This is a genomic window from Staphylococcus sp. GDY8P47P, from assembly GCF_016892225.1.
Taxonomy (GTDB): Bacteria; Bacillota; Bacilli; order Staphylococcales; family Staphylococcaceae; genus Staphylococcus; species Staphylococcus borealis.
This window is the reverse complement of the sequence record NZ_JAFENV010000005.1, coordinates 261,770-306,271: the sequence shown is the minus strand read 5'-3', so window position 1 is coordinate 306,271 and position 44,502 is coordinate 261,770. Positions and strand designations below refer to the sequence as shown.

The 44,502-nt window shown below is 33.6% G+C and carries 40 protein-coding genes, 1 pseudogene and 1 riboswitch (1 of these 42 running past the window's edge); of the genes and pseudogenes, 25 read left to right on the top strand and 16 right to left on the bottom strand.

The features are described from left to right. Window positions 1-304 precede the first annotated feature (304 nt). A complete protein-coding gene (locus JVV30_RS01580) occupies window positions 305-751 on the top strand; it encodes a TspO/MBR family protein (RefSeq protein ID WP_239469288.1) in 447 nt (148 codons plus the stop codon). A gap of 182 nt (window positions 752-933) precedes the next feature. Beyond that, the gene (locus JVV30_RS01575) at window positions 934-1,353 is read left to right on the top strand and encodes a MarR family transcriptional regulator (protein ID WP_053029116.1); all 420 of its coding nucleotides are present in this window, start codon (window positions 934-936) and stop codon (window positions 1,351-1,353) included. Window positions 1,354-1,541: 188 nt separating this feature from the next. On the opposite strand, the gene JVV30_RS01570 is transcribed toward JVV30_RS01575, so the two are convergent. From JVV30_RS01570 to JVV30_RS01555, 4 genes are all read right to left on the bottom strand, one after another. Next, complete coding sequence (locus JVV30_RS01570; protein WP_204193131.1) at window positions 1,542-5,663, bottom strand: GW dipeptide domain-containing protein; 4,122 nt, start codon at window positions 5,661-5,663, stop codon at window positions 1,542-1,544. A 236-nt stretch (window positions 5,664-5,899) separates the two neighbouring features. Then, window positions 5,900-6,322, bottom strand: coding sequence for a GNAT family N-acetyltransferase (locus JVV30_RS01565; RefSeq protein WP_070855162.1), 423 nt, complete (start codon window positions 6,320-6,322; stop codon window positions 5,900-5,902). Between the two features lie 142 nt (window positions 6,323-6,464). Then, the gene (locus tag JVV30_RS01560; protein WP_053029119.1) at window positions 6,465-6,935 is read right to left on the bottom strand and encodes a DUF2538 family protein; all 471 of its coding nucleotides are present in this window, start codon (window positions 6,933-6,935) and stop codon (window positions 6,465-6,467) included. Between the two features lie 18 nt (window positions 6,936-6,953). Then, window positions 6,954-8,210 (bottom strand): LCP family protein, encoded by a 1,257-nt coding sequence (locus JVV30_RS01555; RefSeq protein WP_070855163.1) that lies wholly within the window; start codon window positions 8,208-8,210, stop codon window positions 6,954-6,956. 461 nt (window positions 8,211-8,671) lie between these two features. On the opposite strand from JVV30_RS01555, the gene JVV30_RS01550 reads away from it, so the two are divergent. Further along, window positions 8,672-9,847 (top strand): serine hydrolase domain-containing protein, encoded by a 1,176-nt coding sequence (locus JVV30_RS01550; protein WP_053029121.1) that lies wholly within the window; start codon window positions 8,672-8,674, stop codon window positions 9,845-9,847. A 217-nt stretch (window positions 9,848-10,064) separates the two neighbouring features. Here the strand turns inward: JVV30_RS01550 and rihC are convergent, their stop codons facing one another. From rihC to JVV30_RS01520, 6 genes are all read right to left on the bottom strand, one after another. Then, complete coding sequence (gene rihC, locus JVV30_RS01545; protein WP_070855164.1) at window positions 10,065-10,964, bottom strand: ribonucleoside hydrolase RihC; 900 nt, start codon at window positions 10,962-10,964, stop codon at window positions 10,065-10,067. A gap of 141 nt (window positions 10,965-11,105) precedes the next feature. Then, entirely contained in the window at window positions 11,106-11,396 is a 291-nt protein-coding gene (gene qoxD, locus JVV30_RS01540) for a cytochrome aa3 quinol oxidase subunit IV (protein ID WP_053029123.1), read from the bottom strand. Then, a complete protein-coding gene (gene qoxC / locus JVV30_RS01535; RefSeq protein ID WP_011276175.1) occupies window positions 11,393-11,998 on the bottom strand; it encodes a cytochrome aa3 quinol oxidase subunit III in 606 nt (201 codons plus the stop codon). The genes qoxD and qoxC overlap by 4 nt, the downstream gene beginning before the upstream one ends. Further along, the gene (gene qoxB / locus JVV30_RS01530; protein WP_053029124.1) at window positions 11,988-13,976 is read right to left on the bottom strand and encodes a cytochrome aa3 quinol oxidase subunit I; all 1,989 of its coding nucleotides are present in this window, start codon (window positions 13,974-13,976) and stop codon (window positions 11,988-11,990) included. Before qoxB ends, qoxC begins: the two co-directional genes overlap by 11 nt. Then, window positions 13,976-15,100, bottom strand: a complete 1,125-nt coding sequence (gene qoxA / locus JVV30_RS01525; RefSeq protein WP_053029125.1) for a cytochrome aa3 quinol oxidase subunit II — start codon at window positions 15,098-15,100, stop codon at window positions 13,976-13,978. The genes qoxB and qoxA overlap by 1 nt, the downstream gene beginning before the upstream one ends. 294 nt (window positions 15,101-15,394) lie before the next feature. Continuing rightward, entirely contained in the window at window positions 15,395-15,712 is a 318-nt protein-coding gene (locus JVV30_RS01520; RefSeq protein ID WP_053029126.1) for a DUF5011 domain-containing protein, read from the bottom strand. A gap of 261 nt (window positions 15,713-15,973) precedes the next feature. Here JVV30_RS01520 and JVV30_RS01515 point away from each other — a divergent pair, with 261 nt between their 5' ends. Next, window positions 15,974-17,119, top strand: a complete 1,146-nt coding sequence (locus tag JVV30_RS01515; RefSeq protein ID WP_070855166.1) for a globin domain-containing protein — start codon at window positions 15,974-15,976, stop codon at window positions 17,117-17,119. Window positions 17,120-17,653: 534 nt separating this feature from the next. Here JVV30_RS01515 and folD read toward each other — a convergent pair. Further along, entirely contained in the window at window positions 17,654-18,511 is an 858-nt protein-coding gene (gene folD, locus JVV30_RS01510) for a bifunctional methylenetetrahydrofolate dehydrogenase/methenyltetrahydrofolate cyclohydrolase FolD (protein ID WP_053029128.1), read from the bottom strand. 211 nt (window positions 18,512-18,722) lie between these two features. Here folD and purE point away from each other — a divergent pair, with 211 nt between their 5' ends. Genes purE through purD form a run of 11 tightly spaced genes read left to right on the top strand, consistent with a single transcriptional unit; the run spans window position 18,723 to window position 29,961 of the window. Beyond that, window positions 18,723-19,205 carry a 5-(carboxyamino)imidazole ribonucleotide mutase gene (purE, locus tag JVV30_RS01505; RefSeq protein ID WP_053029129.1) on the top strand — a complete coding sequence of 161 codons (483 nt, stop codon included), beginning with the start codon at window positions 18,723-18,725 and terminating at the stop codon, window positions 19,203-19,205. Continuing rightward, window positions 19,192-20,316 (top strand): 5-(carboxyamino)imidazole ribonucleotide synthase, encoded by a 1,125-nt coding sequence (gene purK, locus JVV30_RS01500; RefSeq protein ID WP_070855167.1) that lies wholly within the window; start codon window positions 19,192-19,194, stop codon window positions 20,314-20,316. The genes purE and purK overlap by 14 nt, the downstream gene beginning before the upstream one ends. A gap of 3 nt (window positions 20,317-20,319) precedes the next feature. Continuing rightward, window positions 20,320-21,024, top strand: coding sequence for a phosphoribosylaminoimidazolesuccinocarboxamide synthase (gene purC, locus JVV30_RS01495; RefSeq protein ID WP_070855168.1), 705 nt, complete (start codon window positions 20,320-20,322; stop codon window positions 21,022-21,024). Continuing rightward, window positions 21,024-21,284 carry a phosphoribosylformylglycinamidine synthase subunit PurS gene (gene purS, locus JVV30_RS01490; RefSeq protein ID WP_033079949.1) on the top strand — a complete coding sequence of 87 codons (261 nt, stop codon included), beginning with the start codon at window positions 21,024-21,026 and terminating at the stop codon, window positions 21,282-21,284. Before purC ends, purS begins: the two co-directional genes overlap by 1 nt. 1 nt (window position 21,285) lies before the next feature. Next, window positions 21,286-21,957 (top strand): phosphoribosylformylglycinamidine synthase subunit PurQ, encoded by a 672-nt coding sequence (purQ, locus tag JVV30_RS01485; RefSeq protein ID WP_053022615.1) that lies wholly within the window; start codon window positions 21,286-21,288, stop codon window positions 21,955-21,957. Continuing rightward, window positions 21,950-24,139: a phosphoribosylformylglycinamidine synthase subunit PurL gene (purL, locus tag JVV30_RS01480; RefSeq protein WP_204193127.1), complete on the top strand. Its 2,190-nt coding sequence runs from the start codon at window positions 21,950-21,952 to the stop codon at window positions 24,137-24,139. Before purQ ends, purL begins: the two co-directional genes overlap by 8 nt. Further along, window positions 24,118-25,602, top strand: a complete 1,485-nt coding sequence (gene purF, locus JVV30_RS01475) for an amidophosphoribosyltransferase (protein WP_204193123.1) — start codon at window positions 24,118-24,120, stop codon at window positions 25,600-25,602. Before purL ends, purF begins: the two co-directional genes overlap by 22 nt. Then, entirely contained in the window at window positions 25,595-26,626 is a 1,032-nt protein-coding gene (gene purM / locus JVV30_RS01470; protein WP_204193117.1) for a phosphoribosylformylglycinamidine cyclo-ligase, read from the top strand. Before purF ends, purM begins: the two co-directional genes overlap by 8 nt. Next, complete coding sequence (gene purN, locus JVV30_RS01465) at window positions 26,626-27,192, top strand: phosphoribosylglycinamide formyltransferase (protein ID WP_053029136.1); 567 nt, start codon at window positions 26,626-26,628, stop codon at window positions 27,190-27,192. The genes purM and purN overlap by 1 nt, the downstream gene beginning before the upstream one ends. 15 nt (window positions 27,193-27,207) lie before the next feature. Next, entirely contained in the window at window positions 27,208-28,686 is a 1,479-nt protein-coding gene (gene purH, locus JVV30_RS01460) for a bifunctional phosphoribosylaminoimidazolecarboxamide formyltransferase/IMP cyclohydrolase (protein ID WP_070855171.1), read from the top strand. Between the two features lie 33 nt (window positions 28,687-28,719). Further along, window positions 28,720-29,961, top strand: a complete 1,242-nt coding sequence (purD, locus tag JVV30_RS01455) for a phosphoribosylamine--glycine ligase (RefSeq protein WP_204193147.1) — start codon at window positions 28,720-28,722, stop codon at window positions 29,959-29,961. 58 nt (window positions 29,962-30,019) lie between these two features. Here purD and JVV30_RS01450 read toward each other — a convergent pair whose 3' ends face one another. The 4 genes from JVV30_RS01450 to graF all read right to left on the bottom strand — a co-directional run bounded on the left by JVV30_RS01450 (window position 30,020) and on the right by graF (window position 33,366). Beyond that, window positions 30,020-30,829 carry an energy-coupling factor transporter transmembrane component T family protein gene (locus JVV30_RS01450; RefSeq protein WP_011276155.1) on the bottom strand — a complete coding sequence of 270 codons (810 nt, stop codon included), beginning with the start codon at window positions 30,827-30,829 and terminating at the stop codon, window positions 30,020-30,022. Further along, window positions 30,822-32,225 carry an ABC transporter ATP-binding protein gene (locus JVV30_RS01445; protein WP_070855173.1) on the bottom strand — a complete coding sequence of 468 codons (1,404 nt, stop codon included), beginning with the start codon at window positions 32,223-32,225 and terminating at the stop codon, window positions 30,822-30,824. Before JVV30_RS01445 ends, JVV30_RS01450 begins: the two co-directional genes overlap by 8 nt. A gap of 12 nt (window positions 32,226-32,237) precedes the next feature. Next, complete coding sequence (locus JVV30_RS01440; RefSeq protein WP_053017839.1) at window positions 32,238-32,813, bottom strand: ECF transporter S component; 576 nt, start codon at window positions 32,811-32,813, stop codon at window positions 32,238-32,240. Between the two features lie 89 nt (window positions 32,814-32,902). Beyond that, window positions 32,903-33,002: riboswitch (TPP riboswitch) on the bottom strand. Between the two features lie 244 nt (window positions 33,003-33,246). Beyond that, window positions 33,247-33,366, bottom strand: a complete 120-nt coding sequence (gene graF, locus JVV30_RS01435; RefSeq protein ID WP_141763602.1) for a glycopeptide resistance-associated protein GraF — start codon at window positions 33,364-33,366, stop codon at window positions 33,247-33,249. A gap of 149 nt (window positions 33,367-33,515) precedes the next feature. On the opposite strand from graF, the gene auxA reads away from it, so the two are divergent. From auxA to ptsP, 5 genes are all read left to right on the top strand, one after another. Further along, window positions 33,516-34,811, top strand: a complete 1,296-nt coding sequence (auxA, locus tag JVV30_RS01430; RefSeq protein WP_053019386.1) for a lipoteichoic acid stability factor AuxA — start codon at window positions 33,516-33,518, stop codon at window positions 34,809-34,811. 187 nt (window positions 34,812-34,998) lie between these two features. Beyond that, entirely contained in the window at window positions 34,999-36,171 is a 1,173-nt protein-coding gene (locus tag JVV30_RS01425) for a class I SAM-dependent rRNA methyltransferase (RefSeq protein WP_204193111.1), read from the top strand. A gap of 57 nt (window positions 36,172-36,228) precedes the next feature. After that, window positions 36,229-36,771, top strand: a complete 543-nt coding sequence (locus JVV30_RS01420) for a hypothetical protein (protein ID WP_053022619.1) — start codon at window positions 36,229-36,231, stop codon at window positions 36,769-36,771. Between the two features lie 334 nt (window positions 36,772-37,105). Continuing rightward, on the top strand, window positions 37,106-37,372 hold the full coding sequence (locus JVV30_RS01415) for a phosphocarrier protein HPr (RefSeq protein WP_011276148.1): 267 nt from the start codon (window positions 37,106-37,108) through the stop codon (window positions 37,370-37,372). 2 nt (window positions 37,373-37,374) lie between these two features. Further along, the gene (gene ptsP, locus JVV30_RS01410) at window positions 37,375-39,090 is read left to right on the top strand and encodes a phosphoenolpyruvate--protein phosphotransferase (protein ID WP_053022620.1); all 1,716 of its coding nucleotides are present in this window, start codon (window positions 37,375-37,377) and stop codon (window positions 39,088-39,090) included. Between the two features lie 112 nt (window positions 39,091-39,202). Here ptsP and JVV30_RS01405 read toward each other — a convergent pair whose 3' ends face one another. After that, window positions 39,203-39,436, bottom strand: a complete 234-nt coding sequence (locus tag JVV30_RS01405; protein ID WP_053022621.1) for a glutaredoxin family protein — start codon at window positions 39,434-39,436, stop codon at window positions 39,203-39,205. A gap of 200 nt (window positions 39,437-39,636) precedes the next feature. Here JVV30_RS01405 and JVV30_RS01400 point away from each other — a divergent pair, with 200 nt between their 5' ends. The 5 genes and pseudogenes from JVV30_RS01400 to JVV30_RS01380 all read left to right on the top strand — a co-directional run. Next, the gene (locus JVV30_RS01400) at window positions 39,637-40,989 is read left to right on the top strand and encodes a cytochrome ubiquinol oxidase subunit I (RefSeq protein WP_053022622.1); all 1,353 of its coding nucleotides are present in this window, start codon (window positions 39,637-39,639) and stop codon (window positions 40,987-40,989) included. Then, complete coding sequence (locus tag JVV30_RS01395) at window positions 40,989-42,005, top strand: cytochrome d ubiquinol oxidase subunit II (protein ID WP_053017747.1); 1,017 nt, start codon at window positions 40,989-40,991, stop codon at window positions 42,003-42,005. The genes JVV30_RS01400 and JVV30_RS01395 overlap by 1 nt, the downstream gene beginning before the upstream one ends. Window positions 42,006-42,130: 125 nt before the next feature. Further along, a complete protein-coding gene (locus JVV30_RS01390; protein ID WP_011276142.1) occupies window positions 42,131-42,790 on the top strand; it encodes a potassium channel family protein in 660 nt (219 codons plus the stop codon). A 160-nt stretch (window positions 42,791-42,950) separates the two neighbouring features. Continuing rightward, window positions 42,951-43,340 carry a YbaN family protein gene (locus JVV30_RS01385; protein ID WP_053022623.1) on the top strand — a complete coding sequence of 130 codons (390 nt, stop codon included), beginning with the start codon at window positions 42,951-42,953 and terminating at the stop codon, window positions 43,338-43,340. Between the two features lie 801 nt (window positions 43,341-44,141). After that, window positions 44,142-44,502 (top strand): annotated as a pseudogene (locus JVV30_RS01380) (IS5/IS1182 family transposase); its annotated part runs 22 nt beyond the window's last position; the annotation flags it as partial.

The window sequence follows — 44,502 nt, the reverse complement described above, 5'->3', positions numbered from 1 at the left end:
ACTTGCTTTGCTTGTAAAATCACTTTCTTGATTTTTTGTGTTGGGGCCCCCCCCGCAAGGATGACTAGAACTGAGAAAAGCTTGTATTAAGCGCCTTCTCAGTTCAGTCTGCTACTGCGAATTTGCAAAATAGCTGCATTATAGTATTTATGTCCAGGACTCCTTTGATATACATTTTATTTGATTTTAAGATAATTATTTCAACTATGAATATTATTTTTTGAATAGGGAAGAGGAAGTTAATAAGCAAAAGGAGAGGATTACCATTAATATATTAAAAAATACGTTTAAATTGTTACATCCAATGTTAGGTGGGAGTATCATTGGTCGAGTCATAGCGAAAGAATCAAAAGAGGATTATAACCAATTTAGAAAGCCACCATTTTCACCGCCTACAAAAGCTTTTCCAATTGTTTGGCCAATCTTATATGTACTCATGGGCGTTTCTTATTTACTCACTACGAAAAATAATGAACAGACGACTAAGATTAAAGTGACTCACTATAGTCAGTTAGCCTTAAATTATTTATGGTCAATACTATACTTTAAAAAGAAAGTTAGAGGCATTGCCTTTATTGAAAGTATGATGTTGTTTATCTCTGTCGTCGTTAATACAATTTCAATGTTTAAAATACATCGCATTGCAGGTTTATTACAAATTCCGTATGTCATGTGGTCTGCATTTGCAAGCTATTTAAATGCAGGTAATTATTTCCTTAATAAAGATAACCCGAACTATAAAAAACAATAGAAATGTCAAGCTCAAGCAATGTTTCGTTAAATTTCACGTTTGCCTTAATGGTGAGTTAAACTGAATGAAATTAAAATTGAATTATTGAGATATGTATTGTGACAAAATATTGAAAGTACATGACATATAAAAAAATCATAGTATAATAGTATTATCAATTACAAAAGTGGAGTAGAACAACAATGTATAATCAACTAGAAAAACTTATTACACTAACAAATAATGACCTGAATTTGGTTAACAGACGATTTGGACAACGCACGGACATTACAAATGATCAACTAGAATTATTGCGTATATTATATAGCTTTGATCGTTTATCACAATATGATTTAACGATGAAGATTAGCAGAGAACAATCTATTGTTTCTAGATGGATTAAGAAATTAGTTCAGAAAGGCTATATCACAAGTCAACAATCACATGAAGATTTACGTTGCAAAGACTTATGTCTAACAGAAGAAGCGCGTAATTTAATTCAACAAATCAATACTGCAAGATGTGAATTAATAGAAGCACGTTGCCAATGTCTAAGTAAAGAGGAAATACAAAGTCTAAATCAGTTATTAGACAAACTGAATAGCCGTCATATATATATTTAAGAAAATAAGCCATAACGTTTTAATGAATCTTGTTAGAAGATCATTTTAACGTTATGGCTTAATTTATGAGCATAGTAGAAGAATGATCGTTTACATTATTAAGGCTGGGACAAAATCAAATGTCCCAGCCTTAACTTTTCTAGTTTTTTAACCATTCTATCTTCCAGTTATTTGACTGAAGAATGTCATTATTTAGTATAACTTGTGATATCGAAGTATTTACCAACTGCTTTAATCTCACTGTATAGTTGTTTTAAATATTGAGCGTTGATATTAGCCCAGTTAATATCAGTTGCATATTGATGCGTAGCAGGGTGATCTGGATTCCAACGCATTTTGTATAATGTATTTTGTCCAGCTTTAATATAGTCTTTGCCTATAAATTTAGCACCACCAATAATAGCTTTAGATACTGAGTTCCAACCAGCTTGTTTAGCATAGTTAATGCCACTGTATAGTGGATTAGCATCGTATGCAGCTATACCAAATACGTTGTGATATTTTGTAGTACTCTTAGTAGTAACATAATTATTTACAATATTAGCACCTTTAGCTAATTGAGATTGACCATTACCTGTTTCAATTAACGCGTGTGCAACTAAGTAAATTTCATTAATACCTGAAGTGGCAGCCGCTTGACTGAATGCTTGTCCTTGATTCTCAAGTACACCTTTACCTTTAAGTAATTGGTTTAAACTTGCTACAGAAATGTTTTGTGGACGATCTAAACGTAAGAATTGGTACTTAAGTGTTTCATCTTTAGCTAATCGTTCAGGGTTCATCGCATTTTTAATTTCACTATAAGTAGCATTAGACCAACCATAACCGTTTCTTTGAACTTGTGGAGGTGCGCCATAAGCATTTTGTTGAAGTGACACAGCTTGATTTAAAGTTCTATATGATTTTGAATATTTAACTAATTCTTTCTTCAAATCAGTATCTTTAATCCATACATACTTACCATTGCTTAATTTACCATAATACCAAGTTTTACCATTGATGACTTTACGGTTCGTTACTTGGAAAATTTGTTCATTAAATGCTTTTAATGAAGTTGCTTTTACAGAGGTAGGATCATCATAATAAAAACCATTATAGTTATTAATAATGAATTCATATTGATACTTTTCACCAGTATTTGATGATGTATTAGATGATGTTAAGTCATCTTTAGCAATCCAACCTGTTTTACCATTAACAGTACCATATAAGTAAGATGTATTGCCTACAACAACAGATTTAGATACTTTAAATGATTGATTAGCTAAGTCTTTATTGTCTAAACGTTGTTGATTTGTACCCCATGCGATTGAGTAAAGTCCATTATTTTTATTATTAATTTTGTATGTGCCTGATGTTTTTTGTACAGAACTTGAATTTTGAATATTTAAGTCCTTAACATTAAACCAACCTAAAGGTGTATTTTGTGTCGTGTTTTGAAGTAACACATACGTATTACCATTAGCTGTTTTTTCTTTAGAAACATTGAAAGTACGATTTGCATATTTAGACGCATTTTTACCAGTTTTATCATAAACAGTTGCGTGTGCACCACTGTTATTTGCATTAACTTGAGCTACTTTAGACACTGTTTGTGTTGAAGATGTAGATGGTTTAGTAGCTTTTGTATTCATTGCAATCTTAGCGTTTACTTTAGGTGCTTGTTGCACATCAGTTGATTTAATCCAACCCCAAATATTATTGATTACACCATGTAGGTATGTTTCATTTCCTACTTTAAGGTTATCAATTGATTTTAATTGTTTGCCACTAGATGGAACTGTAGCTTTAACTTGTTTAGCTGTTCCCCAAGGTGTGTCATAAATATTGGCATTACCTTTAATATTGTAATAAGTGGCAGTTGTCTTGGTAGGTGTTGAAGACTTAACAGTAATTTCTGAAGCCGGAATCCAACCTCTTGAAGTATTACCATTATAATCAGAAATTAAGTAATAATCTTTATTGTTTAACGTAGCTTTCTTAGTGATGTTATACGTCTTACCACCAAGCGTAGCATTTGCTTTTGCGTTCTTATCATAAACAGTTGTATATGATCCTTTATTCTTAGTAGAAACTTGACCTAAAGTATTTTTAAGGTTAGACACTTTTAATGTGTTGTCTACTGCTGGTGTTTTACTGCCTGATGTTGGTTTAGTTATATCAGTTAGGAAAGCTTTGCTAACCCATCCATTTTTACCATTTAATGAACCAAATAAATAAGTGGATTGGCCTACTTGTTGTGATTTTGTTGCTTTAAATGGTGCAGTATTTGATTTAGAAACCGTTCCAGCTACTTGATTATAATTACCCCAAGGTACTGTATATAATGTAGTACCAGATTTAATATTGTATGATTGGTTAACTTTTACAGGTGATTTTACAGTGTTATAAATCATTTCACCTTGTTTAACCCAACCGTATACTTTACCGCTATTATAGTCAGATACTAAATAGTATTTGTCTTTGCCAAGTGTAGCAGATTTAGTAACAGATAGAGTGTTATGCACTTGATTTGTAGCTTTACCTTTAGCATCATAAACGGTTGTGTATAAGCCACTATTATTTGTTTTAATTTGAGCTAGTCCAGTATTAGCATTAACAGTTAATTTAGGTGATGTAGTAGTTGAACCACTATTACTTGAGCCACCTTTATTTGTATTAGATGAACCGCTATTACTTGAAGTTGTACCCCAAGGTGCGACTTGACCCGTTTTGATTAAATATTTTTCATTAATTAAATCATATAATTCGTTATAAGAATAGTTATGATTTTGTAAATAAGCGTGTGGATCTGAATGATCCGTGCCACCTAAGAAACGGCTGATAGCATAGTGTGTCCATACGGTACCTTGACCGTCATTCTCAGCACTGTTAGGTTTTAAACCGTAATATTGTAATTGTGTTGCAGCATAATCTGCATAGTTATTCATTGACTTAGCAAATGAAACATAGTCATGTGTATGCACAATTTCAACATTGATGAAACGATTATTAGCTTGCGGACCTGCACCCCATGATAAGTAGTCAGTAGGGGCAGTTTCAATGATACGGTTGCCATCAACAAATGCATGAACAAATGCTGAATTGTAATTATTTTTCATATAATTAATTTCGCCATCAATTGTTGAATTATCATTAGCAGTATCATGAACTACAATACCTTCAGGTCGACCTACACCATTACGATAGCCATATTTAGGGAAGTATGATGAATAATTTTCTTCAATCTTAGGTGCTTGTAAGTTATTTGAACGAATATAATTGTTAATTGATGAACTAACTTGTGGTTTATATTTTGGTAACGATGATGTCGTTGCTCTAGCAGCATAGCGTTTTACTGTTTTTACGGGTGTTGCTGAACCACCTTTGCCACCAACTGATCTAAATCCAGAATAACCCGATTGCGCGTTGTGTGTTGCTGACGTTTGAGTAGCATTCGTTGAAGCTTTCGTTGTTGCTTTTGTTGAAGCTTTTGTCGTTGTTGTATTTTCAGAATTAGCTACTTTCGACGATTTAGCTTGCGCTACATTTGATTGCGTAGCATTTGTCGCGTTATCACTATAAGTACTAATGTTCTCAGTATTAGTTTGTTTATGCTCTGTTTGTTGCTTTGATTGAGCTGCTTGATTAGATTGAGTTGGAGTAACAGTTGATTGATTTGTATTATTTTTATTTGATGAAGTTAAACGTGCTGTTTGTTGTGAACTTTCATCAATTGTATTATTTTGGTTTTTAACATCTTGTGTAGCTTCTTGGTTTGTATTCGCAGACGTACGCTCATTTGTTTGTTGTTCAGATACTTCTGAAACATTTACAGAAGCTTGTGATGTTTGATTATTCGTATTCACATTATTTTGCGTTTGAGTCGTATTCTCTTTTTGGTCTACTTTGTTTAATGTTGATGCTTGTTGTTCATTGTTTTGAACTTTAGCTGACGTACTATTTGAATCTGCTGTATTTGTATTAGCTGTATTTTGTTTTTGTGCACCTTGTTGATTTTGTGATGACGTATCAACTGTATTTAAGTTATCTAATTTAGCATCGTATGTTTTACTTGCTGTAGCAACAGATGCTTTTACATTTTCAGGATTTTGATATGTTTGTACACCTGAAACATTTTGTGCTGAATTCGTTACTTCTTTTTTAGCCTGTTCAGCATTTTTTATATTTTGTTGATCGTCAATCACATTATTTGTGTTATTAGAATTTTGATTCGTTTCAGCTGCATGTGCTTGTTGTGTTGTAAATGCAGCACCAAATAAAGTGATTGCAATCATGGAAGGAAATTTTAAATTAAACTTTTTGGTCATATTGTTACTCCTCGTTATTAGTATAGTTACAATTCCATTATAGTATTTTAAAATTTGCTATGATTTGATTTAACTTATTTGTAAACTAACTTTAATACTTTCTTACTTATATTAAACAAATTATGAATTTACTAAGGGGTTAGCGGGGTAGAATTAATAATTAAAAGCACATTTATCAAATAGGTTAACGAAATTAAAAAATTACATATAATACATGTAATTTGAATGTACCCTGTTTATATATTCTTATACATTTTGATATGATCGATATTTTCTTCAATAAAAATGTCGCCTGTTGACATATAACCTAGTTTCTCGTAAAAACCTTGTGCCTGTACTTGTGCATTTAATACTAATTGTTGATATCCTTGATCTTTCGCAAAACGTTCGATGGCGTGCATTAAAGTTTTACCATATCCATCTTTTCTATAATCTTTTAGAATAGCAACTCTCTCTACTTTAGCAGCGTCATTATATGGTCTAAACCTTGCACATGCAAATGGCATATGATTTGTATTATACCCAATAACATGTGTTGAACTTTCTTCAAATGAATCTAATTCATTTTCCAAAGGAACACCTTGTTCTTTTACAAATACTTCTTGTCTTATGTAAAAACAATCTGATAACATGTCTTTATTTTTTACGATTTCAAACATTTCAAAGCCCCCTATAGATATAATTATTAAAAATTTAAAAAATTCAAATTAAAAAAATTATAAAGTTATTCTATCTGATTTATATACAGAAAAAATCTCCTTTTTACAAACAATAAGTAAAAAGGAGTAGGAATATCGTTTTTTATAATGCTTCTTGGCGAACAATGGCGCTATATTGCCAAAATATTCTCATTTGAGCAATATTCCAGTTATTCATGCCCATTGTGTAGCCTGAAGGTTTAAATATGTTAACATCAGTCACTTCTAATGCTGCAGCAATGAGATATTGAAGAGGTACGCTAATACTTTGCATTGTCTCGGTGATACCATTCTCATTGTAGACCCAAGAGAATGGTAAATCTGATTCAAAAACATCCACTTTATTGAAAATTTCAGGTAGGGCAAGAATATAACATGCGCCATTTACAATAGGGTTAATTGAATTCTCACCGTAGTAAACTAAAAGGGCTTCATAATTTTCGCGATGTTCGTGGTTTACGTAAAAGAACTCACTTCTGAATAAAGCCATGTCTTTGCTATGAATAATTTGTTGCTCTAAAACATTGAACATGCCGTTAATGTTAGCAGCTTTTTCATATGTTTTACGTGACATAGTATGTGATCCTCCCAATTAATATAATTGATTCGTTTGATTTTGGTTGTTATTAAATGAATCGGATTGATTTGTCTGATTAAAATTGTTGGTTTGATTGTAATTATCGTTTTGCGTAGTACCCTGACTATTTTGGTCATAACCACCGTATGAATTTGAATTATCTGTTTCTGTTGACTGTGTTTCAGTTGTATTTTCAGTACTATCATCAGTAGAAGATGTATCTTTTTGATTATTTTTCAATAATGACTGATCAAGAGGTGTAAGTGGTACTAGTGTGCCGTAATGTTTAATTACACGTTGATCTAAGAAATCATCCTTATCTGTTATTTTAGATAGTCCTAAATCAGAACGCAATATATTTGAATATTTCATAATATTACTTACGCTCGGATTGTAATAGTAAATGTTTTGTAGGTAATCATCTTCACCTTTAAGTTGAGATGTTTTAAATTCAATGTCATCAGATAAATACATAGATGCGAGTGATTTAATTTCAGAAGCGGTTAAATTATGTTTGGCATTTTTTCCGACAATTTGTACTAAGTCATCTAATTTATCGTATGAATCTAAACTTTTAGCTTTTTGGAATAGCAATTTAATTAAATCCATTTGTCTTTCGCCGCGTTTTAAGTCAGAGTCATGGTGTCTTGTTCTTGCAACAGCTAACGCTTCGTCACCGTTCAGTTTTTGGTATCCTTTTTTTATTTTAATTCTACCACTGTCGTCTGTATTTGGTTCATTTAAGTCATAAGGAACGTCGTAATAGATCCCACCAAGTTCATCTACTGCTTCAACAAACGCATCCATATTCACACGTACATAGTAATCAACTGGAACATTTAGAGTAGCTTCGACAGAATCCATTGCAGCTACAGGACCACCATAAGCATGTGCATGCGTTATTTTATCGTAATAACCAACTTTAGGAATGTAGCTAATCGTATCACGTGGGATACTCAGTAAGCGAATTTGACGTTTGTCAGGACTAAAGGTAGAAAGAATCATTGAATCTGTTCTAGAGTGTTCCGTAGTTTGGCCATTTTTTCGGCGACCTTCATTATCATCGATACCTAAGAATAAGATTGATACGGCGTCTTTAGAAGGATTTACTTTACCTTCTCGAATGCTCGACTGACGTTTTGAATCAGTCTTATCATAAGAGTCTTGCATTGCACTTTCAGAAGTTTTGTACAAATTGATGATAAAAATTACAGGAACAACGATTAATACTAATGTGAGTAGCATCATAAAATATTTTAAAAATCGGTTCATAGCATTTGCTCCTATACATATTATCTTTTATAAGTGATTTTATAATTCGAAAAATAAACACAACTATGTGCTTGTTTAAGCAAAATCATAAAAATCAAAGATAAAGTTTTTAGTTTTCGTAATTTGTTTATAGTCAAAGGTGTTAAAATGAATTGAATTAATATGTTCTATACTCTCATAGCCTTAAATTGTATTACTTTTTGGAGAAAATTACAACTTTAATTTTAATACAAGATTTACATAATTAAAATAAAATTAAAAAAAGAGATTTCGTTGCATTAATCTATACTTTATCATACTAAAGTATGATGAATTTAAAAATGATGCGTGTATGATTAAAGAAAGATGAATTCAATGATGTTGTGTTATATAATATAAAATGTTGAATGAATAAAAAAATAATATAGATAGAATAGTTTTTGATTTAGACACGCTTCTATTTTAGATGTAAGAGGGACCTCATGAAAAATAACAAATTAAAAATTATAGCTTTTATTTTAGTATTAATCGTATTAGTGCTTCTCGTCATATTATTTGTCGTTAAAGTGACTAATTACAGTATTAAAGATAGTGCATATAATAATGTGAACGATAATAAGACTTATATTGAACATAGAGATAAACACCACAAAAAGGCGCCTAAGTTAAAAACGGTTCAAGCGGATGATCATAGTATTAAACAAATTAATACATATTTAAAGAATGTTCATTTTAATGGATCGATTACAGTTTTAAAAGATGGGAAGTTAATGCTTGATAAAGGCTACGGTTACCAAAATTTGGGTAGTAAGAAAAAGAACAACACAAATACGATGTATTTAATTGGCTCAGCACAAAAATTTACTACTGGCTTAATACTCAAGCATTTAGAATTATCAAACAAAATAAATATGAATGATTCTGTTACGAAATATCTACCTTGGTTCAAGACAAATAAAACCATTACCCTGAAAGATTTAATGTTACATAGAAGTGGTTTATATAAATTTAGTGCTAATCCAGATACTAAAAGTTTAGATGGAGCAGTACACGATATTCAAAGAAGAGGGATCAACAATAAGTATTATCATAAACATTTATATAATGATGCGAATTATTTAGTATTAGCACAGGTTATCGAATCAGTCACACATCAATCTTATGTAGAAAATTACTATAAATATTTAGCTGAACCTTATCACTTAGAACACAGTGCTTTCTTTAATGAAAAGCCTTTTAAAGAGAATATGGCTACGGGTTATAAAGTTAAAAATAATAAATTAAAAAAGATGAAACCTAATATTTTAGAGCAATACTACGGTGCTGGGAATTTATACATGTCTACGCATGATATGGCACGATTAGTTAATGACTTACAGCAAAACAATATTTTTAATCAAACGGTGACAACCTCATTGCTTCAAGAAATTGGAAGTACTAAATACCCAGAGTCATATAGATATGGATTCTATGCGACACCACAAGTCAATCGAATTAATGGTGTATTTTTTGGTCAAATATTTACTGTGTACTTTAATAAAGACTACATTATTGTATTAGCGACTAATAAAGTTGATAATGCTAAGCTATCCAATGAGTCGACGATTTCACATATTTACTATCAATTATTAGGTCAAAATATTTATGAAACGAAGTAACTAAAGTCGTGCATTTGAGGCAACGTTAACCTATAGGGCTATATAATATCGATATTAGCTGGCTAGAGTGAGAGGACCTTTAAATTAAGTTTTATCAACTTTAGTTATCCTTATTGGAGAAGGGCCTAATAATAGGAAGGACATAAAAATATTCCAAAAATAAATTGGGAGTGGAGAAACGAAATCATATTGAAGTCGTTCTTCACTCCCATAGTTTTTATTTAAGTGTGTTTTTGAATATGGAAAGGTAGTTATCATTTAAACTTGATGTAACGATTGTACAGTTTGGATATGGAGAATCAAAATCGACAACTGTAGCACCTCTAGTCAGTGTGCCTTGTAGTTCGATTTGTACATCAGCCAGATGTGTTTCGTAACTTTCTGTGTCGAGTAGATAGAGTACAGTAAAGACGTCATATAATTTTAACCCTTGAGCAAAATCCTTTTCTCTATAATGTTGAAAGAGTTGATAAAGCATTGCACTTGTTCGACTCATATGTTCGAATGACGCTAGATAATCATGCGTTAATAAAGATTGTCGCGCTAAATCAAGGCCAATCATTGTGATAGGGAGGCCACTATTAAACACAATATGAGCTGCTTCAGGATCGCTATAAATATTAAATTCAGCAAGCGGCGTTACATTACCTCGTCCAGCGCTACCACCCATTAAGACAATTTCCTTAATAAAATCTTTAACTTCTGGAAATGTACTTATTAATAAAGCAATGTTCGTCAGTGGTCCTAGAGCAACGATTGTGATAGGGGTGTCTGTTTGTAAGAGAATATCTCTCATTGCAGTTATTGAATTAGTTGATGCTAATTGATTTATTGATATAGAAGGGAAGTCATAACCATCCATACCACTTTCTCCATGAACATGACTAGCATCAATAACCTTACTTATTAATGGTTTTGTAGCACCTCTATGAACGGGTACGTCACTGTTGAAGAAAGTTTTTAATTTTAGCGCATTTGCAGTCGTTTTTTCGATACCAACATTTCCGTTAACAGTAGATATCATTTTAACATCAAAAGATGGATGTAATAGGGCGACACTTAATGCAGCTGCATCATCAATACCTGGGTCTGTATCTATAATTAATGGTAAACGCATTATTCAATTCATCTCCTATATAATGATTGGTTTAATATAAAGATAACTTATCTAAGATAGTAAATGAAAGTATAAAGAAAGAACCTGTTTGAAACGCTAAGGCGTTTCATAACAGGTTCTTTTAGTGAGATAAATATTAAATTATAAGTGGTGAGAATGTCCACCTTGCATAACCCAATACGTACCAACAACAGTCACTAATGTGATGATAATCGCAAAGATAACTTTGAACGATTGTACTTGACCATCTTTACCTTCAGTTAAGTGCATGAACATTAATAATTGAACTGCAGCTTGAATAAATGCAAAGCCAAAGATGATTGTTGTTTTAGCATGGAATGTCATGTTTGTGTATAGAGTTACGAAAACTGCTAATAACGTCAAGACGATTGAGGCTATAAAGCCAACTGTATGTTTTACGATTGTATTCATCCGCTATACACCATCCCTATCATATATACGGCAGTAAAGATGAAGATCCAAACAACATCTAAGAAGTGCCAGTATAAACTTACGATAAATAATTTTGGAGCATTGTATTTATTAAGACCACGTGTAGCTACTTGGATTAATAAACAAATGATCCAGCCAATACCTAATGAAACGTGGGCACCATGTGTACCTAATAGGATGAAGAAACTAGACCAATAAGATCCAATTTGTGGTGTTACACCTTCAGAAACATAGTGAGCGAATTCGTAAATTTCGAATCCAACGAACACTAAACCTAAAAGTACTGTAAGAATCATCCAAAACATCATTAAGTTTTGTTTTTCTTTACGCATGTAATAAATTGAAATACCACATGTGTAAGAACTGATTAATAAGGCAAATGTCATAATTAATACAAGCGGTAACTCGAATAATTCAGTTGTCATTTTGCCTGCGTAATCGCCACCATGTTGCAACGTTAATAACGTTGCAAATAAGGTGCCGAATAACGAGAATTCGGCTGTAAGGAAAATCCAGAAGCCAAGTTTATTTAATTGACCTTCGTGCGTACGTGAATCAACAGTATTTGTATCATGACTCATGACCTACAGCCTCCCTTTCTTTAATACGAGCTTCTCTTAAGCGAGCTTCATTTTCAGCAACTTCAGAAGCAGGGATATGATAACCATGATCTTGAACGAAACTTTGGTAAACTAATGAACCAAGAATACCTACTAAACAAATTATAGCAGGGACGATCGTTTCAAAGATTAAGAAGAAACCACCTAATAACATGAATATACCCATAAACACACCAGTATGTGTATTGTTTGGCATATGAATGTCTTTATAGTTATGGTTATCTAAATAATGACGACCATGTTCTTTCATATCAACAAATGTATCATAGTCATTCCAATCTGGAGTGATAGCAAAGTTGTATTTAGGTGGAATTGCAGAAGCAGTTGACCACTCTAAAGTACGTCCAAGACCATCCCAGTTATCTCCAGTAGCTTCACGTGGAGCTTTGATATGACTGTATACGATGCTTGCTACTAAGAATAGGAAACCAACAGCCATTAATAATGCACCAATAGTAGAGATTACGTTTAATAACCACCAACCATCAGAAGGCATGTAAGTGTATAAACGACGAGGCATTCCGTCTAATCCAAGAATGAATTGTGGTAAGAAACATACGTTAAATCCAATCATGAATAACCAGAAACACCATGCATTTAATTTTTCGTTTAATTTGTAACCCATCATCTTAGGATACCAGAAGATTAAACCAGCTAGGCAGGCAAATACTACACCAGTAACCAATGTATAGTGGAAGTGAGCTACTAAGAAATAAGTATTATGATATTGATAGTCAGCTGATGCCATCGCTAACATTACACCAGTAACCCCACCTAATAAGAAGTTAGGGATGAAGGCTAATGAGAATAGCATAGGTGACTCGAACGTAATACGTCCTTTATACAATGTTAATAACCAGTTGAAGAGTTTAACTCCGGTAGGTACACCGATTAACATTGTTGAAATTGAGAAGAATGAGTTGATTAAAGCACCATTACCCATTGTGAAGAAATGGTGAACCCAAACTAAGAAACTTAAGAATGCGATACCAGCAGTTGCCCACACCATGCTTTGGTGACCGAATAAACGTTTACGAGCAAATGTTGGAATAATTTCAGAGTAAATACCAAATGCAGGCAAGATAACGATATAAACCTCAGGGTGCCCCCATACCCAGAAGAAGTTTGCCCATAACATTGGCATACCGCCATCAGCAACTGTAAAGAATGCAGTTCCAAAAATGCGGTCAGCTGTCATTAATGCAAGTACAATTGTGAATACTGGGAACGCAAGAATTACGATTAAAGTCGTAATAAATGTAGTTACAGTAAACATTGGCATTTGCATGAATTTCATTGTTGGTGTTTTACATCTAAGTATTGTTACAAAGAAGTTAATACCAGTCATTAATGTACCAATACCTGAAATCTGTATAGCGATTAGGTAATAGTTAACACCTGGGCCTGGACTAAATTCACCAGCTAATGGTGCATAGTTTGTCCAACCAGCTGCTGGTGATCCACCAATAATGAATGAAAGGTTGAATAAAATCATACCAACAAAGAATAACCAGAAACTAATGTTATTCATAACTGGGAACGCCACATCACGAGCCCCAATTTGTAGTGGAACAACTACGTTCCATAAACCAAAAATGAATGGCATAGCCATAAAGATAATCATGATAACGCCGTGCGTACTGAAGATTTCGTTATAGTGGTTTGATTCCAAGAAAGTATTATCTGGAATTGTTAATTGTGTACGTAAAAGTAACGCATCAATACCACCACGGACGAACATAAGTACAGCACAAATTAAATACATTAAACCGATTTTTTTATGGTCTACGGATGTGAACCATTCTTTGTAAAGATATTTCCATAACTTGAAGTAAGTAATTACTGCAATTAAACCAATAACTAGGAATGGCGCACCGATTTGTGCCATTGTAATCATCCAGTTACCTTTAACGAGTAATTGATCCCATGGAAAATTCATTAATGTCCACCTCCATGATCATTGTCTGCTTTGCTACCAAATTTAGACGCATTTTCGTCTTTCGCGCTTTTACTGATTTTTTCCATTTCCTTAGCGTTATGATCCTCTTCTTTCTTGAATTCATTATCATAAGGATCATTGTTACCAAGAATCATAGGTTTCATACCATGACGCTTATAGTTAGCGTTAGTGATTTGAACCTTACGAGCTGGTTTCTGTGGTTTATCAGTAACATCTTTGTACAAGTCTTCTTCAGCTACAAAGTTAGGATCTTTTTGAACATAATTATAACGTTTGTAAGCGTAGAAAATGTACTCTGGATCAGCTGCAGGGTCAACGAATGCCATATGCGTACCATTGAATGTCAATTCTTTATTAGGTGTACTTGGTAAGAGTTGTTTATCAAACTCATCTTGGCTAAGTGTTTGCTTGCTCTTAGCATCTTTAACCCAAGAATCGAATTCACTTTGGTCTACAGAGTGAACTTTAAACGTTTGGCGAGAGAAACCTTCACCATTGAAGTTAGAGTTACGTCCTCTGAAAGTACCTGTTTCATCGGCTTGTAAAGTCCAATTCATTGTCATGCCAGTCATGGCATATTTTTGACCACCTAATTGAGGAATCCAGAAACTTGTCATCGTATCCATAGCTTGCAATTTGAAGACTACAGGACGATTTTTAGGAATAGTTAATGTATTCACTGTTTCTACTTTTTGTTCTGGATAAGCAAAGAACCATTTGTATCCAGCACTTACTGCGTATACAACCATTGGATCTTCCTTACTTTCTGGTGGTTTCTCATAATCGTATAAAGTTTTAACTGTTGGAATAGATAAAGCAATAACGATAATGATAGGTACCACAAACCAAATTGTTTCAATTAAAGAATTGTGGTGCATCTTACCAGTTTCGCTGTTTTTATTGTAGCTATACTTGAAAATAAAAATAGCGAACATGGTAAGTACAACAGCAACAATAACAAGCATGAAGATGATTGAGTAAATAATCAGGAACTTCTGACTACTTGCTACTGGCCCTTTTGCATTAAATACTTCTACATTCGAACAACCACTAAGTAAAATTAGCGTGCCGAACATTAGAAGCAAAGACTTAAATTTTGACACTTTTTTGACCTCCTAATACTACAAATGTAGGGCTTATCATTAATTTTAGTTTATTACGCGATATTTACAAGTACTTATCCAAAAAAAATTATAAATATATATAGGAAACAACTAGCAACAATAGGAATGACGGGGAATGTAAGATTTGTTAAAATTATGTGTCTATTCTGTGAAAAATGACAAATTTAAGTGAAATACGCATGTAGTTGAGAAACGTTATCATTTTCAGTGTTTTCAAGGGTTCTAGACATAAAAAAAGATGAGACATTTCATCTCATCTCAAAATTGTCATCATTACTTAACTTCTATGTATCGCGTAGAAGTTTCTTTAGCTCCATCTGAATCAATGACGTTATATTTGACTTTATATTTACCTACTTTAGAAGTATCAACATGACCATCAACAGTAATTTTATGCGTTAAATCGCCATCTTCTTTATCATAGGCACTAATTCCATTAAGTAGATTATAGTTTTGGCCTTTTTCAATTACAATATCATTCACGCCTCTAAGTTCAGGAGAGTGATTTGTAGTAGCTTCTGCACTTAAGTTGGGGGTAACTAGAGTTGCGGAGACGCCTAGCGCTGAAAGTGACTGGATTAGTTTATTCATTAAGTTAACCTCCGTTAAAATAAAGTCATTGAGTAATTTAATTAAACTATACAATATATTCTGACAATAAACATCATACTATAGTCTTAATATATCGTATTATTTTACGAATTTAAATGATAAGAAGAAAAATATATATTAAGATTATGTAAAATGAACGTTTTGTGAATTTAAGTACATTTGATTTAAAAAATCTCAATTTTGAAATAGAATGAATTAAGAAATGGTTTGAAATATTTAACTAAATGGGAGTGACTTTTCATGTTAAATGAAAAAGAAAAAGGCATTATTAAAGAAACAGTACCAGTATTACAAGACAAAGGCACTGAGATTACATCATATTTTTACAATAGAATGTTCAACCAACATCCAGAATTGAAAAATATGTTTAACCAAACGAACCAACAGAAAGGGTTCCAATCAACTGCATTAGCACAAAGTGTTTTAGCAGCAGCAGTGAATATTGATAATTTAGGTAATATCATGCCAGTTGTTAAAGAAATTGCCTATAAACATTGTGCTTTACAAGTTCCACCTGCAGGTTACGATATTGTCGGAGAAAATTTAATCGAAGCAATTAAAGCTGTTGTAGGTCTTGAAGATGATCATCCTATTATTCAAACTTGGAAAAAAGCTTACCAAGAAATTGCTGATGTGTTTATTCAAGTAGAAAAAGATATTTATGCTGAAATGCTTTGGGATGGTTTCAAACCTTTTGAAATCGAAAAAATTGAACAATTGTCTTCAGATATTAAAGCATTCACAGTTAAATCTACTGATTATGATTTAAGTCAATTCACACCGGGTGAATATATCACTGTTGACGTAAGTAGTGAAAAATTACCTTATCGCGCAAAACGTCATTACTCAATCGTATCAGGAGAAAAAGAACGTTTAACATTTGCTGTTAAACGTGATGTAACTACTAATCATGAAGGTGAAGTTTCAACTATCTTACATGATGAATTAAAAGAAGGGGACACAATTAACTTGTCTGCTCCAGTTGGTCCATTTGCAGTTGCAAATCCAGAAAAACCACAACTATTTATTGGTGCAGGTATCGGTGTTACACCTCTAGTTTCTATGTTTGATGAAGTAGTAGCTAAAGACAGCAAAGCTCAATTTGTTCAAGTTACTGGGGACATTAACGATACACCGTTCACTTCACATTTAGAAGCTATTAGCCAAAAATCAGACAAAGCAAATTATGAACTTTATGATAGAGAAAAAAATGGCTATTTAACTAAAGACTATCTTGAAAACTATTTAAGCAATGATACTGAAGTATATGTATGTGGCGGTGCTAAGTTCATTCAATCTGTAATTGAAGTATTAAAAGCATTAGATGTGGATCAAAGTCACATCCATTATGAAACATTCGTACCAAAATTAAGTGTTACAGTTTAATAAGAATAATGGATGCTAAGACATGCTACATTACTGGATTAATGCAAGACGTATAATTATTTTATAGTGTAGTTTCTAATATATAAGGCACCTCTTTAATTTAGTGTTGAAATGATTACTAAATTATATGAGTGTGCCTTAATTTTTTTAAGAATTTCTTTACGACCCAGCCCTCTAGGCAAGCGTCTCAACTTAAGTGAAATGAAAATCCATCCAAGAGCTACTTTAGAAACAGCACCCCAGGAACGCGAAGCAACTTATGTGAGTGATTATCTATCTAAGATCGCCTTTAGAGGACTACAGGCTGAAGCTGTCCCATAAGAAGGGCCCCAACACAGAGAAACTGATTTAATCAGTTTCTACAAGCAAAGCACGTTGGGCAAGCAAGCCAACAATACTCCGTATTGTAAATAAAGAAACCAGTCAATGCGTTTGTTAAAACGCATTGACTGGCTATTTCTCTAGGAATGATGTCCTAGCCATTTCAATTTAATTATTCTAATAACATAAGACTTAAGTCAAAGTGAAGCCTTCTTATTCAATGCCACGACGCATTTTTTCAGCTAATAGTGTGTTGTTAAGCACCATAGTGATTGTTAATGGGCCAACACCACCTGGAACTGGTGTGATAGCTCCAGCAATTTCTTTAACTTCTTCAAACTCTACGTCACCTTTTAATTTACCATTTTCATCAGGCGTATTACCAACATCAACAATAACTGCGCCTTCTTTAACATCATCTTTAGTAACTAAGCCTGGTTGACCTACAGCACTAACAATGACATCAGCGTCTTTTAAATGACTATGCATGTCTTTAGTACGTGAATGTAAGATAGTTACAGTAGCGTTAGCTTGTAATAATAATTTAGATACTGGTTGACCAACGATATGGCTACGGCCAATTACAACCGCATTTTTACCTTCTAAATCAATATCAGCATGTTTAAGAATTTCCATAATACCTAATGGTGTACATGGAACAAAAGTTTGCTCATCAATATATAATTTACCGATATTTGAAGGGTGGAAGCCATCAACGTCTTTTTCAGGATTAATCGCTTCTAAGATTTTTTGTTCACTTACTTGTTTAGGAAGTGGTACTTGAACTAGAATACCGCTAACTGAATCATCATTGTTTAAACGATCTAATTCTTTTAATACATCCTCTTCAGAAGTATCTTCCTCTAAATGAACAATTTCAGAAATCATGCCGATTTTTTCAGCAGCTTTCTTTTTAGAGTTTACATAGCTTTGACTTGCACCATCATTACCAACTAAGATAACTGATAATTTTGGTGTATAACCTTTTTCTTTTAATGCTTCGACTTGATTTTGTAAACCTTGTCTATAGTCCTTAGAAATTTGTTTCCCATCTAAAATTTTTGCAACCACAAAAAATTCCTCCTTGTTTGTTTTAATCATAACTATACCTTAACTTTAAAACTGTATTCTCGTCAATTGATAGCCAAAAGACGTAAATTAAAGATAAAAATTAAGTTAAAGTTCGATTTTTAATTGAAAAAGCATCGCATGATTGTTATGCTATATCTGTAATATACAACTAATCGTATCTAAATTTCAAACTTTTGAAAGGGTGTACAACGTGAAAGTAGCGGTAATTATGGGTAGTTCTTCAGATTGGAAGATTATGCAAGAAAGTTGTGCGATGTTAGACGAATTCGAAATACCGTACGATAAGAAAGTGGTTTCGGCACATCGTACGCCAAAATTAATGTATGAATTTGCCAGTCAAGCACAGAAAAATGGCTATGATGTCATCATTGCTGGAGCAGGTGGCGCAGCGCATTTACCGGGAATGGTTGCATCAATGACAACATTACCTGTGATAGGTGTACCAATAGAATCGAAAAGTTTAAAAGGTCTGGATTCATTATTATCAATTGTTCAAATGCCTGGTGGTATTCCAGTAGCTACAACTGCAATTGGAACGGCAGGTGCTAAAAATGCTGGCATATTGGCTGCAAGAATATTAAGTATTGGCAACGAAACAGTTCGTCATCATTTAGAACAATATGAGCAAAGTCTAGTAGATAAAGTTGGTGAAATGCAAAATGAACTTCAATAAATTAAAGTTCGGTGACACTATTGGCATTATTGGTGGAGGTCAATTAGGTAAGATGATGGCTCAATCAGCACAGAAAATGGGTTTCAAAGTCATTTGTTTAGATCCTAACCCTGACAGTCCATGTAAACCTGTTGCTCATGAATTTATCACTGCTGCTTATGACGATGAAAAAGCGTTACATGAACTTGGCGAAAAATCTGATGTCATTACTTATGAGTTTGAAAATATTTCTGCTGAGCAACTTAATCGCTTAACGCAACAATTCAATATTCCTCAAGGCTATCAAGCAATTCAATTATTGCAAGACCGATTGACTGAAAAACAAACATTAGAACAAGCTGGTTCTAAAATTGTTCCATTTTTATCTATAAAAAGTGAAGAAGATTTAAATGACGCTATTCATACATTAGGCTATCCATTTATAGTCAAAACGCGATTTGGTGGATATGACGGCAAAGGACAAGTCTTAGTTAAAGATGAAACAGCGCTCCAAGAAGCTAGAGCACTTATTAAGAATCAAGAGTGTGTAGCAGAACAATATCTTGATATTTCACTTGAAGTTTCGTTAACAGTTACCATTGGCAATCACAAACAAATTACGTACTTCCCACTACAAGAGAACGAACATCGTAATCAGATTTTGTTTAAAACCATTGTGCCTGCACGAACTGACAAGGAACAAGAAGCGAGAATTGAAGTGAATAAGATTATTGATCAAGTTCATTTTGTAGGTACATTCACAGTTGAATTCTTTATCGATAAATCAAATCATTTGTATGTAAATGAGATCGCACCGCGTCCACACAATTCAGGACATTATTCTATTGAAGCCTGTGATTATTCACAATTTGATACGCATATTCTTGCTGTTACAGGTCAAAAGCTACCAGAACAAATCGAAATCTTAAAACCAGCAGTCATGATGAATTTGTTAGGACGAGACTTAGATTTATTAGAAGAACAGTTTTCAAGTCATCCTGAATGGCATGTGCACATTTATGGCAAATCAGAACGCAAGCCTGACCGTAAAATGGGACATATGACCATTTTGACGAATGATTTAAATGAAACTGAGAAAGACATGCTCAAACAGTTTGAAGGGAGAGAATAGTTAATGACGCTATTATATGAAGGGAAAGCGAAAAGAATTTTCTCAACAGACAAAGAAGGTCAATTGAGAGTTGAGTATAAAGATGAAGTTACGGCTGGTAATGGTGCAAAAAAAGACAAAATGGAAGGTAAAGGTCGATTAAATAATCAAATTACCGCTATAATATTCGACTATTTAGCTCAACATGGAATTAAAAGTCACTTTATTAAACAACTTTCAGAAACGGAGCAATTAGTCGAAGCAGTGACTATTATCCCATTAGAAGTGGTGGTTCGTAACATTGCAACAGGCTCAATTACCAAACGCTTAGGTTTTAATAAAGGTCATGAATTTGAAGCCCCTTTAGTTGAATTTTTCTATAAAAATGATGACTTGAACGACCCTTTAATTACAGATGATCATGTGAAACTGTTAAACATTGCGAATGATAGTGAAATTGAAACATTGAAAACGATGGCGAAAGATATCAATAAAGTATTAATAGAACTTATGAATGAAATGGATTTAAGATTGGTGGATTTCAAAATCGAATTTGGTAAGACATCTGACGGTAAAATCTTACTAGCTGATGAAATTTCTCCTGATACATGTCGTATTTGGGATAAACATTCTGACACTAACTTTGACAAAGATGTCTATCGAAATGATACAGGTTCACTTATTGACACATATACAACATTTTTAAATAAATTGGAGGAACTAAAATAATGAAAACGATTGAACTTCACATTACATTACAACCACAAGTATTAGATACGCAAGGACAAGCATTAAATCGAGCTGTACATGATTTAGGTTATAAACAAGTAAATGATATTCGAGTAGGTAAAGTGTTATACATGACGGTTGATGAAGCAACTGATGAAGCGGTTGATAATATCGTTACTACTTTAAGTGAGAAGTTATTCGCTAATACTGTAATTGAAGAATATAGTTATAAAATCGTTGATGAAAAGGAGAATGCATAAGATGAAATTTGCAGTTCTCGTATTCCCAGGATCTAATTGTGATAGAGACATGTACAATGCAGCGATTAAGACAGGTGCTGAAGCAGAATATGTTGACTATCGTGAGACATCATTGGAAGGTTACGATGGCGTACTTATTCCAGGTGGTTTTTCTTTTGGTGACTATTTACGCTCAGGCGCAATGGCAAGTGTAGCACCTATCATTAGTGAAGTGAAACGTCTAGCAAGTGAAGGTAAACCGGTTCTTGGTGTGTGTAATGGATTCCAAATTCTTACAGAAATTGGTTTATTACCAGGTGCATTGCTTCATAATGATTCTCATTTATTTATTAGCAGAAATGAAAGTCTAAAAATTGCCAATAATCAAACACCTTTTACAAATTTATATGGTGAGAATGAAATTGTCGTTTATCCGGTTGCACATGGTGAAGGTCATTATTACTGTACAGATGATATATATGATGAATTAATTGAGCATAATCAAATTATCTTAACTTATGAAGATAATCCAAATGGCTCTCATGAAAATATTGCAGGGATTGTTAATAAAGCAGGTAATGTTTGTGGTATGATGCCTCACCCAGAACGTGCGCTTGAAACAATTCTTGGAACTGATAGTGGTGTGAAATTATTTGAAGCAATGGTAAATTGTTGGAGGGAACAAAATGTCTAAGTTTATCGAACCTAGTATTGAAGAAAGTAAGCTTGAAAAATTGTATCAAGATATGGGCTTAAGTGACGCGGAATATAACAAAGTGTGTGAAATATTAGGGAGAGAACCTAACTTTACAGAAGTAGGCATCTTCTCAGTTATGTGGAGTGAACATTGCTCTTATAAACACTCTAAACCATTCTTAAAGCAATTTCCGACAACAGGTGAACATGTCTTAATGGGACCTGGTGAAGGTGCAGGTGTAGTAGATATAGGAGACAACCAAGCAGTTGTGTTTAAAGTTGAATCACATAACCATCCATCTGCTATTGAACCTTATCAAGGTGCTGCAACAGGTGTAGGTGGCATCATTAGAGATATTGTATCAATTGGAGCTAGACCTATTAATTTATTAAATAGCTTGCGTTTCGGTGAATTGTCAGTGAAACAAAACCAACGTTTACTTAAAGGTGTTGTTCGTGGTATTGGCGGTTACGGTAATTGTATCGGTATTCCAACAACAGCTGGAGAAATTGAATTTGATGATCGCTATGATGGTAATCCGTTAGTCAATGCTATGTGTGTCGGTGTGATTGATCATGACATGATCCAAAAAGGAACTGCTAAAGGTGAAGGTAACTCGGTTATATATGTAGGTCTCAAAACAGGTCGTGATGGTATTCATGGTGCCACTTTTGCGTCTGAAGAGTTGACTGAAGAAAGTGAAAGTAAACGTCCGTCAGTTCAAATTGGGGATCCATTTGTAGGTAAAAAACTTATGGAAGCAACATTAGAAGCGATTACTTTCGACGAATTAGTTGGTATTCAAGATATGGGTGCCGCTGGTTTAACATCTTCATCATCAGAAATGGCAGCTAAAGGTGGCAGCGGTCTAGAATTACATTTAGATAAAGTGCCTACACGTGAACCAGGTATTTCACCTTATGAAATGATGCTTTCTGAAACGCAAGAACGAATGTTACTAGTCGTTGAAAAAGGTACTGAACAAAAATTCTTAGATTTATTTGAAAAACACGAATTAGATAGTGCGGTAATTGGTAAAGTAACGAACACTGACCGCTTCGTACTTAAATATGAAGATGAGCTATTTGCAGATATCCCTGTGCAATCTCTTGCAGATGAAGCACCGGTTTATGTGCTAGAGGGTGAAGAAAAAGAATACAACACATCAAAAAATGACTATAGTTCAATCCATGTTCAAGATGTCTTTGAAAAACTTTTAAAACACCCAACAATTGCTTCTAAACATTATTTATATGAACAATATGATCAACAAGTTGGTGCAAATACGATTATCAAACCAGGACTACAGTCATCAGTTGTTCGTGTAGAAGGTACGAATAAAGCTATTGCATCTACGATAGACGGTGAAGCACGTTACGTATTTAACCAACCGTATGAGGGCGGAAAAATGGTCGTTGCAGAAGCGTATCGTAATTTAATTGCTGTAGGTGCTACACCACTAGCTATGACAGACTGCTTAAACTATGGTTCACCAGAAAAGAAAGAAATCTATCAACAATTGATTGATTCAACGAAGGGCATGTCAGAAGCGTGTGAAGTATTAAAAACACCAGTTGTTTCAGGTAACGTTTCTCTTTATAACGAAACACGTGGCACATCCATTTTCCCAACGCCTGTCGTAGGAATGGTTGGATTAATTGAAGATATTGATTACCTTAATGACTTCCACCCTGAAGCTGGTCATAAATTGTATTTAGTTGGTGAAACAAGAGATGACTTTGGCGGTAGTCAAATTGAAAAATTATTGTACGGTAAAGTGAATCATGAATTTGAAGCGATTGATTTAAGTGATGAAGTTGCTAAAGGAGAAGCGGTTAAAAATGCGATTCGAAATGGCGTGGCTTCACACGTGCAAACAGTAGGTAAAGGTGGTTTATTAATCACTTTAGCACGCTTAAGTGCACACTACAGTTTAGGGTTAGAAGCTTCAGTTGATCTTACAGATGCACAATTGTTTAGTGAAACGCAAGGTCGATACATTATTGCTGTTAAAGAAGGTCAGACTTTAAATATTGACGATGCTATAGAAATTGGTCAATTAACAGATGTTGATGAATTTAAAGTAACGAATGCTCAAAGTTCGATTGTTGAAAAAGTCTCAGAAATTAAAGAAAGTTGGGAAGGAGCAATTGCACAATGTTTAACTACAGTGGATTAAACGAGGAATGTGGTGTATTCGGCATTTGGAATCATTCAGAAGCCGCTCAATTGACTTATATGGGACTTCACAGTTTGCAACATCGTGGTCAAGAAGGTGCAGGTATCGTTGTATCAGATGGAGAAGTTTTAAAAGGTGAACGTGGTCTTGGATTGTTAACAGAAGCAATTAAAGGTGACCAAATGGATCAACTTAAAGATGGTCACAACGTGATTGGCCATGTTCGCTATGCGACTTCAGGTAATAAAGGTATTGAAAATATACAACCATTTTTGTATCACTTTTACGATATGAGTGTTGCGATCTGCCATAATGGTAATTTAATTAATGCACAGACATTGCGTCAATATTTGGAAAAACACGGTGCGATATTCCATTCGTCATCCGACACTGAAGTGATTATGCATTTAATACGTAGAAGTAAGGCACCCACTTTTGAAGAAGCATTAAAAGAAAGTTTACGCCAAATTAAAGGTGGCTTCACCTTTGCAATTCTTACTAAAGATGCATTATATGGCGCTGTTGACCCTAATGCGATTCGTCCGTTAGTCGTTGGCAAAATGCAAGACGGTACGTACATCTTAGCTAGTGAAACATGTGCCATTGATGTATTAGGTGCAGAATATGTGCAAGACATCCATGCTGGAGAATACGTTGTGATTAACGATGAAGGTATTGAGGTTAAATCATATACAAGTCATACGAATACAGCTATATCAGCGATGGAATACATTTATTTTGCGCGACCTGATTCAACCATCGCGGGTAAAAATGTCCACGCAGTACGCAAAGCATCTGGAAAGAAATTAGCACAAGAAAGCCCTGCAGATGCAGATATGGTCATCGGTGTACCCAACTCCTCATTATCAGCGGCAAGTGGCTATGCTGAAGAAAGTCATTTACCTTATGAAATGGGCTTAGTAAAAAATCAATATGTTGCTCGCACATTTATTCAACCGACACAAGAGTTAAGGGAACAAGGTGTTCGCGTTAAATTATCAGCAGTTAAAGATATCGTAGAAGGAAAACGCATTGTTTTAGTTGACGATTCAATTGTACGTGGCACAACGAGCAAGCGTATTGTCAGAATGTTAAAAGATTCTGGAGCTAAAGAAGTGCATGTCAGAATTGCTTCACCAGAATTTATGTTTCCTAGCTTTTACGGAATTGATGTTTCAACGACTGCCGAACTTATTTCAGCAAGCAAGTCACCTGAAGAAATTTGTGATTATATCGGTGCAGACTCGCTATCTTATTTAAGTGTAGACGGTTTAATCGAGTCAATTGGGTTGGATTATGATGCACCATATAGCGGATTATGTGTAGAGAGCTTTACAGGTGACTATCCAGCAGGACTGTTTGATTATGAAGAGAAATATTATAAGAACTTAAGTCAACGTCAACAAGATTATATCAATAATCATAAACACTACTTTGATAGAGAGGGTAATATTCATGTCTAAAGCATACGAACAATCAGGTGTTGATATTCACGCAGGTTATGAAGCAGTAGAGAGAATGTCCAGTCATGTGAAACGTACGATGCGTAAAGAAGTATTAGGTGGTTTAGGTGGATTTGGTGCTACTTTTGATTTATCGCAATTAAATATGAAAGCACCCGTCTTAGTTTCTGGCACAGATGGTGTAGGGACTAAATTGAAATTGGCTATTGATCATGACAAACATGACACAATCGGTATAGATGCGGTTGCAATGTGCGTGAATGATATTTTAACTACGGGTGCGGAACCACTATACTTTTTAGATTATATTGCAACAAATAAAGTTGTCCCAGAAGTGATTGAACAAATCGTAAAAGGCGTCAGTGATGGTTGTGAAGAAACAAATACTGCACTTATTGGTGGTGAAACGGCAGAAATGGGTGAGATGTACCACGAAGGTGAGTACGATCTTGCTGGGTTTGCTGTGGGTGCAGTTGAGAAAGACGCATACATTGATGGCTCAGCGATTGAAGCTGGACAAGCCATTATTGGTTTAGCTTCAAATGGTATTCACTCTAATGGTTATAGTTTGGTACGTAAATTAATTAAAGAATCAGGGGTTGATTTAAATGATGACTTTGATGGTCGTTCGTACTTAGAAACGTTTCTAGCACCAACGCAGCTATATGTAAAACCTATTCTTGCTCTAAAAAAAGCTGTTCAAATTAAAGGAATGAATCATATCACTGGTGGTGGTTTTTATGAGAATATTCCACGTGGGTTACCAGAAGGTTTAGCAGCTAACATTGATACACAAGCATTTCCAACACCAAACGTATTTAATTGGCTACAACAACAAGCCAATATAGATACTAAAGAAATGTACAATGTCTTTAATATGGGGATTGGCTTCACTGTCATAATCGATAAAAAAGATGTTGCGCAATCACTTGATATTTTAAAACAAGAGGGTATAGCTGCTTTCGAAATAGGTGAAATTATTGAAGACAAAGACACGCCTATTCATCTTGAGGGGGTAGAGTAGTGGCTAAAGTAGCAATATTTGCATCTGGTTCAGGTAGTAATTTCGAAAATATTGTATTATGCGCAGATAAAGGGGAACTCAATAATATAGAAATTACATCTTTATATACTGATCATCACGATGCATACTGCGTCAAACGTGCTGAACAATTAAAAGTAGCTGTCAATATTAATGAACCTAAAGATTTCGAATCAAAAGCAGCCTATGAACAACATGTAATTAAGTTGTTACAACGCGAAGAAGTAGAATGGATTATCCTTGCTGGCTATATGCGATTAATTGGTCCTGACTTATTAGAAGCATACGAAGGTAAAATTTTAAATATTCATCCATCATTGTTACCGAAATATAAGGGGAAAGATGCTATAGGACAAGCATTTAATAGCGGTGATAAGATTACTGGTTCAACGGTTCATTATGTAGATAGTGGCATGGATACGGGAGAAATTATTGATCAACGACAATGTGATATTAAATCGGACGATACTAAAGAAGAATTGGAAGAACGTGTTAAACAATTAGAATACGAACTTTATCCAAGTGTTATAGCTAAAGTTATTAAATAAGGAGTTAAGCTAATCATGAAAAAAGCAATTTTAAGTGTCTCAAACAAAAGTGGAATAGTGGAATTTGCTAAATCGTTAATCAAATTAGATTATGAACTTTATTCAACTGGAGGAACTAAAGGTGCTTTAGAAGATGCTTCTGTACCAGTGAAATCTGTTTCAGAGTTAACACAATTTCCCGAAATTATGGATGGCCGTGTTAAAACATTACACCCAGCGGTACATGGTGGTATTTTAGCGGATAGAGATAAACCTGAACATTTAGAACAATTATCGGAACAACATATTGATTTAATCGATATGGTGGTAGTGAATTTATATCCTTTTCAAAAAACGGTTGAAAATCCTGATGTGACTGAAGCAGAAGCAATTGAAAACATTGATATTGGCGGACCTACGATGCTACGTGCTGCAGCTAAAAACTTTAAGCATGTAACGACAATTGTACACCCATCTGATTATAATGAAGTCATCGAGCGTATAAAAGAAGATCGACTAGATGAAGCGTACCGTAAAGCATTAATGATAAAAGTATTTACACATACAAATGAATATGATCATGCTATTGTAAGCTTCTTTAAAGGAGATAGCGAACAATTAAGATATGGCGAGAACCCTCAACAATCAGCTCGCTTTGTTCGTACTTCGAATAGTAAACATACTATTGCAGGTGCTAAACAATTACATGGTAAAGCGTTAAGCTTTAATAATATTAAAGATGCGGATTCAGCACTTTCACTTGTGAAGAAGTTTAGTGAACCAGCTGCTGTTGCCGTTAAACATATGAACCCTTGTGGTGTAGGTATTGGCGACAATATTGAAATTGCGTTTAAACATGCTTATGATGCAGATAACCAATCTATTTTTGGTGGCATTATCGCATTAAATAGAACAGTGACTGCTGAATTAGCAGAAACGTTGCATGCGATATTCTTAGAGGTGGTTATCGCGCCACGATTTACAGATGAAGCTTTAGATATTCTTACGCAAAAGAAAAATATCCGATTGCTTGAAATTGATATGACGATTGATAATCGTGAAGAAGAATTTGTTTCTGTATCTGGTGGTTATTTAGTCCAAGACAAAGACAACTTTGAAGTTGCTAAAGAAGATATGAAAGTTGTAACTGACAAGGCACCTACTGACGATCAGTGGGATGCGATGCTATTAGGTTGGAAAGTAATCCCTTCTGTAAAAAGTAATGCTGTCATCTTGAGTAATACGAAACAAACGGTAGGGATTGGTGCAGGTCAAATGAATCGTGTTGGCTCTGCAAAAATTGCGTTAGAGCGTGCAATAGAAATCAATGACAATGTTGCCCTAGTTTCAGATGGTTTCTTCCCAATGGATGATACCGTTGAATTGGCTGCACAGCATGGTATTAAAGCTATTATTCAACCGGGTGGTTCAATTAAAGACCAAGATTCAATTGATATGGCGAATAAATATGGCATTGCTATGGTGACAACTGGTATGCGTCACTTCAAGCATTAATTTGTCATTTAAATAATGGAAGGGGTAATAATGATGAATGTTTTAGTTATCGGAGCGGGTGGCCGCGAACACGCTTTAGCTAATAAATTGCGTCAATCACCATTAATTGATCAATTACACGCAATTCCAGGTAATGACGCTATGGTTAATGTTGCAGAAGTGCATACAGATATTGCAGAAAGTGATCATGAAGCCATCTTAAACTTTGTTCAAGAAAAGAATATTGAATGGGTAATTGTAGGACCGGAACAACCATTAATTGATGGATTACCAGATCAATTACGACAAGCTAATGTAAAGGTATTTGGTCCAAATAAGGACGTGGCTCAAATAGAAGGGTCTAAACTATTTGCTAAACAATTAATGAAAAAATATAATATTCCAACTGCGGATTATAAAGAAGTGAATTCTAAAACAGAAGCACTCGACTATATAAAACATTGTGATTTACCTATCGTAGCTAAGAAAGATGGCTTAGCAGCTGGTAAAGGAGTTATTATCGCTGATACACGTGAAGTGGCGAAAGAAGCGGTTGAAACACTATATCCGGAAGAGCAGGGTAAAGTGGTATTTGAACAATTTTTAGAGGGTGAAGAATTCTCTTTAATGACCTTTATTAATGGTGAATATGCAGTTCCGTTTGATTGTATTGCGCAAGACCATAAACGTGCCTTTGATCATGATGAAGGACCTAATACTGGTGGTATGGGTGCATATTGTCCAGTGCCTCATATTACTGACGATGTCTTAACACGTACGAATAAAGAAATTGCACAACCCATTGCGAAAGCGATGAAAGCAGAAGGTTATGATTACTTTGGATTACTTTATATTGGTGCGATTTTAACATCTGAAGGACCCAAAGTGATTGAATTTAATGCACGCTTTGGAGACCCAGAGGCACAAGTATTGTTAAGTCGATTAGAGAGTGATTTAATGGCTCAAATCGTTGCTTTAGATCGTAAAGAACCAATTAGATTCCAATGGCAAGATGACTATGTCGTGGGCGTCATGTTAGCCTCTAAGGGTTATCCAGGAAGTTACGCTAAAGGTGCTAAAGTAACTGGGTTTGAATTGAATGATACTTATTTCGTAAGTGGTTTACGTAAAGAAGATGATGCATTTGTTACTTCAGGAGGCAGAGTGATATTAGCTCTTGGAAAAGGTGCAACAATTGAAGATGCACAGAATGTAGCTTATGACAATGTAGAAAAAATTAAGTGTGATAACCTATTTTATCGTCATGATATTGGAAATAAGGCATTGAATAAGTAAATGTAAATAATGGAGTGGGACGATGAATTCAAAAGAATTCTGTCCCACTCCGTATTTTTTATGAGGTATAACCTGATACACGAGCATCAGTAATCCCAGTGATAGGGAAGTATTGTGAAAGATAAAATGCGATGATTAATATGGCCACAACGCAAATTACAAATAAAATATCTTTATAAGAAAACGGTGCTTTATAATAATATGTTCTTGGACCATCTTTGAAGCCTTTAGATTCCATCGCAACAGACAGTTGATGCGCACGACGGATATTTTGACTTAAGATAGGTATTAATAAATGTTTTAGACGTTTAAGCCCTCTATAATTTGAAGCATCAATCATTTGATAACGCATTTTAAGCGAACGTCTCAATTGAATAAGTGATGTAAAAATGAGAGGTACCATTCTGATCGCAGCCATAAACGCATATGCAATTTTAGGTTTTACTTTTAAATGTTGCATTAGGCTATAAAAAATCATGACAATTTCGGACGTGAGGGCCAATAAAATACCAAACATTGACACTGTAATTGTACGTAATGATAAATGCAAGCCACGTACAATACTTTCAGTACTAATTTGAATAATGCCCCATTTAAATAACATATGTGTACCATCACCATAAAGGATCATAAATAATGACGATAATAGCGCAAATAGCACAGTGGCTAAAATAAAGGCTCCGGTAATTTTAAACTGCGTACCATTAAATGCCATTAAAAATAAAAACATAATAATGGTAATGTAAATCATATAATCAAAATTATGGACAAATATAATGAAAATGAATAGCGCTACACCAAGTAAAAGTTTCGTAATGATATTAACGTCATCTACAAAGGAATAGTGTTTCTTCCAACGTTCAAACATGTGATTCACCTTCCTCTTCAATGAGTTGGTTATCTTCGACGATTAAACGACGTGTTGGATAGCGATGAATGATTTCCGGATCGTGTGTAACCATAATGATGGTTTGACCACTAGAGACGCTTTCTTGGAAAAGTTCAATCAATTGGAATGTATTGTGACTATCCAGTCCGAATGTTGGTTCATCTAGCAAGATGATATCGGCTTTTGAACTTAGTGCAGTAGCTACGCTAAGACGTCGTTTCTGACCCATAGATAATTCAAATGGATGTTGGTTTTTAACGGCTTCTAAATGCAATAATTTTAAAAGTTTCATCGTTTCATTTTCAGCGATTGAAGGTTCTTGATGATTATAATGAATATATATTTCTTCATAAACAGAATTTGTTATAAATTGTAATTCAGGGTTTTGATAAACGAGATACATATGCTTGGCTGCATCTTTTATTTTCTTCAATATTGTATTCTTGTAAGCCATCGTGCCTTCATATTTTATAAGTTGCATCATTGATTCTAACAGCGTTGTTTTACCTGTACCATTTTTCCCAGTTATCGTAATCCATTCTCCAGAATGAACATTTAATTCGGATGTCTGGAATAATTGTTTTTTACCACGAATAACTTGACCATTCTTAAAAGTAAATAATGTTTCAGCTTTATTAGCTGGAAATGTCATCGGCTTTGGCGCATGATCCCAAGCATGAGGATGCCAAACGCCAAATTCAGTGAGTAAATGCTCACAGTTATTTAATATGTAATCCGGTGTGCCATCTGCTATGATTTGCCCTTCATAATTCAATAAGATGACTCTATCGACATGCTCCCAAATATGTTCAACTTTGTGTTCGACAATAAGCACAGTTTGATCAGACCATAACTGAATAAGTCGTTGCCATAAATCAGCTGTAGCATCTACATCTAACATGGCAGTAGGCTCATCTAAGAAAAGCGTATTAGCTTCTTGTAAAATAGTTTCAACAATAGCGAGCTTTTGTTTCATACCGCCACTAAGATGATTGACGAATGTATTGTCCGTAACATTTAAATCAACCGATGCTAAAGCATTCTCTATAAGTGCGTCCATTTCATTGCGTGGTACTTGTTTATTTTCTAGAACGAAAGCAAGTTCTTCATACACTTTAGGCATACAAAACTGCGTATCTGGATCTTGAAAGATGACACCGGAATGTGGATCGATTTCAAGTTCATCATATTTCATAGGTAACTCAATTAAATTTGGCACAATGCCACTTAAAACATTAAGTAATGTGCTTTTACCAGATCCTGAAGGACCTAGTAAAAGCACTTTTTCTTTATCTTTAATTTCAATATTCAAATTATCGAAGATTTTACGTTCGCCATTCGGATATTTCAGACGTAAATTTTTCGCTTTTAACACTTTAATTTCCCCTTATAGGTTGTCGTAGTCTTTTTGAGAAGCAGGGCGGAATAATTTCGTCACACCTGTTTGATCTAATGCTTTAACAATGAGATAAGATAATAAGCCGGCAATGACAATACCGCTAATAGAACGGAATATAATGAATAAAAGAAGATTCCATCCTGCGACTTCAGCTAAATAACCGTAATAATAATCAACTGGAAATGAAATTAATGCAGTTGCTAATCCAGCTAATACAGCAACCATTAATGATCTAGATTTGTATTTAAAAATAGCAAAAATAATTTCACAAGCTAAACCTTGAAGAATTGCATATACAATTGTAGGAATATCAAATTTACCCATAACAATTGTTTCACCAGCACCTGCAGCAAACTCTGCAATAAGTGCAATACCAGGTTTAGGAATAATTAAATATGCGACGATAGCTGCCATAAACCAAACGCCGTATGTTAATTGTTCAATATGAACACCGGCAACTTGCGCCACGTTATACGCAAACCACCATAAGTTATAAATTATCGCAAATACTACTGCAATCAGAACAGTTACAAGGATTTCTGAAAGCTTTAAACCTTTTGACATGATATTTCCTCCTAAAAAAACGCACAACCATCCGTAGAAAGTTGTGCGTGAATTTAAATAAAAAGTTTTATATGTATTTACTACAATTATTTATATTAGCAACACTTTCCTACGCTAGTTTTAACTAGTTCAGGTTCAAAGGGTTCGAGGTAAAACCTCATCTCAGTATACACACCCCTAGTGCGTTTTATATTTAATTTATTTTAAATGTATGACTTTTATGAATTAATGTCAAGGCGATTTTAATTAAATTAAATAAAATGAGAGAAAAATCGATATTCATAATGAATGAAACATTATGAATTGATGGCCTTAAATACCATTAAAAATGAAAAGAACTGAGAAGCGCATGAAATATTGCGCCATCTCAGTTCGGTTAGCTACGCAAATGAATGAGTGAAGCTGTAGCCTTTATAAATAATTGCTTTAGTTATTAATCTAAAGTGTTTTGAACATCTTTTTTAGTTTGTTCGATGTCATCAGTTTTTTCTTCTTTTTGTTCTTTTAATTTTTCTTCTACTTCTTTTGCTTTTTTAGCATCTTCGTTTGTCATAATGAACACTCCTTGTTAGATTAATGTTTACAATTTAAGTTTACCCATATAAAACTAGGATAAACTTATATAGGTCTCAAGATGTATTTTATTGTTTAATAAAGACAAGATTAACATCTTACTATATAATGAATTTTGAGGTGAACAGTATGTCTTTTCTTAAGAAACACACCGAGATTATTTTTAGTTATATTGTCGGTATCGTTTCACTCTTCACGGGTCTCATAATACTTATAAATTTACCTTTAATTAATCAATTAAAGGATAAAGATAAAGTTGAATTAAAAATTCATAATTTATGGGATTTCCTTAATGCATTCTTCAGTGAAATTATTAGAGTGATGAGTAGGTTCATAGGCAACTTTCCTATTATTAGTGCAGTCATAATTATTCTGTTTGGTATTCTTGTAATGCTTATTGGTTATGCATTATATAGAACTACGAAATATGATTACGACATCTCAATTTTCTTTTTAATTATTGGGATTTTATACTTCCTCATTTCAATTACTTTAATGACTCAAGTATATAGTTTTTGGGCAATTATTTTTATTATTCCTTTTATTATTCACACAGGCTACATTGTATATAAAGATGAACTTAATGTTGCTAATAGAAAAAATCATTACTTATGGATTATTTTTTCTTACGGAATAAGTTATTTAATTACTCAAATTTCTTTATACGGCAAAATTGATGCCAATGAAATTGCACCAATAGATATATTAAGTGTAAATACATTTTTCTTAGTAATGTGGTTATTAGCGCAAGCTTCAATTTGGAATTTCTTATTCTTAAGAAGATCCTTACCATTGACTAAAGAAGAATTGGGAGAAGAAGAACCTGAATTATCAAGAACAAGTAAAGGAAATGTTTCGAATCAGTCTAAAGTTCATTTTAAACAGCTTCAAGATAAAACATCAGAATATGCACGTAAGACGAGAAGAAGTGTCGATTTAGAAAAAATCAGATCAAAACGTGATAAATTTAAGAATAAATTCAAAAATGTATTTAATATTGAAGAAGATGATATTCCTAATTGGATGAGACGTCCGAAATGGATTAAACCAGCGTATGTAGAAATATTCTGTGGTTTCATTTTATTCCTATTTACATTTATTGAATTTAATAACAGAAATGCTTTATTTGTATCAGGTGAATGGGAACTATCCCAAACACAATATGTTGTTGAATGGGTAACTTTATTATTATTAATGCTAGTTATTATCACTTATATTGCAACGACATTTACACATTTCTTAAGAGGTAAATATTATTATTTACAACTCTTTATGGTTAGTATTCTATTCTTTAAATTGTTAACTGAATTTGTAAACATTATGATTCATGGATTATTATTATCGATCTTTATAACTCCAACGTTAATCTTAATGTTGATAGCGGTTATTATCGCATTTACGTTACAATTGAGAGAAAGACCTTAATGCGTTTAATTTTGATAAGGTGGTAACGTGAAATCTATGGTGACAAAATAGACTTCACGTTCCGCCTTTTTTGTTTAATGTTGTTTTGTGTAATGATAATTTTATATTTGTTAAACTAGTGTTGAACGATAACGAGAGTGTTGTATAAAATTCAAACTTAAAACAATCTAAATAGGAGCGTTTGAAAATGAAAATAGCCACATTAAATAGAGGTAAAGAAACAAAGTATTTAAATCACTATCCGCTAGTAGATGAAGCGGATATTTATAACAATGATCATTTAAAAGAAGGCGACTTATTTTACATTATGAATGGTCAAGAACAGTACATTGCAACCGCATATGTTGGACGCCAACATAAGGGACTTGGCTGGATATTAAGCTACGATCAAAATGAAACAATTAATACATCTTTTTTCGAAAAAAGATTTGAAATTGCATTACAAGAACGTGACTATTATTATCATATCGAAGGTACTAATGCGTTTAGATTATTTAATGCAGAAGGCGATGGCGTTGGTGGTTTAACGATTGATAACTACGATGGCCATTTATTGATTCAATGGTACTCAAAAGGAATATATAAATTCCGCTATAATGTCATTGAAGCGATTCAGAAAGTATTTCCATTTAAGTCAATTTTTGAAAAAATGCGTTTTAAAGATTCGGAATATACAGGTGGACATGTATTAGGAGAGACGCCTGAATTTCCAATAGTTATAGAGGAAAATTTCACATTTTATAATGTAGATTTAGATGATGGCTTGATGACAGGCATTTTCCTAGATCAAAAAGAAGTAAGAAAGAAATTACGAGACCACTTTGCAAAAGATAAGCATATACTTAATTTATTTAGTTATACTGGTGCATTTTCGGTTGTAGCTGCTAAAAATGCGACTACAGCAACAAGTGTGGATTTAGCCAATCGTTCACGTAGTTTAACGGAAGAAAACTTTGGTTTAAATGGTATTGATCCTAAAAGCCAGTATATTTATGTAATGGATACATTTGATTTTTACAATTATGCTGCGCGACACGGCAAAGTATACGATACGATTGTAATTGATCCACCAAGTTTCGCTCGTAATAAGAAGAAGACATTTTCGGTACAAAAGAATTACGATGATTTAATTAATGGTGCATTAAATATACTTGCTCCGAATGGTTCTCTATTATTATGTACAAATTCAAGTGCTTTTTCATTGAAAGCCTTTAAAAATGTTATTAAAACTACGCTTAATGAAGCAGATGTAGCATATGATATTGAGGAAGTTATGGGGTTACCTAAGGATTTTAAAACGCACCCACACTATAAGCCGTCAAAATATTTAAAAGCTGTATTTATTAATATCAAGCATTAAATCATTAAAAATGGGTATACATGGTTAATGAATGATTTAAGAAAGGTGTGTCTTTAAATGGGCATTATGAATAAATTTACAAGTGGCGTTACAAATAAAGTTGGGAACAAAGTTTTAAATATTGAAGAAATTAAAGAAAAAAGTAACTTACCGACTACTAAAGAAGAATTAGCTGAACGCAGAGCAAAAGCGGAAACAATTGTGAAGAAAAAATCATTATTATCATCAAGCATGAGTATTGTGCCAATTCCTGGACTAGACTTTGGCGTAGATATTAAATTAATGCGAGACATTATTGAAGATGTTAATAAAATTTATGGCCTAGATCATAAACAAGTGAATACGCTTGGGGATGATGTGAAAGAACGAATTTTAGCAGCAGCAGCAATTCAAGGTAGTTCATTTATTGGTAAAAAAGTATCAAGTGCTGTGTTAAAAGTGGTTATTAGAGACATGGCAAAACGTGCTGCAGCGAAACAAACGAAATGGTTCCCTGTTGTTGGACAAGCTGTTTCAGCATCAATCAGTTACTACTTCATGAACAAACTTGGGCGCGAACATATCGAAAAATGTGAAAAAGTGCTTCATGATATTATTTAAAATGAAAATGTTGTAGTATAATTGGAGTAAGCTTAATGATAAAGGCTAAATAGTTATCATACGAATTTGTCTTAAATTATAATTTAAACCAAAGTTGTGACAGTGATTTTAATTTGTGCTGTTATGCATACGATAAGTAAGTAAAAATATTGAAGGTTAAAATCGACTTTTTACAATTTGAAACACTTGTTTATTTCTATAAAAACCAATTATAATAGTATTTCAATCCTATTAGAATTGAATTTAGTAATATATTTTGGTAGTGTTATGGTATAAAATTATGTTAGATTATGACAAATTTGAATATTCTAACTTTGCGAAGGAGAAATAGATTATGGAACAAAAATCTTATGTAATTATCGATGAAACAGGTATTCATGCACGCCCTGCAACTATGTTAGTTCAAACTGCATCAAAATTTGATTCAGATATTCAATTAGAATATAACGGTAAAAAAGTTAACTTAAAATCAATCATGGGTGTTATGAGTTTAGGTGTAGGTAAAGATGCTGAAATCACTATCTACGCTGATGGAAGCGATGAAGCAGACGCAATTCAAGCAATCAGTGATGTCTTATCTAAAGAAGGTTTAACTGAATAATTATGTCAAAATTAATTAATGGTATTGCGGCATCAGATGGTGTCGCAATTGCTAAAGCTTATTTATTAGTAGAACCTGATTTATCATTCACTAATGAAAAAGTTACAGATACTGATGCTGAAATTCGAAAATTCAGAAATGCGTTAGAAGCTTCTAAAATTGAATTAACTAAAATTAGAAATAATGCTGAAAAGCAATTAGGTCCTGATAAAGCTGCAATTTTTGATGCGCATTTATTAGTACTTGATGATCCTGAGTTAATTCAACCAATCGAAGATAAAATTGCGAATGAAAAAGTAAGTGCTCCAGAAGCCCTTGATGAAGTTACTTCACAATTTATTACAATCTTCGAATCTATGGATAATGAATACATGAGAGAACGTGCTGCAGACATTAGAGACGTGTCAAAACGTGTGTTAGCACATCTTTTAGGTGTTGAATTACCAAACCCAAGTATGATTGATGAAAGTGTTGTTATCGTTGGAAATGACTTAACACCTTCAGATACAGCACAATTAAATAAAGAATTTGTTCAAGGTTTCGTTACAAATATTGGTGGTCGTACAAGCCATTCAGCAATTATGAGTCGCTCATTAGAAATTGCTGCAGTTGTAGGTACGAAATCAATTACTAAAGAAGTTAAACAAGGCGATATGGTTATCGTTGATGGTATCACTGGTGACGTTATTGTTGACCCAACAGAAGATGAGTTAATTGCTTATCAAAACAAACGTGAACGTTTCTTTGAAGATAAAAAAGAATTACAAAAATTACGTGATGCTGAAACAGTAACCATCGACGGAGAACATGCAGAATTAGCTGCAAATATCGGTACACCTGATGACTTATATGGTGTAATGGAAAATGGCGCTGAAGGAATCGGATTATATAGAACTGAATTCCTTTATATGGGTAGAGATCAAATGCCAACAGAAGATGAGCAATTTGAAGCCTATAAAAAAGTGCTTGAAACAATGAAAGATAAACGTGTTGTAGTTCGTACGTTAGATATTGGTGGCGATAAAGAACTACCATATTTAAATTTACCTAAAGAAATGAATCCATTCTTAGGTTACAGAGCAATCCGTTTATGCTTAGATCAACAAGATATTTTTAGAACGCAATTACGTGCATTATTACGTGCTTCAGTATATGGTAAATTAAACATTATGTTCCCAATGGTCGCTACAATCAATGAATTCCGTGATGCGAAAGCGATTCTTTTAGAAGAAAAAGAAAATCTTAAAAATGATGGTCATGATGTCTCTGATGACATTGAACTAGGCATCATGGTTGAGATTCCATCTACAGCTGCATTAGCTGATATCTTTGCTAAAGAAGTTGATTTCTTCAGTATTGGTACGAATGATTTAATTCAATATACTATGGCAGCTGACCGTATGTCAGAACGCGTTTCTTACTTATATCAACCATACAACCCAGCTATTTTACGCTTAGTTAAGCAAGTTATTGAAGCTTCTCATAAAGAAGGTAAATGGACTGGTATGTGTGGTGAAATGGCTGGAGATGAAACAGCGATTCCATTATTACTAGGTTTAGGCTTAGATGAGTTCTCAATGAGTGCGACATCTATTTTAAAAGCTAGAAGACAAATCAATGGTTTAAGTAAAAATGAAATGTCTGAATTAGCTAACCGTGCAATTAATTGTGCTACTCAAGAAGAAGTAAAAGATTTAGTTAATCATATTTCTAAATAATAATATATAGATTAAACACCTTAACTGACGTTAAGGTGTTTTTTTACAATAAAGAACCTAGCAACTAAATCATTTCATTTAGTGCTAGGTCTGTATCGTTAATATGATTATGCTATGAACTAATATGACATGCAGCATTAATCTTATCTAAGTCCACTTGATACATTGGTTCGCCATCTAAGAGAATAAATGGTGTAGCGAACGCATCATAATCCATCATTTCAGCGCGATATTGTTGATTCGCAATGTTCTTTTCAATATAACCGACCTTGTGTTCAGTAAGATAATTTTTTACAAATGTACAAGGGGGACAATCATTTTGAGTAAAAATAACGATGTTTGGCAATCGAGCTCACTCCTATCGAGTTATTATCATGAAAAATACTATATATAATTTTGGAAAGAAATGCAAACTGTGAAAATTATGTGAATTTCATAAAAAAATCTTCCTTAAATTTAAGCAAAAGGATTTAGTTAGAAAATAGAACATAATATAATTTATATTAATTGCTTTTTAAAAATAGATATAGAAAAGGTGATAAAATTATGGATTCCGTTGAAATTAGTCGTTTCCTAACTGGTATGACATTAGCAGTACATATCATCTTTGCGACGATAGGTGTTGGTATGCCACTTATGTTCGCAATTGCAGAATTTTTAGGAATCAAAAACAAGGATCCTAAATATATAGCATTAGCCAAGCGTTGGTCGAAAGGTTATACCATTACTGTTGCTGTCGGTGTTGTAACAGGTACAATTATCGGTTTACAATTATCATTAATTTGGCCAACATTTATGAAAATGGGTGGGCATGTCATTGCTTTACCACTATTTATGGAGACATTTGCGTTCTTCTTTGAAGCGATATTCTTAAGTATTTATTTATATACATGGGATCGTTTCAAAAATAAATGGACACACTTCATTATTAGCATCCCAGTTATTATCGGTGGTTCATTCTCTGCGTTCTTTATTACATCAGTGAACTCATTCATGAATACACCAGCAGGATTTGAAATGAAGGACGGCAAAATGGTTAATGTACAACCACTTGAAGCAATGTTCAATCCTTCATTCCTAGTAAGAGCGTTCCATGTGGTAGCTACTGCAGGTATGACAATGGCGTTTGTTCTAGCATCTATTGCAGCATTTAAACTATTGAAAAACAAATATAATAAAGATGCAGAATATCATAAAAAAGCTTTAAAAATGACTATGATTGTTGGATTCTTATCAACATTATTGTCAATGTTAGCGGGAGACTTATCAGCTAAATTCTTACACCAAGCGCAACCTGAGAAATTAGCGGCTTACGAGTGGCACTTTGATACGCAATCGAAAGCGGATTTAGTATTCTTCGGTGTATTAAACGAGAAGACTCAAGAAGTTGAAGGTGCTATCAAAATACCAGGTATGCTGAGTTTCTTAGCGGATAATAATGTAAACACTAAAGTAGAGGGACTCAATGATTTTCCGAAAAATGAACTACCTCCATTAATTGTCCATTACTTCTTTGATTTAATGGTAACTATGGGTGTATTATGCTTTGTTATTTCAGGTGCTTTTATTTTAACTTTAATCATTAAGAAACTACGTAAATTCGTTACGCATAAAGGTATGTTATACGCGATTCTTCTTACTGGGCCAGCTTCTATGTTAGCTATCGAATTTGGATGGTTTTTAACTGAGGTTGGGCGTCAACCATGGATAGTTAGAGGATATATGCGTGTGAGTGAAGCTGCTACGCAAGCAGGAGGAATAACATTAGTTACTATACTATTTGGATTACTCTACTTAGTATTACTCTTTACATCAGCATATGTACTCATTCGTATGTTCAAAGATAAACCTGCCCAAGATGATGTAGATAAAGTCATCGAAAAAGGAGGTCATGCTTAATGGATTACACTACAATAGGTATTACCGTACTTTGGACGTTCTTATTTTTATATATCATTGTTGCTTCAATTGACTTTGGTGCGGGTTTCTTTACTTTACACACTAAATTAACTGGAGAAGAGAAAAAGATTAACCACTTAGTTGAACGATACTTAAATCCAGTATGGGAAGTTACAAATGTATTCTTCGTGTTCTTCTTTGTTGGATTTGTAGGATTTTTCCCTGATTCAGCATTATATTTTGGTACTGTGTTGCTAGTACCTGGTTCTATTGCGCTTATTCTGATTTCTATTCGAGGAAGTTTCTACGCATTTGAACATTATGGTCAAGACACTAAATTGCCATGGATAGTTATGTATGGTTTAACAGGTTTGTTAATTCCAGCATCATTAGCAACGGTATTAACAATATCTGAAGGTGGCTACATCAATGAACGTGGTTCACATTTTGATTTAGATTGGTTCCAATTACTACTTAGTCCATTTGCTTGGTCAGTCGTCTTTTTAGCAATCATTAGTGTATTGTATATATCTTCAGGATTTTTAACATACTATGCATCGAAAGCTAAAGATGAAGTGGCATATAAATATATGAGACAATGGTTTATTTTCTGGGGACCTCCTATGATTATTATTTCACTATTTGTTTTCTTATCGTTGAGAATTCAAAATGCAGATCATTTCAATAATGCAGTACAACATTACTGGTGGATGTTTGCATTAAGCTTCATTTGTTTCATTGTAGCGGGTATTTTGAACTTCATTAAGAAATATCATGGTCTAGCATTTATAATGGTGATACTCCAAATGGCATTTGCATTTTATGGATATGGCATAAGTAAATTACCTTATTTATTATATCCATTTATTAAGGTAAGTGATTCAGGTGTTAATGATTCAATGGGATTAGCACTTGTGATTGTATTTATTTTAGGTTTACTTTTATTAGTTCCATCGTTAATATTATTATTGAGATTATTTGTATTCGATAAAGAATATGTAGAAGGTAAAAAATAATTATAATAATAGAAGGGGGCTGAGATAATGAACATCAATGTATATTAACTTTATGAAGTATAATATACATGATGTCATTTATCTCAGCCTTTGCCTTATTTTTAAGAGATAGGGGTAGCCGTTCAATGGAGAAAGAATATGTTGTTATTGGGTTAGGTCGCTTTGGTGGAAGTATAGTAAGAGAGTTAAATGCGTTAGATATGGATGTTATGGCAATTGATAGAGACGAGGCACGTGTTAATGAATATAGTGACATTGCAACGCACGCAGTCGTAGCTGATACGACAGATGAAGCTGTGATGAAAAGTTTAGGTATTCGTAACTTTGATCATGTTATCGTAGCAATTGGTGAAAATATACAATCTAGTACATTAACTACGCTTATTCTTAAAGAATTAGGTGTTAAAAAAGTTACAGCAAAAGCTCAAAATGATTATCATGCTAAAATATTAAATAAAATTGGTGCAGATACAGTTGTCCATCCTGAGAGAGATATGGGACGTCGAATTGCGCATAATGTAGCAAGCGCTAGTGTTTTAGACTACCTTGAATTAGCAGATGAACACTCACTAGTTGAATTAAAAGCAAGTGAAAAAATGACAGGACAATCAATTATCGATTTAGATATTCGTGCGCAATTTGGAATCAATATTATTGCGATTAAACGTGGTAAAGAAATTGTTGTATCCCCAGACCCTTCGATGAACATCGAATTTGGAGATATATTGATTATGATAGGTCATGATAATGATTTAAATCGTTTTGAAAAGAAAATTGTAAGATAAAGTTTGCATCACAATTATTAAAGGACTTCGAATCATAGACATAAGATTGATTGACGATTTGGTAACTTTAATACTTGTGATGTTTTTATAATAACTAGAGGGAATGTAAGTGGAAAATATCTAGTTTCAAAAATGGGATATGGAGTGATGATACAAGTAAATGAGATATGTATTAATAGCATTAGGTATATTATTTACTGTAATAGCTTTTATAGGTGCAGTGTTACCATTATTACCGACAACACCGTTTTTAATTTTAGCAGTCATATGTTTTACGAATAGTTCCAAAAAGTTCAAAGTATGGCTTGAAAGCACTCAAATTTATAAAGATTACGTTGAGAATCTTAAAAAGTATAAAGGTTATACGATGAAAGAAAAAATAAGAATACTTATAAGTTTATATATAGTAGTTGGTTTTTCTATTTTTATGATTTCAAACTTATATATTCGAATTGGGTTAGTCATTATGGTAATCATTCAAACGATTGTGTTATTTACATTTGTTAAGACATTACCAGCGAATTTTAATCAAGACAAAGGATCATCATAGTTATCGTAATCAGGAAGAGGTTGGGACATCATTCCTAGCAAAAATGCCAGTAAATGCGTTTGTTAAAACGCATTTACTGGTTTCTTTCGTTACAATACTTGATATTGTTGGCTCGCTACCTTAGGGGACAGCTTCAGCCTGTAGTCCTTTTAAAGAAATGCTTAGATGAACATTTACTCATTCTGTTGTGATGCTTGCCTAGGGGGATGGGTCGAGCCGCGGTCTCGACACTCATCCTACTCCCTCAGGCGTCACACAACGTCATTCGTAGTTCATCTTTAGAATTTCTTACATAAGTGCGCTAGCACTTATGTTCATTAATAACCAACAGAGGAGTCGCGCAACGCCATTTATTATCCATCTTTAGAGCTACTTACCTAAGTGTTAAAGCACTTAGGTTCATTGAAACTACTGCTCCCCTAGGAGTCTCCGCAACTCTGTTTCGTAATCTATCTTAGAACTATTTACGTAAGTGTGTGAGCACTTACGTTAATTAACCCCAGCTTACTTTGCTTGTAGATTTTCATGTTGAAAATCTCTTCGCTAGGGCCCCGCACGCAACGCCAATTATTATCCATCTATAGAGCTACTTACCTAAGTGTGTGAGCACTTATGTTCATTAATAATCAACGTAAGAGTCTCGCCAAAATATTTTATATTTATATGTAATTTTATATTAAAATACTAAAAAATATAATATGACTCAAGTAACTATACCAAAATATAATAATAGTTATTTTAAAATAGACCATGATGTCACATTGATGAAAATGAAAGAAGATTGTATGAAAAATGGACAACTGTATGAACTTCAATTCAAAAATAAATAAAAAATGAATGAAGAATTATAATTGTGAATGTTTTAAAGCCCAAATTAATTGAATACTTTTAGAATCTAAAACGAAAACCACCTACAGTCAAAGGAAAATTGATGTGGCGCTTACTTTTAGATTTATGGAGGCGTTTTTGGGTTTCACTCGAATGTCTGTACAAGAGATAAATAAATCCAAAAGAGAATAAGGAATTGTGCTAATGCACATAATATAAAGAAAGTAACAACTCAATGAGCTAAAAATAATAAAAAAGACAATTTCTATATTATTTCAATAGAAATTGTCTTAATTTACTTATCCTGGAACTTTATGTCCTGGACGCTATTACG

What these genes read in the sequence shown, in the direction of transcription:
- JVV30_RS01580 (WP_239469288.1), top strand. Translation starts at nt 305, where the DNA reads ATGTTAGGTGGGAGTATCATTGGTCGAGTCATAGCGAAAGAATCAAAA.
- JVV30_RS01575 (WP_053029116.1), top strand. Translation starts at nt 934, where the DNA reads ATGTATAATCAACTAGAAAAACTTATTACACTAACAAATAATGACCTG.
- JVV30_RS01570 (WP_204193131.1), bottom strand. Translation starts at nt 5,663, where the DNA reads ATGACCAAAAAGTTTAATTTAAAATTTCCTTCCATGATTGCAATCACT.
- JVV30_RS01565 (WP_070855162.1), bottom strand. Translation starts at nt 6,322, where the DNA reads ATGTTTGAAATCGTAAAAAATAAAGACATGTTATCAGATTGTTTTTAC.
- JVV30_RS01560 (WP_053029119.1), bottom strand. Translation starts at nt 6,935, where the DNA reads ATGTCACGTAAAACATATGAAAAAGCTGCTAACATTAACGGCATGTTC.
- JVV30_RS01555 (WP_070855163.1), bottom strand. Translation starts at nt 8,210, where the DNA reads ATGAACCGATTTTTAAAATATTTTATGATGCTACTCACATTAGTATTA.
- JVV30_RS01550 (WP_053029121.1), top strand. Translation starts at nt 8,672, where the DNA reads ATGAAAAATAACAAATTAAAAATTATAGCTTTTATTTTAGTATTAATC.
- rihC (WP_070855164.1), bottom strand. Translation starts at nt 10,964, where the DNA reads ATGCGTTTACCATTAATTATAGATACAGACCCAGGTATTGATGATGCA.
- qoxD (WP_053029123.1), bottom strand. Translation starts at nt 11,396, where the DNA reads ATGAATACAATCGTAAAACATACAGTTGGCTTTATAGCCTCAATCGTC.
- qoxC (WP_011276175.1), bottom strand. Translation starts at nt 11,998, where the DNA reads ATGAGTCATGATACAAATACTGTTGATTCACGTACGCACGAAGGTCAA.
- qoxB (WP_053029124.1), bottom strand. Translation starts at nt 13,976, where the DNA reads ATGAATTTTCCATGGGATCAATTACTCGTTAAAGGTAACTGGATGATT.
- JVV30_RS01520 (WP_053029126.1), bottom strand. Translation starts at nt 15,712, where the DNA reads ATGAATAAACTAATCCAGTCACTTTCAGCGCTAGGCGTCTCCGCAACT.
- JVV30_RS01515 (WP_070855166.1), top strand. Translation starts at nt 15,974, where the DNA reads ATGTTAAATGAAAAAGAAAAAGGCATTATTAAAGAAACAGTACCAGTA.
- purK (WP_070855167.1), top strand. Translation starts at nt 19,192, where the DNA reads ATGAACTTCAATAAATTAAAGTTCGGTGACACTATTGGCATTATTGGT.
- purC (WP_070855168.1), top strand. Translation starts at nt 20,320, where the DNA reads ATGACGCTATTATATGAAGGGAAAGCGAAAAGAATTTTCTCAACAGAC.
- purS (WP_033079949.1), top strand. Translation starts at nt 21,024, where the DNA reads ATGAAAACGATTGAACTTCACATTACATTACAACCACAAGTATTAGAT.
- purQ (WP_053022615.1), top strand. Translation starts at nt 21,286, where the DNA reads ATGAAATTTGCAGTTCTCGTATTCCCAGGATCTAATTGTGATAGAGAC.
- purL (WP_204193127.1), top strand. Translation starts at nt 21,950, where the DNA reads ATGTCTAAGTTTATCGAACCTAGTATTGAAGAAAGTAAGCTTGAAAAA.
- purF (WP_204193123.1), top strand. Translation starts at nt 24,118, where the DNA reads ATGTTTAACTACAGTGGATTAAACGAGGAATGTGGTGTATTCGGCATT.
- purM (WP_204193117.1), top strand. Translation starts at nt 25,595, where the DNA reads ATGTCTAAAGCATACGAACAATCAGGTGTTGATATTCACGCAGGTTAT.
- purH (WP_070855171.1), top strand. Translation starts at nt 27,208, where the DNA reads ATGAAAAAAGCAATTTTAAGTGTCTCAAACAAAAGTGGAATAGTGGAA.
- purD (WP_204193147.1), top strand. Translation starts at nt 28,720, where the DNA reads ATGAATGTTTTAGTTATCGGAGCGGGTGGCCGCGAACACGCTTTAGCT.
- JVV30_RS01450 (WP_011276155.1), bottom strand. Translation starts at nt 30,829, where the DNA reads ATGTTTGAACGTTGGAAGAAACACTATTCCTTTGTAGATGACGTTAAT.
- JVV30_RS01440 (WP_053017839.1), bottom strand. Translation starts at nt 32,813, where the DNA reads ATGTCAAAAGGTTTAAAGCTTTCAGAAATCCTTGTAACTGTTCTGATT.
- graF (WP_141763602.1), bottom strand. Translation starts at nt 33,366, where the DNA reads ATGACAAACGAAGATGCTAAAAAAGCAAAAGAAGTAGAAGAAAAATTA.
- auxA (WP_053019386.1), top strand. Translation starts at nt 33,516, where the DNA reads ATGTCTTTTCTTAAGAAACACACCGAGATTATTTTTAGTTATATTGTC.
- JVV30_RS01425 (WP_204193111.1), top strand. Translation starts at nt 34,999, where the DNA reads ATGAAAATAGCCACATTAAATAGAGGTAAAGAAACAAAGTATTTAAAT.
- JVV30_RS01420 (WP_053022619.1), top strand. Translation starts at nt 36,229, where the DNA reads ATGGGCATTATGAATAAATTTACAAGTGGCGTTACAAATAAAGTTGGG.
- JVV30_RS01415 (WP_011276148.1), top strand. Translation starts at nt 37,106, where the DNA reads ATGGAACAAAAATCTTATGTAATTATCGATGAAACAGGTATTCATGCA.
- ptsP (WP_053022620.1), top strand. Translation starts at nt 37,375, where the DNA reads ATGTCAAAATTAATTAATGGTATTGCGGCATCAGATGGTGTCGCAATT.
- JVV30_RS01400 (WP_053022622.1), top strand. Translation starts at nt 39,637, where the DNA reads ATGGATTCCGTTGAAATTAGTCGTTTCCTAACTGGTATGACATTAGCA.
- JVV30_RS01395 (WP_053017747.1), top strand. Translation starts at nt 40,989, where the DNA reads ATGGATTACACTACAATAGGTATTACCGTACTTTGGACGTTCTTATTT.
- JVV30_RS01390 (WP_011276142.1), top strand. Translation starts at nt 42,131, where the DNA reads ATGGAGAAAGAATATGTTGTTATTGGGTTAGGTCGCTTTGGTGGAAGT.
- JVV30_RS01385 (WP_053022623.1), top strand. Translation starts at nt 42,951, where the DNA reads ATGAGATATGTATTAATAGCATTAGGTATATTATTTACTGTAATAGCT.